This is a genomic window from Cellulomonas wangsupingiae (genome assembly GCF_024508275.1).
Lineage (GTDB): Bacteria > Actinomycetota > Actinomycetes > Actinomycetales > Cellulomonadaceae > Cellulomonas > Cellulomonas wangsupingiae.
The window spans coordinates 3,786,278-3,843,341 of record NZ_CP101989.1 but is presented as its reverse complement, the minus strand read 5'-3'; the positions used below and the strand labels follow the sequence as shown (position 1 = coordinate 3,843,341).

The 57,064-nt window shown below is 71.6% G+C and carries 52 protein-coding genes and 1 riboswitch; of the genes, 24 read left to right on the top strand and 28 right to left on the bottom strand.

All coding sequences use genetic code 11. From position 1 onward, the window contains the following. Nucleotides 1-267 precede the first annotated feature (267 nt). The 4 genes from NP075_RS17675 to NP075_RS17660 are packed head-to-tail and all read left to right on the top strand — an operon-like array spanning nt 268 to nt 3,780. On the top strand, nt 268-1,272 hold the full coding sequence (locus NP075_RS17675; RefSeq protein WP_227563406.1) for a Bug family tripartite tricarboxylate transporter substrate binding protein: 1,005 nt from the start codon (nt 268-270) through the stop codon (nt 1,270-1,272). Then, the gene (locus NP075_RS17670) at nt 1,269-1,853 is read left to right on the top strand and encodes a tripartite tricarboxylate transporter TctB family protein (RefSeq protein ID WP_227563405.1); all 585 of its coding nucleotides are present in this window, start codon (nt 1,269-1,271) and stop codon (nt 1,851-1,853) included. Before NP075_RS17675 ends, NP075_RS17670 begins: the two co-directional genes overlap by 4 nt. After that, nucleotides 1,853-3,379: a tripartite tricarboxylate transporter permease gene (locus NP075_RS17665; RefSeq protein ID WP_227563404.1), complete on the top strand. Its 1,527-nt coding sequence runs from the start codon at nt 1,853-1,855 to the stop codon at nt 3,377-3,379. The genes NP075_RS17670 and NP075_RS17665 overlap by 1 nt, the downstream gene beginning before the upstream one ends. Continuing rightward, the gene (locus NP075_RS17660; protein WP_227563403.1) at nt 3,376-3,780 is read left to right on the top strand and encodes a universal stress protein; all 405 of its coding nucleotides are present in this window, start codon (nt 3,376-3,378) and stop codon (nt 3,778-3,780) included. The genes NP075_RS17665 and NP075_RS17660 overlap by 4 nt, the downstream gene beginning before the upstream one ends. Before the next feature lie 18 nt (nt 3,781-3,798). On the opposite strand, the gene NP075_RS17655 is transcribed toward NP075_RS17660, so the two are convergent. Together NP075_RS17655 and NP075_RS17650 are read right to left on the bottom strand one after the other, a co-directional pair. Continuing rightward, nucleotides 3,799-4,404 carry a response regulator transcription factor gene (locus NP075_RS17655; protein WP_227563402.1) on the bottom strand — a complete coding sequence of 202 codons (606 nt, stop codon included), beginning with the start codon at nt 4,402-4,404 and terminating at the stop codon, nt 3,799-3,801. Beyond that, the gene (locus NP075_RS17650; RefSeq protein WP_227563401.1) at nt 4,401-5,612 is read right to left on the bottom strand and encodes a sensor histidine kinase; all 1,212 of its coding nucleotides are present in this window, start codon (nt 5,610-5,612) and stop codon (nt 4,401-4,403) included. Before NP075_RS17650 ends, NP075_RS17655 begins: the two co-directional genes overlap by 4 nt. Nucleotides 5,613-5,721: 109 nt before the next feature. Here NP075_RS17650 and NP075_RS17645 point away from each other — a divergent pair, with 109 nt between their 5' ends. Continuing rightward, a complete protein-coding gene (locus NP075_RS17645) occupies nt 5,722-6,594 on the top strand; it encodes a hypothetical protein (RefSeq protein ID WP_227563400.1) in 873 nt (290 codons plus the stop codon). 64 nt (nt 6,595-6,658) lie between these two features. Here the strand turns inward: NP075_RS17645 and NP075_RS17640 are convergent, their stop codons facing one another. Together NP075_RS17640 and NP075_RS17635 are read right to left on the bottom strand one after the other, a co-directional pair. Beyond that, nucleotides 6,659-7,318 (bottom strand): response regulator, encoded by a 660-nt coding sequence (locus NP075_RS17640; RefSeq protein ID WP_207339719.1) that lies wholly within the window; start codon nt 7,316-7,318, stop codon nt 6,659-6,661. Continuing rightward, on the bottom strand, nt 7,306-8,613 hold the full coding sequence (locus NP075_RS17635) for a sensor histidine kinase (protein ID WP_227563399.1): 1,308 nt from the start codon (nt 8,611-8,613) through the stop codon (nt 7,306-7,308). The genes NP075_RS17640 and NP075_RS17635 overlap by 13 nt, the downstream gene beginning before the upstream one ends. Nucleotides 8,614-8,781: 168 nt before the next feature. Between NP075_RS17635 and NP075_RS17630 the strand changes: the two genes are divergently transcribed. Both NP075_RS17630 and NP075_RS17625 read left to right on the top strand, forming a co-directional pair. Beyond that, entirely contained in the window at nt 8,782-9,078 is a 297-nt protein-coding gene (locus NP075_RS17630; protein ID WP_227563398.1) for a hypothetical protein, read from the top strand. Nucleotides 9,079-9,169: 91 nt separating this feature from the next. Next, nucleotides 9,170-10,129 (top strand): LLM class flavin-dependent oxidoreductase, encoded by a 960-nt coding sequence (locus NP075_RS17625; RefSeq protein WP_227563397.1) that lies wholly within the window; start codon nt 9,170-9,172, stop codon nt 10,127-10,129. Between the two features lie 34 nt (nt 10,130-10,163). On the opposite strand, the gene NP075_RS17620 is transcribed toward NP075_RS17625, so the two are convergent. The 4 genes from NP075_RS17620 to NP075_RS17605 form a co-directional block, all read right to left on the bottom strand. After that, nucleotides 10,164-10,988 (bottom strand): SCO4651 family lipoprotein, encoded by an 825-nt coding sequence (locus NP075_RS17620; protein WP_227563396.1) that lies wholly within the window; start codon nt 10,986-10,988, stop codon nt 10,164-10,166. Nucleotides 10,989-11,181: 193 nt separating this feature from the next. Next, nucleotides 11,182-12,486, bottom strand: coding sequence for a glycosyltransferase (locus NP075_RS17615; protein ID WP_227563395.1), 1,305 nt, complete (start codon nt 12,484-12,486; stop codon nt 11,182-11,184). A 139-nt stretch (nt 12,487-12,625) separates the two neighbouring features. Beyond that, on the bottom strand, nt 12,626-14,860 hold the full coding sequence (locus NP075_RS17610; protein WP_227563394.1) for a glycoside hydrolase domain-containing protein: 2,235 nt from the start codon (nt 14,858-14,860) through the stop codon (nt 12,626-12,628). A gap of 161 nt (nt 14,861-15,021) precedes the next feature. Next, the gene (locus NP075_RS17605; protein WP_227563393.1) at nt 15,022-15,522 is read right to left on the bottom strand and encodes a hemerythrin domain-containing protein; all 501 of its coding nucleotides are present in this window, start codon (nt 15,520-15,522) and stop codon (nt 15,022-15,024) included. 133 nt (nt 15,523-15,655) lie between these two features. Here NP075_RS17605 and NP075_RS17600 point away from each other — a divergent pair, with 133 nt between their 5' ends. Continuing rightward, nucleotides 15,656-16,300: a superoxide dismutase family protein gene (locus NP075_RS17600; protein ID WP_227563392.1), complete on the top strand. Its 645-nt coding sequence runs from the start codon at nt 15,656-15,658 to the stop codon at nt 16,298-16,300. 70 nt (nt 16,301-16,370) lie between these two features. After that, nucleotides 16,371-16,547 carry a hypothetical protein gene (locus NP075_RS17595; protein ID WP_227563391.1) on the top strand — a complete coding sequence of 59 codons (177 nt, stop codon included), beginning with the start codon at nt 16,371-16,373 and terminating at the stop codon, nt 16,545-16,547. Between the two features lie 29 nt (nt 16,548-16,576). Here NP075_RS17595 and NP075_RS17590 read toward each other — a convergent pair whose 3' ends face one another. From NP075_RS17590 to NP075_RS17580, 3 genes are read right to left on the bottom strand one after another with little or no spacing between them, the layout of a single operon-like run. Continuing rightward, nucleotides 16,577-17,905, bottom strand: a complete 1,329-nt coding sequence (locus NP075_RS17590; protein ID WP_227563390.1) for an arginine deiminase — start codon at nt 17,903-17,905, stop codon at nt 16,577-16,579. Nucleotides 17,906-17,937: 32 nt separating this feature from the next. Then, on the bottom strand, nt 17,938-19,386 hold the full coding sequence (locus NP075_RS17585; protein ID WP_227563389.1) for a basic amino acid/polyamine antiporter: 1,449 nt from the start codon (nt 19,384-19,386) through the stop codon (nt 17,938-17,940). After that, a complete protein-coding gene (locus tag NP075_RS17580; RefSeq protein WP_227563388.1) occupies nt 19,383-19,634 on the bottom strand; it encodes a hypothetical protein in 252 nt (83 codons plus the stop codon). The genes NP075_RS17585 and NP075_RS17580 overlap by 4 nt, the downstream gene beginning before the upstream one ends. Before the next feature lie 260 nt (nt 19,635-19,894). Here NP075_RS17580 and NP075_RS17575 point away from each other — a divergent pair, with 260 nt between their 5' ends. From NP075_RS17575 to NP075_RS17525, 11 genes are all read left to right on the top strand, one after another. Continuing rightward, complete coding sequence (locus NP075_RS17575; RefSeq protein ID WP_372456683.1) at nt 19,895-21,325, top strand: amino acid permease; 1,431 nt, start codon at nt 19,895-19,897, stop codon at nt 21,323-21,325. Between the two features lie 160 nt (nt 21,326-21,485). Continuing rightward, a complete protein-coding gene (locus tag NP075_RS17570; protein WP_227563387.1) occupies nt 21,486-22,832 on the top strand; it encodes an APC family permease in 1,347 nt (448 codons plus the stop codon). A gap of 31 nt (nt 22,833-22,863) precedes the next feature. Further along, on the top strand, nt 22,864-23,658 hold the full coding sequence (locus NP075_RS17565; protein WP_227563386.1) for an EI24 domain-containing protein: 795 nt from the start codon (nt 22,864-22,866) through the stop codon (nt 23,656-23,658). 11 nt (nt 23,659-23,669) lie between these two features. Continuing rightward, nucleotides 23,670-24,143: a DUF805 domain-containing protein gene (locus NP075_RS17560; protein WP_227563385.1), complete on the top strand. Its 474-nt coding sequence runs from the start codon at nt 23,670-23,672 to the stop codon at nt 24,141-24,143. A gap of 51 nt (nt 24,144-24,194) precedes the next feature. Beyond that, a complete protein-coding gene (locus NP075_RS17555; protein WP_256791285.1) occupies nt 24,195-26,510 on the top strand; it encodes a hypothetical protein in 2,316 nt (771 codons plus the stop codon). A 113-nt stretch (nt 26,511-26,623) separates the two neighbouring features. Next, nucleotides 26,624-27,232 carry a hypothetical protein gene (locus NP075_RS17550; RefSeq protein WP_227563383.1) on the top strand — a complete coding sequence of 203 codons (609 nt, stop codon included), beginning with the start codon at nt 26,624-26,626 and terminating at the stop codon, nt 27,230-27,232. Between the two features lie 30 nt (nt 27,233-27,262). Beyond that, nucleotides 27,263-27,532: an alpha-mannosidase gene (locus tag NP075_RS17545; protein WP_227563382.1), complete on the top strand. Its 270-nt coding sequence runs from the start codon at nt 27,263-27,265 to the stop codon at nt 27,530-27,532. A gap of 253 nt (nt 27,533-27,785) precedes the next feature. Next, nucleotides 27,786-27,898, top strand: a riboswitch (SAM riboswitch). 14 nt (nt 27,899-27,912) lie between these two features. After that, nucleotides 27,913-28,356 carry a hypothetical protein gene (locus tag NP075_RS17540; protein WP_227563381.1) on the top strand — a complete coding sequence of 148 codons (444 nt, stop codon included), beginning with the start codon at nt 27,913-27,915 and terminating at the stop codon, nt 28,354-28,356. Between the two features lie 98 nt (nt 28,357-28,454). Further along, nucleotides 28,455-28,634, top strand: coding sequence for a hypothetical protein (locus NP075_RS17535; protein ID WP_227563380.1), 180 nt, complete (start codon nt 28,455-28,457; stop codon nt 28,632-28,634). 111 nt (nt 28,635-28,745) lie between these two features. Beyond that, nucleotides 28,746-29,018: a type II toxin-antitoxin system Phd/YefM family antitoxin gene (locus NP075_RS17530; protein ID WP_227563379.1), complete on the top strand. Its 273-nt coding sequence runs from the start codon at nt 28,746-28,748 to the stop codon at nt 29,016-29,018. Between the two features lie 2 nt (nt 29,019-29,020). Then, the gene (locus NP075_RS17525; RefSeq protein ID WP_227563378.1) at nt 29,021-29,413 is read left to right on the top strand and encodes a type II toxin-antitoxin system VapC family toxin; all 393 of its coding nucleotides are present in this window, start codon (nt 29,021-29,023) and stop codon (nt 29,411-29,413) included. A 61-nt stretch (nt 29,414-29,474) separates the two neighbouring features. Here NP075_RS17525 and NP075_RS17520 read toward each other — a convergent pair whose 3' ends face one another. Together NP075_RS17520 and NP075_RS17515 are read right to left on the bottom strand one after the other, a co-directional pair. Next, on the bottom strand, nt 29,475-30,371 hold the full coding sequence (locus NP075_RS17520; RefSeq protein ID WP_227563377.1) for a PKD domain-containing protein: 897 nt from the start codon (nt 30,369-30,371) through the stop codon (nt 29,475-29,477). Beyond that, entirely contained in the window at nt 30,368-30,931 is a 564-nt protein-coding gene (locus NP075_RS17515) for a DUF6318 family protein (RefSeq protein WP_227563376.1), read from the bottom strand. Before NP075_RS17515 ends, NP075_RS17520 begins: the two co-directional genes overlap by 4 nt. Nucleotides 30,932-31,280: 349 nt before the next feature. On the opposite strand from NP075_RS17515, the gene NP075_RS17510 reads away from it, so the two are divergent. Further along, on the top strand, nt 31,281-32,711 hold the full coding sequence (locus tag NP075_RS17510) for an ADP-ribosylglycohydrolase family protein (protein WP_227563375.1): 1,431 nt from the start codon (nt 31,281-31,283) through the stop codon (nt 32,709-32,711). A gap of 621 nt (nt 32,712-33,332) precedes the next feature. Then, on the top strand, nt 33,333-33,905 hold the full coding sequence (locus tag NP075_RS17505; protein ID WP_308054129.1) for an SDR family oxidoreductase: 573 nt from the start codon (nt 33,333-33,335) through the stop codon (nt 33,903-33,905). A gap of 360 nt (nt 33,906-34,265) precedes the next feature. Here NP075_RS17505 and NP075_RS17500 read toward each other — a convergent pair whose 3' ends face one another. The 7 genes from NP075_RS17500 to NP075_RS17470 form a co-directional block, all read right to left on the bottom strand. After that, nucleotides 34,266-37,424 carry a type III restriction-modification system endonuclease gene (locus tag NP075_RS17500; protein ID WP_227563374.1) on the bottom strand — a complete coding sequence of 1,053 codons (3,159 nt, stop codon included), beginning with the start codon at nt 37,422-37,424 and terminating at the stop codon, nt 34,266-34,268. Then, nucleotides 37,424-39,325: a site-specific DNA-methyltransferase gene (locus NP075_RS17495; protein WP_227563373.1), complete on the bottom strand. Its 1,902-nt coding sequence runs from the start codon at nt 39,323-39,325 to the stop codon at nt 37,424-37,426. Before NP075_RS17495 ends, NP075_RS17500 begins: the two co-directional genes overlap by 1 nt. Then, a complete protein-coding gene (locus NP075_RS17490) occupies nt 39,313-40,032 on the bottom strand; it encodes a DUF4391 domain-containing protein (RefSeq protein ID WP_227563372.1) in 720 nt (239 codons plus the stop codon). The genes NP075_RS17495 and NP075_RS17490 overlap by 13 nt, the downstream gene beginning before the upstream one ends. After that, nucleotides 40,025-43,291 (bottom strand): helicase-related protein, encoded by a 3,267-nt coding sequence (locus NP075_RS17485; RefSeq protein WP_227563371.1) that lies wholly within the window; start codon nt 43,289-43,291, stop codon nt 40,025-40,027. Before NP075_RS17485 ends, NP075_RS17490 begins: the two co-directional genes overlap by 8 nt. Nucleotides 43,292-43,843: 552 nt before the next feature. Further along, nucleotides 43,844-46,990 carry a helicase-related protein gene (locus tag NP075_RS17480; protein ID WP_227563370.1) on the bottom strand — a complete coding sequence of 1,049 codons (3,147 nt, stop codon included), beginning with the start codon at nt 46,988-46,990 and terminating at the stop codon, nt 43,844-43,846. After that, a complete protein-coding gene (locus NP075_RS17475) occupies nt 46,987-48,804 on the bottom strand; it encodes a phospholipase D family protein (RefSeq protein ID WP_227563369.1) in 1,818 nt (605 codons plus the stop codon). Before NP075_RS17475 ends, NP075_RS17480 begins: the two co-directional genes overlap by 4 nt. Next, nucleotides 48,801-49,994, bottom strand: a complete 1,194-nt coding sequence (locus tag NP075_RS17470) for a DUF6361 family protein (RefSeq protein WP_227563368.1) — start codon at nt 49,992-49,994, stop codon at nt 48,801-48,803. Before NP075_RS17470 ends, NP075_RS17475 begins: the two co-directional genes overlap by 4 nt. Before the next feature lie 96 nt (nt 49,995-50,090). Between NP075_RS17470 and NP075_RS17465 the strand changes: the two genes are divergently transcribed. Continuing rightward, on the top strand, nt 50,091-50,303 hold the full coding sequence (locus NP075_RS17465; RefSeq protein WP_227563367.1) for a hypothetical protein: 213 nt from the start codon (nt 50,091-50,093) through the stop codon (nt 50,301-50,303). Between the two features lie 18 nt (nt 50,304-50,321). Here the strand turns inward: NP075_RS17465 and NP075_RS17460 are convergent, their stop codons facing one another. The 3 genes from NP075_RS17460 to NP075_RS17450 form a co-directional block, all read right to left on the bottom strand. After that, the gene (locus NP075_RS17460; RefSeq protein WP_227563366.1) at nt 50,322-50,903 is read right to left on the bottom strand and encodes a PIN domain-containing protein; all 582 of its coding nucleotides are present in this window, start codon (nt 50,901-50,903) and stop codon (nt 50,322-50,324) included. Nucleotides 50,904-50,974: 71 nt separating this feature from the next. Beyond that, entirely contained in the window at nt 50,975-51,409 is a 435-nt protein-coding gene (locus NP075_RS17455) for a helix-turn-helix domain-containing protein (RefSeq protein WP_227563365.1), read from the bottom strand. 153 nt (nt 51,410-51,562) lie between these two features. Further along, nucleotides 51,563-52,657, bottom strand: a complete 1,095-nt coding sequence (locus NP075_RS17450; protein ID WP_227563364.1) for an HNH endonuclease — start codon at nt 52,655-52,657, stop codon at nt 51,563-51,565. A gap of 187 nt (nt 52,658-52,844) precedes the next feature. On the opposite strand from NP075_RS17450, the gene NP075_RS17445 reads away from it, so the two are divergent. Then, nucleotides 52,845-53,183, top strand: a complete 339-nt coding sequence (locus tag NP075_RS17445) for an ADP-ribosylglycohydrolase family protein (RefSeq protein ID WP_227563363.1) — start codon at nt 52,845-52,847, stop codon at nt 53,181-53,183. Nucleotides 53,184-53,200: 17 nt separating this feature from the next. On the opposite strand, the gene NP075_RS17440 is transcribed toward NP075_RS17445, so the two are convergent. The 5 genes from NP075_RS17440 to NP075_RS17420 all read right to left on the bottom strand — a co-directional run bounded on the left by NP075_RS17440 (nt 53,201) and on the right by NP075_RS17420 (nt 57,047). After that, nucleotides 53,201-54,439, bottom strand: a complete 1,239-nt coding sequence (locus NP075_RS17440; protein ID WP_227563362.1) for a hypothetical protein — start codon at nt 54,437-54,439, stop codon at nt 53,201-53,203. A 93-nt stretch (nt 54,440-54,532) separates the two neighbouring features. Then, entirely contained in the window at nt 54,533-55,138 is a 606-nt protein-coding gene (locus tag NP075_RS17435; RefSeq protein ID WP_227563361.1) for a hypothetical protein, read from the bottom strand. A 96-nt stretch (nt 55,139-55,234) separates the two neighbouring features. Continuing rightward, nucleotides 55,235-55,840: a hypothetical protein gene (locus NP075_RS17430; RefSeq protein WP_227563360.1), complete on the bottom strand. Its 606-nt coding sequence runs from the start codon at nt 55,838-55,840 to the stop codon at nt 55,235-55,237. Beyond that, a complete protein-coding gene (locus NP075_RS17425; protein ID WP_227563359.1) occupies nt 55,837-56,460 on the bottom strand; it encodes a hypothetical protein in 624 nt (207 codons plus the stop codon). Before NP075_RS17425 ends, NP075_RS17430 begins: the two co-directional genes overlap by 4 nt. Continuing rightward, nucleotides 56,457-57,047, bottom strand: a complete 591-nt coding sequence (locus NP075_RS17420; RefSeq protein WP_227563358.1) for a hypothetical protein — start codon at nt 57,045-57,047, stop codon at nt 56,457-56,459. Before NP075_RS17420 ends, NP075_RS17425 begins: the two co-directional genes overlap by 4 nt. Nucleotides 57,048-57,064 lie beyond the last annotated feature (17 nt).

The window sequence follows — 57,064 nt, the reverse complement described above, 5'->3', positions numbered from 1 at the left end:
ACCCACCACCGGCACGGCCCCGGGGAGACGTCCTCCCCGGGGTCGTGCCGTGCGTCGTCCTCGCTGCCGCTGCTGGGACACCTGCTGCCACAGCTGCTGCAAGGTCCATGTGGCAGCAGATGTCGCGGTAGCCGGGCCGGAGCGGCGCCTCACGCGCGACCCACCGCCGTCGCGCGGTGCGCGACACCCCACCACCTCCACCCGCTCGACGTGCCGGTCCGTCCTCGAGGACGCAGGATCGACGCAGGTCACGAGGAGGTGTTCCGCATGGGTGGCGTCGTTGCCGGCCGGGTCCGGCCCACCGCACGCGCGGTCGTCGCTGCGGCGGTCGTCGCGGTGCTCGCGGTCAGCGGGTGCGGTGTCACCCGTGACGACGACGGGGGCGAGAACCGCCGCCTGCGGATGATGATCCCCAACGCCCCTGGTGGCGGGTACGACCAGACCGGCCGCGCCGCCACGCGCGTCATGGAGACGGCGGACCTCACGGGCCGGTTCGAGGTCAGCAACGTCAGCGGCGCGAGCGGGACGGTCGCCATGCAGCGGCTCGTCAACGAGCGCGGCGCCGAGGACCTGCTCATGACGATGGGGCTGGGCGTCGTCGGCGCGACGCACACCAACGGGTCCGACGCGCGCGTGAGCGGGGCGACGCCCATCGCGCAGCTCGTCGAGGAGCAGGAGGGCCTGCTGGTGCCGGCCGACTCCCCGTTCGAGACGGTCGAGGATCTCGTGGAGGCGTGGACGGCCGACCCCGGCAGCGTGCGGATCGGCGGCGGGTCGAGCCCCGGCGGGCCGGACCACCTGTTCCCCATGCAGCTCGCGGACGCCGTCGGCATCGACCCGACGGACGTCAGCTACATCAGCTACGACGGCGGCGGCCCGCTGACCACGGCGTTGCTCGGCAGCAAGATCGACGTCGGCACGTCGGGGCTCGCGGAGTTCGAGGGGCAGATCGCCGACGGGTCGCTGCGCGTGCTGGCGACGTCCGGCGAGGAGCGCCTCGAGGGCATCGACGCGCCCACGCTGCAGGAGTCCGGCATCGAGCTCGTCTTCACCAACTGGCGCGGCGTGCTCGCGCCGCCGGGCATCCCCGACGACGTCCGCGACGCGCACATCGCGCTGCTGGAGCAGATGCACGCGACCGATGAGTGGCGCGAGGCGCTGGAGACCAACGGCTGGGTCGACGCCTTCGTCACGGGCGACGAGTTCGAGGAGTTCCTCGTGGAGCAGGACGAGCGGGTGGCCACCACCCTCGACGAGCTGGGGCTGCCGTGAGCGCCGCCGACGCGGACCGGCCCGTGACCGCGCCCGCCGCCGGCCCCGCGCCGGACGGCGCCGCAGGCCCAGCGCCGGACGGCGCCGAGCGGCCGTCGCCGACCGTCGACCGCGCGCAGTACGGCCTGGCCGCCGTGCTCGCCGTCGTCGGCGTGTGGACCGTCGTCGACTCCGCGGGTCTCGGGCCGGGCTTCGCCGACCAGGTCGTGCAGCCCGCCGCGTTCGGGTACGTCATCGGCTCGGCACTCGTCGTGCTGGCGGTGCTGCTCGCCGTCGCGACGGCCCGCGGTGACCGTGCCGAGGGCGAGGCCGGTGAGGACGTCGACCTCGACCAGGGCACCGACTGGCGCACGCTCGCCGGGCTCGCCGGGGTCCTCGCCGCGACCGTCGCACTGCTGGACCTGCTCGGGTGGGCGATCGTCGGCGCGCTGCTGTTCGCGGGTGCCGCGACCGTGCTCGGCAACCGGCACTGGGTGCGCAACCTGCTGATCGGTGCGGTCATGTCGGTGGGGTCCTGGTACGGCTTCTACGTCGGGCTGGGCATCCCGATCCCGGCGGGCGTCCTGGACGGTGTCCTGTGATGGACGCGCTGCTCACGGGCCTGAGCCTGGCCCTGACCCCCGAGAACCTGCTGTACGCGGTGGTCGGCGTGCTGCTCGGCACGGCCGTCGGCGTGCTGCCCGGCATCGGCCCGGCCATGACCGTCGCGCTGCTGCTGCCCGTCACCTACAACGTCGAGCCCAGCGCGGCGCTCATCCTGTTCGCCGGCATCTACTACGGCGGCATGTACGGCGGGTCGACCACGTCGATCCTGCTGAACACGCCGGGGGAGTCGTCGTCGGTCATCACGGCCCTCGAGGGCAACAAGATGGCCAAGGCCGGGCGCGCGGCGCAGGCCCTGGCGACCGCCGCGATCGGGTCGTTCGTCGCCGGGACCATCGGCACGATCCTGCTGGTCGCGCTCGCGCCGACGGTCGCCGAGTGGGTCGTCGTCCTGGGCGCACCGTCGTACTTCGCGCTCATGGTGCTCGCGCTGATCGCCGTGACCACGGTGCTCGGGTCCTCGCGGCTGCGCGGCTTCATCGCGCTGGCGCTGGGGCTGACGATCGGGCTCGTCGGCACCGCGACCGGGCAGGCGCGCCTGACGTTCGGCAACCCGCTGCTCGCCGACGGCATCGACATCGTCGTCGTCGCCGTCGCGATCTTCGCCGTCGGGGAGGCGCTGTGGGTCGCGGCCCACCTGCGCCGCCGGCCGCTCGAGATCATCCCCGTGGGACGGCCGTGGATGGACCGCGCCGACTGGGGGCGGTCGTGGAAGCCGTGGCTGCGGGGCACCGCGTTCGGCTTCCCGTTCGGCGCGCTGCCCGCCGGCGGCGCCGAGATGCCGACGTTCCTGTCGTACGTCACCGAGCGCAGGCTCGCGGGCAAGCACCGCGACGAGTTCGGCAAGGGTGCCATCGAGGGCGTCGCCGGGCCCGAGGCCGCCAACAACGCCTCGGCCGCCGGCACGCTCGTCCCGCTGCTGGCCATCGGCCTGCCGACGACCGCGACGGCCGCCGTCATCCTCGCCGCGATGCAGGGCTACGGTCTGCAGCCCGGTCCGCAGCTGTTCGAGGCCGAGCCCGAGCTCGTGTGGACGCTGCTGGCCAGCCTGTTCGTCGCCAACACCCTCCTGCTGGTCATCAACCTGCCGCTCGCCCCGGTGTGGGCGCGGCTGCTGCGCATCCCGCGGCCGTACCTGTACGCGGGCATCCTGTTCTTCGCGGTGCTCGGCGCGTACTCCGTGAACTTCCAGTGGTTCGACGTCGCGCTGCTCTGCCTGTTCGGCGCCCTGGGGTTCGCGATGCGACGGTTCGGGCTGCCGGTGCTGCCGCTGATCGTCGGGGTGATCCTCGGGCCGCGCCTGGAGGAGCAGCTCGGCCAGGCGCTGCAGCTGTCCGGCGGGGACGTCGCGGCCCTGTGGAGCGAGCCCGTCGCGGTGGTCGTGTACGTCGTGATCGCGGTGCTGCTGCTCGGTCCGCTCGTGCTGCGGCTGATCCCGGGGCGCCAAGGACCGGAACGTCTGGCCGACCAGGTCGACGAGCTCGAGGAAGAGGTGAGGCGATGACCGTCGTCGTGGGCTGGACGCCCGACGCCCGGGGCCACGCGGCCCTCGTCCGTGGGGCGCGCGAGGCGCGACTGCGCAGCGAGGAGCTGCTGGTGGTGAACGCGACGACCGGCACCGCTGCCGTCGACGACCGGTACGCCGGCGCCGACGACGTCGCCGACGTCCGCACGCTGCTCGCCCTGCTGGACGTCGAGGCCGAGGTCCGCCAACCGGTCGTGCGCGACGTCCCCGACGCGCTGCTCGACGTCGCCGACGAGGTCGACGCGTCGATGCTCGTCATCGGCATCCGGCACCGGTCTCCGGTCGGCAAGTTCCTGCTCGGGTCCACCGCGCAGCGGATCCTGCTGGACGCGCGGTGCCCGGTGCTGGCGGTGAAGGCGGGGGAGCCGCCGGGGCGCTGACACGACGGCCCGGGCGGGCTAGAGCCAGCCGAACCGCTCGGCCGTCCGGACGGCCTCGGCGCGCGTGGCCGCACCGAGCTTGGTCTGCGCGGCGAGCAGGTAGTTGCGCACGGTGCCCGGCGCCAGGTGCGCGCGCCGGGCGATGACCGCAGCGGGCAGGTCGTACGACGCGAGGCGCAGCACCTCCAGCTCGCGCGCGCCGAGCGGGCACGCCGGAGCGCTCAGCGCGTCCGCCGCCAGGCCGGGGTCGACGTAGCGCTCGCCGGCGTGCACGGAGCGCACGACCCCGGCGAGGGTCGTGCCGGAGACGCCCTTGGTGACGAAGCCCCGGGCGCCGGACTCGAGCGCGCGGCGCAGGTGTCCCGGGCGGCCGCGGCCGGTGAGCACCACGACCCCGCAGGCCGGCAGCGCCCGGGTGATCTCCGCGGCGACGGCCACGCCGTCGAGGCCCGGCATCTCCAGGTCGACGACCGCGACGTCCGGGCGGTGCGCGAGCGCCGCGGCCACCGCGGCCGGCCCGTCGGCGGCCTGGGCGACGACGTCGAGGTCGTCCTCGAGCGCGAGCAGCGCGGCGACGGCGGAGCGGATCAGCTCCTCGTCGTCGGCCAGCAGGACGCGGATCACGGGCCGTCGCCTCCCGTCCTCGCGGGCGTACCGGCGGGCACGCTCGCCCGCAGCCAGAACTCGTCACCGCGCCGCTCGACCCGCAGCCGCCCGCCGGCGTCGGCGAGGCGCCCGGCCGCGCCGTCGAGCCCGGACCCGTGCGCGTCGGCGGGACGGGCGTCGACGCCGTCGTTGCGGACGGTGAGCGTCGCGTCCCCGCCTGGGGCGCCGTCGGTGCCGGCCTCCAGCCGTACCTCGACCCGGCACCACGTCGCGCGGCTGTGGCGCAGCACGTTCGTCACCGCCTCGCGCAGCACGGGTGCGAGGCGCGCCGCCGCGTCGGGCGGGACGTCGGCGGCCTGCCCGACGACCGTGCAGCGCACCCCCGCCGACTCCAGCACCTGCCGCACGGCCGTGACCTCCTCGTGCAGGTCGACCGAGCGGTAGGCGTGCACGGCCTGGCGGACCTCGCCGAGCGCCGTCGTCGCCAGCCGCTGGATCTGTGCCGCCTCGCCGCGCACGGCCGGGTCGCCCGGGGGCAGCCGTGCGACGAGCTCGGCCTTGAGCGCGATGACGGTCAGGCTGTGCCCGAGCAGGTCGTGCACGTCGCGCGCGAACCGCAGGCGCTCCTCGCCCGCGGCCAGGCGCGCGCGGGCGTCGCGGCCGGCGTCGGCGTCGAGCAGGAGCGCCCACATCCACACGGGTGCCCAGTTGACGGCCGCGACGGACAGGCCGATGCCGCCCGTCACGACGAGGGCCTGCACGGGCGACCCGCCCACCAGCCCGGCCACGACCACGCTGGCCGCGCTGCAGACCGACGCCACGACGACGACCCACCGCCACGTCACCAGCAGCGGCGCGACGCCCACGATCCCGGCGCCGACCCACGCCCACGTCGCCCACCGCCCGGCGGCGACCGGCGCGACCAGGGCGAGGGACGCCACGGAGGCGACGACGAGCGCGGCGATCCACGCCCGACGCGTGCGCGGCGGCGTCCACGGTGTCACGGCGCCGTGCACCGCACCGGCCGACGCGACCGCGAACGCCGCGATCCCGACCGCGCCGAGCGCGACCCACCGCGGTCGCTGCTCCTCGAGCAGGCCGGTGCCCGGCAGGACGAGGCTCGTGCACACGGTCGTCGCGAGCCACACCAGCACGAGCGCCCGCGCGCGACCCAGCCGGCGGTCGCGCGGGGCGGCCGCCCACGGCGACGACGTGACGGTGCTCACACGCGTGATGCTAGGGGCGCGGGGTGCACCACGGACCCGTGCGATCCGCACGGGATCGTGTGCACGGGCCACGGGCGCCGCGGGCATGCGCCGGCCGCAGCGTGGGGCCATGACAACCTCGACGCACACACCCCCGCAGCACCGCACCGCGACCGTCCCGGCACGCCCGCCCCACGGGCCCGTCGCGACCTTCGCCCGCCATCTCGGCGGCATGGCCGTGGCCATGCTGCTCGGGATGCTCCTGCTCCAGCCCGTGGTGGCGGCCCTGGCCGGCGCCGCGGGGTGGGACCTGTCCGCGGCCGGCCCGGAGGTCGCGGCCCTCGTCATGGCGACGACCATGACGCTCGGCATGGCCGTGTGGATGGTGCACCGCGGGCACGGCCCGCGTGCGGTCGGCGAGATGTCCGCCGCGATGGTCCTGCCGTTCGCCGTCGGTCTGGCGCCCTACTGGGCGGGGCTGGTGTCCGGCGCCGACGCCCTCGTCGTCGGGCACGCGCTCATGGCGCCCGCCATGGTCGGCGCGATGCTCCTGCGCCGGGACGAGTACACGGGCGGGCACGTCCACGGCCCGGCACGTACCGCGTGGGGCCGCGGGGTCGAGGTCGTCGCGCACCGCTGGCCGACGTTCCTGGCCCTCGGGCTCACGTTCGACTCGTGGGTCAGCCCTGGCATCCCGCCCGCGTGGACGCTCGCGGTGCTCGGCGCGGAGTACCTCGTCATCGGCGCGTTCCGGCGCGAGTTCCGGCGTGACCGGCTGCTCGCGGCCCACGTCGCCGGGTTCGTGGTCTACCTCGGGTTCGCCGCCGTCGCGGCGACCGCGCCGGCCGCGGTGGCCGGGCCCGTCGTCGCGGCCGCCTGGCTGCTGCACGTGGTCTGGGACGTCGCGCTGCAGCGCACCGGCCGGGTCACGTGGCGCTGGTTCGCCGAGGCCTGCATCGTCATCGACCTCGTCCTCGGGGTGACCGTGCTGCTGCATCTCTGAGCCTCGACCCCACGACCGACGACGGCCCGGACCCGCGCGGTCCGGGCCGTCGTCGCGCCCGAGGTCAGCCGCGGCGCTGGGCGTCCTCGAGGTACCGCAGCACGGCGGTGACGCGGCGGTCCGCCTCGTCGTCGGGCGGCAGGTCGAGCTTCGCGAAGATGCTGCGGATGTGCTTGTGGACGGCGCCCTCGGTGATGAACAGGCGGGTCGCGATCGCGGTGTTGCCCAGGCCCTCGGCCATGACCTCGAGCACCTCGCGCTCCCGTGGGCTCAGGCGGTCCAGGCGCGGGTCGGACCGCGTCCGCGTGAGCAGCTGGGCGACCACGTCGGGGTCGATGGCCGTGCCGCCGTCGGCCACGCGGTGCAGCGCGGCGAGGAACTCCTCGACGCGCCCGACACGCTCCTTGAGCAGGTAGCCCAGGCGCGCGCCGCCCTGCACCAGCAGGTCGGTGGCGAACGCCTGCTCGACGTACGCCGACAGCACCAGCACCGCCAGGTCCGGGTGGCGCCGGCGCGCCTCGACGGCCGCGCGGATGCCCTCGTCCGTGTGGGTCGGGGGCATCCGCACGTCGACGATCGCGACGTCGGGCTCGTGGCGCTCGACGGCCGCCAGCAGCTCGTCGGCGTCGGCGGCCGTGGCCACCACGTCCAGTCCCTCGGCCCGCAGCAGCAGGGCCAGGCCCTCGCGCAGCAGGGCGTCGTCCTCGCCGATCACGATCCGCACGGCAGGGTCACCTCCAGGGTCGTCGGCCCGCCGGGCGGGCTGGTCAGCAGCATCGTGCCGTCGTGCGCCTCGGCGCGGCGCCGGATGCCGGCGAGGCCGGATCCGGCGGTCTCGTCCGCGCCGCCCGCGCCGTCGTCGGTGACGGCGACGCGGAGCCGGCCCGCGACCATCCCGACGTCCACCGTGACGGCGGTCGCACGGGCGTGCCGGGCCGCGTTCGTCAGCGCCTCGGCGACCACGAAGTACGCGGTGGCCTCCACCGACGCGGCGCACCGCACGGGCAGGTCGACGCGCAGCGCGCACGGCACGAGGCTGGACGACGCGAGCCCGGTCAGCGCGTCGGCCAGGCTCCGGTCGGTGAGGACCGGCGGCAGGATGTGGCGCGCGACGGACCGCAGCTCGGCCAGCGCCTCCTCCGCGGCGCTGTGCGCGCGCTCCAGCAGCTCCTCGGCGCGGGCCGGGTCCCGGGCGACGGCCCGGCGCGCGGCCCCCAGCAGCACGGTCACCGCGACCAGGCGGTTCTGTGTGCCGTCGTGCAGGGACCGCTCGATGCGCCGCAGCTCGGCCACGTGGGCGTCGAGCGCGCCGGCGCGGGTGGCGGTGAGCTGCGCGACGCGCAGCGCCAGGTCGGCGCCCGGCGGGGGCGCCAGCAGCGCACGTCCCGGCCACGACTGCAGCCGGGACAGCGGCGGCAGCACGACGACGGCGAGCACGAGCCACCCGACACCGAGCAGGAAGGCCAGGAACGCGGTGGGCCACGACGTGACCGGCACGTACATCAGGTCGGTCGACGCGACCTGCTCGGGGAAGACGCGCCACCACAGGGGCACGGTCACGTCCCGGACGGCCGAGAACGGCAGCGTCATCGCCACCAGGCCCAGCAGGACGCCGACGGTCCCGTGCAGGAGCGTCCACGCCAGCTCGCGGTGCACGTCCGGGTCCGTGAGCTGGGCGCGCAGGCCGTCGGGCAGCGGACCCGGGCCGGCGACGGGCGCGCCGGTGTGCGACAGGCGCGTGCGCTCGCGGTCCGCGACCGCGCGGACGGCGCGCAGCACCCCGGGCGCGAGCAGGAACCCCACGCCGACCACGCACAGCAGGGCCGTCAGCGCCAGGGCCAGCAGCGACATCAGCGCGAGCAGCCCGGTGCCCAGGCCGCCGACGACGTGCTCGAGCGCGTCGAGGGTGCGCGCGGCCCGGCTGCGCGCACGCGGCGGCACGGGTGCGGCGTCGCGGGCGGGGACGCGGGCCTGCGTCGGGTGGGGCGGGGCGGTGCGGGCCCCGGGGTCGGCCGTCATGGCACCTCCTCGACCGCGACCCTAGGGCACCCCCGGCGTGCTGCGGGGCCGGGCGGGCAGGAAGTACAGCCTGCTGCACCTCGGTTGGGTGGCGGGCTGGATCGTGGCGGCAGGGGGCCGGTCCGTAGCGTCGTCAGCATCATCCCGACACACCCCAGGAGCCCCACGATGACCGGTCCCGACGCCTTCACCGACACCGTCTTCACCGACACCGTCTTCACCGACGCCCGCGTCACCGACGCCGACACCGTCCCCGCCACCGCGCCGACCACGCCGGCGGCCGACCCCGCCGCCGCCCTCGGGCGTCCGCTGCGCGTCGTGCTGTGGGCCCTGCTGCTGGTCGCCGTGGTCGGCAACATGGTCACCTCGACCGCCGGCTGGATCGCCGTGAGCATCCCGCTCGGCCTGCTCGTGGTGGGTCTGGTCGGGGCGCTCGTGGTCGAGCACCGCCGGATGGGGCCGTGAGCGGGCGGTCAGGGTCGCGGTGGTCGCCGCCGTCGCGCGGAGCGCGGTCCGGCCGAGCGACCCGGCGGCGCGACGCGCGAGGATGGCCCGCATGACGACGACGTCCCTCGGGGTGCTCCTGCCACGTGACCTGCCCGCCGACCGTGTGCTCGAGCACGCCCGCCGTGCCGAGGCCCTCGGCTTCGACGAGCTGTGGGTGGTGGAGGACCTGGGCTTCCGCGGCGGTGCCGCGCAGGCGGCGGCCGTGCTCGCGGCCACCGAGCGCATCGGTGTCGGCATCGGCATCCTGCCCGCCGCCGCACGGGACGTCGCGTTCGCGGCGATGGACGCGGCGACCCTCGCGCGGATGTTCCCCGGTCGCATGACCTTCGGCGTCGGTCACGGCATGCCGGACTGGATGCGGTCGGTGGGCCGGTGGCCCGCGCGTCCGCTCACGTACCTCGAGGAGTACACCGTCGCGCTGCGGGCGCTGCTGCGCGGGGAGACGGTGACGACCGCGCCGGGCGCGGCGGTCGTGCTCGACGGGGTGGCGCTCGACCCGTCGTCGGTGCCGGACGTCGTGCCCGACGTGCTGCTGGGCGTGCGCGGCCCCCGGTCCCTGGCCGCGGCGGGACGCGTCGCCGACGGGGTGGTGCTGGCCGAGCCCTGCGCGCCCGCGTACGTGCGCGCGGCGGTCGAGCAGGTCGCGGCGCCCGCCCCGCCTCGCGTCGTCACGTACGACGTCGCTGCCGTCGACGACGACGAGGCACGCGCGCTCGACCGCGCCCGCCCCGGACTGGCGTGGATCGGCGAGCCCGACTGGGCGCCGCACGTCGCGCCGCTGCCGTTCGCCGACGAGCTGGCGGCCCTGCGCGCCGGCTGCGCGTCCCCCGACGAGTTCGCGGCCGCCCTGCCCGACGCGTGGGTGCGCGAGCTCTCGCTCGCCGGGACCCCCACCGGGGTGCGCGAGCGGATCGCCGCACGCGGGGAGGCCGGCGCTACCACCTGCGTGCTCTTCCCGACCGGTCCCGACCCGGTCGCGGCGCTCGAGGACCTGGCCCGCGTGCTGTGACGGGTCCGGCCACGCGGGCCAGGTCCCGCCGGCCTCAGCCGGCGAACGGGTTCTCGGTCGAGATCTCCTCGGCCGTCGGCGCCTGTACGGGCGCCGCGGCGCCCCAGTTGGTGAACGACATCGTGGACTGGATGCCCATGATGTCGAAGGTCACCTTGCGGACGAGGCCGTCGTCCCCCACCTGGTAGGCGTACGAGAGCGTCGCGGGCACCTCCGTGCCCGGCGGCAGGTCGGCCTCGAGCGCCGCCATCTCCTCCGGCATCTTCGACGGGTCGACCACGACGTCGTACGTCTGCAGCTCGACACCGTCGACGACCTCGGGCTCACCGACCGGCGTGACGCTGACGATGGCGGCCTCCTGGCCCTCGAGCCCCATGGTGGGGTCGACCTCCTCCATGGCCTCCGCGAACCCCTGGCTGAGCGGGTTGGACGTGTCGGAGGGGTCGACCTCGACGAACTTGCCACCCGTGAGCTCACCCAGGCTGACGTACGTCATGCCACCGGTCGAGCGGATGCTCATGCCCGGCATCTCCGGCATGTTCATGTTCAGGGCGAGCGACGGCGCGTCACCCCCGAGGTGCACCGAGCCGTCCATGCCGGCGACCTGGCCCTCGCTCGTCATCTCCATCACGAAGTCGTAGCTCGAGGCCGCCACCTGCGCGTCGACGATCGTGCGGATGAAGTTGTCCGCCGTGAGCGTCGTGGACGCGGGCTCGGGGGTGGGGCTCTCCTCGGCCGCGGCGGACGCCGACGGGGTCGGCGTGGTGTCCGACGCGCCGGTCGATCCTCCGCACGCCGTCAGGGCGCACAGCAGGACGACGGCGGCGGGTGCGGTGATGGCACGGCGGAACGGCGACACAGGAGACCTCCGGAGCGGTCGTGGGGCGAGCCGGCCGGCTCGCGGCTCCTGCACGACCAGGCAAGATCGTGGCACGCGGCGGTGTCCGGTGTGCCCCGTTTGTGGACAAAGTCCGCGGCCGGACGTGTGCGGGTCCCGACACCCCCGGCGGGCGGCCTGCCACCCGGGCCCGCGTGCAGGGTCCGGCCGGCGGCTACGCCAGCGCAGGCGCCCAGGTCACCGACGCGACCCGCTCCAGGATCCGGTCGAGCACCACCCCGCGGTCGAACCGCAGCGCGTACTCCCGCGCCCGCTCGGCCCACGCGGCCCGCTCCGCGCGGTCCATCGCCAGCACGTCGTCGATCGCGGCGGCGATGGCGTCGGGGTCGTCGACCGGGACGATGATCGCGGTGTCGCCGACGGCCTCGCCGATCCCGCCGGTGACGGTCGTGATGACGGGCCCGCCGCCGGACAGCATCTTCTCGACCAGCGCGATGCCGAACGTCTCGATGAACTCCGGGCGCGGCTTGGACGGCAGCACGAAGGCCGTGCAGCCGGCCATGAGGTGGCCCTTCTCGTCGTCGGGGACGTCGTCGAGGAAGGTGATGAGGTCGGCCACGGGGGTGCGCGCGGCGTGCGCGCGCAGCTCGGCGGCCTGCGGCCCGTTGCCGGCGATCACCAGGCGGCGGCCCGCGGCGGGCGCACCGGAGCGCACGTAGCCGTCGATGAGGTCGTCGACGCCCTTGGCGTGCGCGAGGCGGGACAGGAACAGCACGTACCCGTCGCGCGTCAGGCCGCGGTCGGCCAGCACGCGGTCGGTCTCGTCCTCGTCGCGGGCCAGGTACGCGCCCACGTCGATCGCGGGGTAGGAGACGTTGATGCGCTCGCGGCACTGGTCGGCGAAGCGCGTGCCGTGCCGGGCGTCGATCGCGGTGGCCTCGGTGACGACGAGGTCGCGGGTGTACTGCGACACCGCGAGGACCACGTCGTGCGACAGGTACTGCGCGAGCACGTGCGCGGCGGCACCGAACTGGTCGTTCTCGACGCACGCGCGCACGACGTTCGTCACGTCGGACCCGACCGCCTCGGCGATCGTCACGACGTCCACGGGCAGGCCCGTGCGGCGGGCGACCGCGACGGCGTCGGCGATGGCCGTGGCGTGGGGGGACAGGTACAGCGACATGGCGACGGTCGGGACGGCGTCGGTGAACAGCTCGACGAGGCGGCCCGTCAGGCCGGCCAGGTAGCGGCCGTCGGGCACCTTGTAGTCGCCGATGGGCGCGGGCCGCTCGACGACGATGCCCGGGGAGTACGGCGTCACGCTGTCCAGCGGCTTGAGGGGCAGGCCCGCCTGCTGCAGCCGGTCGATCGGCCACGTCACGATGCGGACGTCGTCGAACCCGCGGTGCAGCGCGGCCTCGGCGAGGTTGCGGGCCTCGCCCGAGTGACCGCAGATCACCGGGTCGGCGCGCACGACGATGACCAGGCGGCGGTCGGGGCGGGCGGCGGTGAGGTCCACGGCGTCGTCCTCTCGGTCGGTCGGGGCGGGATCGCCCGGTCGGGGAAGCGGGGGTGTGACTGGATTGCTCTCTCGCGGGGAGGGCTGGGGGTGGGGCTGGAACGACCTCTCGCGGTGAGGGGGCGATCCGGCCCTCGCCTCAAGGGAGGGTGAGGCGGGGGAGGGGGACGTCGACGTGCGGCGCCGGGGCGCTGGGTGGTCGGTGACGCGTGCCCCAGGCCGACGGTTCCGGGCCGAGGCCGATGAGCAGGCGACCGCCGGCGTGCAGCTCGCCGCCGGTGAGGAACGGGCGGTCCAGCGGGACGCCGTCCAGGTGGACGGACTGCACGTGCTGCGGAGGCCCCCCGGGTTCGGGCTCGACGAAGCCGGTCGTCTCGACCGTCAGCGGCCGCCCGCCCACGTCGATGCGGGCCTCGCGCCACGCGGGCGTGTTGAGCAGGTACAGGTTCTGCCCCGCGACGGGGAACAGCCCCAGGCTCGCCCACACGTACCAGGACGACAGGCCGCCGGAGTCGTCGTTGCCGGGCAGCCCGCCGCGGCCGGTGCCGAACTGCTGCTGCACGGCGTCGTGGACCACCTGCGCCGTGCGGTCGGGTCGCCCGGCGTACATGTACGCCCAGGGCGCCTCCATGTCCGGCTCGTTGTTGAGGCCCTCGAAGCGGTTCAGCGCGTACCCCGCGGCCATCTCCGTGACGTCGGGGTGCAGCCCTGGCTGCTTGACGGGGTCGGCGCCGAAGCCGAAGAACCGGTCGAGCATCGTCGTGAACGCGTCGTCGCCGCCGGCCAGCGCGATCCGCGACGCCATGTCGTGCATGAGGCGGAACGAGTAGTTCCAGCGCCCGCCCTCGTAGTACGTCGAGTCGACCAGCAGCCCGGTGTCGGGGTCGTACGCGTTGCGCCACCGCGCGGCCAGGGGGCCGAACTGGTCGACGAGCGCCAGGTCCCCGACCCGCCCGGCGACGATCGCCGTGCACCAGTACCCGAACGCGAGGTCGAGGGTGTGGCTGACGGGGTGCGTGCGGCCGTGCAGCAGGAACTCCTCGCCGTACGTGCGACGCAGGTCGTCGTGCATGTGCACCAGGGCCCAGTCCCAGTCGACCCCCGGCAGACCCAGCGCGCACAGGTCCGCGAGGAACGTGTGCGCGAGCGCCGACGCCTGCCGGCTGAACCGGTCCGCGCCGCGGGCCATGCGGTAGCCGATGGGCAGGTTGCCCTCCTCCTCGGCGATCTGCAGCAACGCGTTGGCGAGCTCGACGGACCGCTCGGGGAACAGCGCCGTCATCAGCGGCAGGTGCGTGCGGTAGATGTCCCACATCGTCGACAGGTCGAACGCGAACGGGCCGGGCGTCGGCCAGAAGGGCGACTCGTCGGGCGCGAGGCACGGCTTGACCAGCGAGTGGTAGAGCGCGGTGCCGAAGACGGTCGCCTTGTCCGGTGACGGGGTGTCCACCTGCATCTTGCCGAGGTGCTCGCGCCACACGCTCTGCGTCGTGGCGCGTCGCCGCTCGAACGAGCGCCGCGGGTCCGGCCCGCACTCGCGCTCCAGGTTCTGGGTCGCCTGCTCGACGCCGCGCAGCGAGAAGCCGAACCGCAGCTCGACGACCTGCCCCGGCTCCGTCGGCCCGGCCCACATGAGGCCGAACGGCCGCAGCGTCGTGGGGCGGATGCGGTCGAAGTCGAGGCGCGTGCCGCCGGGCATGAGGCGCCGGTCGTACCAGAGCATCTGCCGCCACTGCTGCGCGTCGCACTCGACGCGCACGGCCAGCGGCGCGCCCTCGACGACGATCTCGCCCTCCGCGCACCCGGGGCTGACGGACCCCAGGTGGGCCCGCAGCGGGATCGTCCGGCCGTACGGGATGTCGAGCCCGCCGAGCGAGAAGTCGATGACCAGGCGCGCGTCGTGGTGCGCGGGGAACGTGTACCGGTGCACGGCCGACTTGGGGCCCACGGTGATCTCAACGCGGATCCCGGAGGACAGCGTCGCCGCGTAGTAGCCCGGCTGCGCCTCCTCGTCGACGATCTCCCACGTCCGGCCCAGGTCGTCGAGCGGGCTGATCATGGGGGTGACGCGGAAGTAGTTGTAGTACTTGCGGATCGCGCCCGTCCCGGACTGCTGGAAGTGCGTGAACCCGCTGGCCACGAGCCGGTCGTGCAGCACCGGCGGCAGGCCCTCCGTCGACAGGTCGTAGCGCCCGTACCCCGTCGGGTACGCCCCGGAGTACGCGCACGCCGACACCATGCCGAACGGGTACGTCGCCCCCGGGTGCGTGTTGCCGACCTGCGGCTTGGGCGACCACCACGTGGCCGCCAGGCCGCTGGGCGCGGGCAGGTCCGTGGCGTCGGTGCCGATGAACGGGTCGACGTGGTCGAACATCCCGGCCTCCTGCCCTCGCGTGCGTTGCGTCCTGCGCCTGTCGGCACGGCCTGTCGGGCGGCCTCGTGAGCCGGGTGGACCCAGCGTGGCGCGGGTGCGCCCGCCGTGTCCACGGTGCGGCGACGGTACGAGCCCGGTGTGTCAGGCGTGTTGCGCGCAGGTCACGCTTCGTCCGCCAGCGGGCCGAGGGCGTCGCGCGGCGTCGCGTCCAGCGCCAGCCCCGACAGGACGGGCAGCAGACGCTTCTCCTCGTACCGGAAGTGCGTCTCCATGACGGCCTCGATGCCGTCGAGGTGCCGGTGCAGGGCCGCCGGCCCCTCGCGGGCGTCCACCGCCCGCTGCAGCTCACCCAGCAGGTGCGACAGCATCGCGTGGTCGCGCACCAGCTGGTCGACGACGTCCCGCAGCTGCGGCGCGACGGCCAGCAGGCCGGGGAACACCACGCGGTCCTCGCCGCGGTGGTGCCCGTCGAGAGCGGCGCAGAACCCCGTGCAGAACAGCAGCAGCTCACGCGACGGTGCGGCGTCGTCGGCCGCGTCGTCGACGGCGTCGCGCGCGATCCGCAGCGCGTCGCGCAGCCGTGTGTGCACGGCGCGCAGCTCACGGTCCCAGGCGACGAGCCGGGAGGCGTCGGGGGTGCCCGTCGGGCCGGTGGTGGTCATCTGCCGGGCAGCCTAGGGCGAACCGGTCGGTCCAGGATGCCGAACAGCGTCGTCCGGGCGTCCCCCTCGACGCGCGCGCCGCACGGGCCCTTCGTACGGTGGACGGACGGCCGACGACGAGACGGGGGGAAGCATGCGACGCACTCTCACGACGACCTTCCTGGCGGTGACCGCCGCCGTGGCACTGACCGCCTGCACGGCATCGGGCCAGCAGGACGAGGAGTTCATCAGCGCCGAGGAGAACACGACGTCCGCCAGGACCCCGGCGGGGGCGGACGACGGCGACGACGAGATCGAGGTGACCCTCGTCGACGCGGAGAACAAGCAGGTCGGCACCGCGTGGGTCGAGGACGACGACGGCGCCGTGCAGGTCGAGGTCGCGGCCGGGGGCCTGCCGCCGGGCTTCCACGGCTTCCACTTCCACACCGTCGGGGAGTGCGCAGCGGACAGCGCCGACCCCACCGACCCGGCGAAGGTCGGCGACTTCCTGTCCGCCGGCGGGCACGTCGGCGGCGACATGTCCGACCACGGCGCGCACCCCGGCGACCTGCCGTCGCTGCTGGTGGACTCGTCGGGCTCGGTGGACGTCACGGTCCGCACCGACGGCGTCACGGTCGAGGAGCTGCTGGACGACGACGGGACGGCGCTGATGATCCATGCCGACCGCGACAACTTCGCGCACGTCCCCGAGCGGTACGCGCCGTCGGGCCCGGACGAGCAGACGCTCAAGACGGGCGACGCCGGTGACCGGATCGTGTGCGGGGTGCTCGCGCAGTGACGCCCGCCGCCGCCCGCCGCCCGTCGCGCCACGGGTGGCGGGCGTCGCGGCACCGGGTCAGGGTGGTGCCATGAGCGAGGACACCGTCCACCCCGCGTCGCAGCGACCCGAGACGCAGGACCCCGAGAACCAGCCGCTGCCCGGGGCTCACGGCGCCGAGGGCCAGCCGACGCCCGGGGACAACCAGGACACCGGCACGCGCCGGCTGTACCCGTCCGACCCGACGGGCGACGACCCGACGCCCTGACGTCGCCGCGGGCACCACGAGGACCTCGGTCATCGTCGATCTGCGTCGAGGACCTCCTGCGCCTCGGCCGGCGGGTACGTGGCCGCAGGACCTCGGGTGTGCCCGTCGAGCGGGTCCCGGATGATCGGGCACGTCATGCAGTGCCCGCCGCCGCGGCCGCGGCCCAGCTCGGCGCCGACGATCGTGATGACCTCGATGCCGGCCTTGCGCAGCAGGGTGTTGGTCAGGGTGTTGCGGTCGTACGTGAACACCACGCCGGGCTCGAGCGCGACGGCGTTGTTGCCGGAGTCCCACTGCTGGCGCTCGGACTCGTAGACGTCGCCGCCGGTGTCGATGGTGCGCAGCGAGTCCAGGCCCATGGCGCGGGCCACGACGTCGGTGAAGGCGGCCGAGCCCTCGTCGACGACGTCGAACCCGGGCGCCCGGTCGGACGGCAGCAGGGTGAACGCGTGGACCGCGTCCGTGATCGTCGGGTAGAGCGTGACGACGTCCCGGTCGACGAACGTGAACACCGTGTCCAGGTGCATCGCGGCGCGCAGCTTCGGCATCCCGGCGACGACGACCCGCTCGGCCGCGCCCTGGGCGAACAGCGCGGCGCTGACCTGCGTGATCGCCTGCCGGGACGTCCGCTCGCTCATGCCCATGAGCACCACGCCGTCACCGACGGGCATGATGTCGCCGCCCTCGAACGTCGACTGCCCCCAGTCCCTGCCCGGGTCGCCCCACCACACCCGCGACCCGACGAAGTCCGGGTGGTACAGGTAGATCGCCTGGTAGATGAGCGTCTCGTCGTGCCGTGCCGGCCAGTAGAGCGGGTTGAGCGTCAGGCCGCCGTAGAGCCAGCAGGTGGTGTCGCGCGTGTAGAGGGTGTTGGGCAGCGGCGGCATGAGGTACTCGCGCGCACCGGTGGACTCGCGGGCCAGGCCGATGGCGGGTGGGCGGTACTCGTCGGGCAGGTCGAACGTGGCGAGGCCGCCGATCAGCAGCTCGGCCAGGCGCGCGGGCGTCAGCGACTCCAGGTACGCCCGGGTGCTGTCGACCAGGCCCAGGCCGACCCGCTCGGGGACGATCTTGCGGTCCAGGACCCAGTCGCGGGCGCCCGTGAGCTGCAGGGTCGCTGCCAGCACGTCGTGCAGCTCGACCACGTCCACGCCGCGCGTCGCCAGCTTGTCGACGAAGTCCGCGTGGTCGCGCTGGGCGTTCTCCACCCACAGCACGTCGTCGAAGAGCAGCTCGTCGCTGTTGGTGGGCGTCAGGCGGCGGTGCGCGAGCCCGGGGCGGCACACCATCACCTTGCGGAGCCTGCCCACCTCGGAGTGGACGCCGTAGCCTGCGGACGCGGTCGGGGTCGGGGTCATGCTCGTCCTTCCGTCGGGTGACGCGGGTGCTCTCACAGCGCGATCCGGCCCGTCGCCAGGCCGAGGACGCCGATGGCGGCGGCGGCCACGATGACGGCGCACAGCACCGCCTCGGTGGGGGTGAACAGCCGTCGGCCGTGCTCGCTGCGGGCCTTGACGTACAGCAGCGTCAGCGGCGCGAGGATCACGGTGGACAGCAGCAGGAACTCCAGGCCGGCGGCGACGAACAGGAACAGCGTGTAGCCCGTCGCGACGCCCGCGACGACCGCGTGCCGGCGCTGCACGCGCGGCTCGACACCCTCGTAGCCCTCACCGGTGAGCGCGATCTTCAGCGCGTACGCCGCGGCGAGGAAGTACGGGATGAGCGCGAGGCTCGTGCACAGGTCGAGCATGAAGTTCAGCGCGTCGGACACGAACAGCGTGACGACGAGCAGCGCTTGCACCGCGATCGACGTGACCACCAGCGCCGTGATGGGGGTGCCGGCCCGGTTCTCGCGGCCCAGCAGCTCGGGCAGGTCGTCGTTGCGGGCGGGCTGGTACATGACCTCGGCCGCCATGAGCGTCCACGCGAGGTACGCGCCGAGCACCGACACGACGACGGCCACCGAGATGAACGTCGCGCCCCATGCCCCCACGACCGACTCGAACACCCCGGTCATCGACGGCTGCCGCTCCTCGGCGATGGTCGCGCGCGGCAGCACGCCGTACGACGACAGCGTCACCAGCGCGAAGATCGACAGCACCGACAGGAACCCGAGCACCGTCGCGCGTCCGACGTCTTCGCGGCGCCGGGCGTACCGCGAGTAGACGCTCGCGCCCTCGATGCCGAGGAAGACGAACGTCGTGATGATCATCGTGTTCCTGACCTGCTCGGACAGGGTGCCCAGGTCGTCGTAGGCGAAGAAGTTGTCGGCGAACACCTGGGCGTCGAACGCGACCAGCAGCACGACGACGAACGTGAGGATCGGCAGGATCTTGAACACCGTGACGATGCGGTTGATGACCGCGGCGTCCCGCACGCCGCGCGCGACGAGGAAGTGGAACAGCCACACCCCGACGGTCGACACGGCCACGGCCGGCAGCGTGTCCCCGTCGCCGAAGTCGGTGACGAACGCGCCCAGCGTCGCGGTGATGAACACCCAGTAGAACGCGTTGCCCGCGACGGTGGACGCCCAGAACCCGATCGCGGACGTGAAGCCCGCGTAGTCCCCGAACCCCGCCTTCGCGTAGATGAAGACGCCCGAGTCCAGGTCCGGCTTGCGCACCGCGAGGTTCTGGAAGACGAACGCGAGCATGAGCATGCCGGCGCCGGCCACGGCCCAGCCGATGAGCGCGCCGAGGACGCCCGTCGCGACGCCGAACCGGGCGGGCAGCGAGAACACGCCGGCCCCGACCATGCTGCCGACGACCATGGCGGTCAGGGTCGGCACGCTCATCTTCGCCGGGGCGGCGGTGGGTGCCGGGTCCTGGGTCGTGGTCATGCGTCCTCCAGCGTCGCCGGCGCGCCGCGGCCCGCCGCCTGGATCGCGGTGAACGTGCGGCCGTTGCGCAGCGCGACGAGCGACGCGACCGCGCACGCGAGGACCAGGGCCACCTGGACGGGGCCGTCGAGCGCGCCGAGGCCGAACAGCGCGAGCGAGCCGGCGATGAGCAGGGCCAGGGCGCCGAGGGGGACGAGGGCGTCGGTGAGCGTCGGTGGTCGGACGTGGTGCTGCACCGGTCCGCTCAACGCGCCCCCTCAGGCCACGTGCCGGGCCCCGCGTCGGCGCGGGCCGCTGCTGGTCACCCTAGGGGCCGGGCGTTCGGGACGGAACAGGCAGGGTGTCGTGCCTGCGGGGCATGCCCGAGCGGCGTGAGGCGTTCGGGACCCCAGGCGTCCCCGACGCTGCACGCACCGGGACCACGGGCCCCGGAGGCTCCAGCGTGAGCGACTACCGTGGTCCGCCGACGGCCGACCGGCCGTCCCCACCGCACAGGAGCCGACCCCGCATGTCCTCAGCAGTCGACCGGCCCACCCGGGGCACCGACGTCACGCCCGACGGGTCGACCGCCCCCGACAGGGTGCTCGGCCACGGCCTGCGCGCGCGGCACCTGACGATGATGGGCCTCGGGTCGGCGATCGGCGCCGGGCTGTTCCTCGGCAGTGGCGTCGGGATCGCGGTGGCCGGGCCGGCCGTGCTCGTGTCCTACGCCCTGGCCGGGCTGCTCGTGGTGCTCGTCATGCGGATGCTCGCCGAGATGGCCGCCGCCGTCCCCGCGAGCGGGTCCTTCTCCGTGTACGCCGAGAAGGCGCTGGGGCGCTGGGCCGGGTTCACCCTCGGGTGGGTCTACTGGTTCACGCTGATCATGGTGCTCGGCGTCGAGATCACCGGGGTCGCGCGCATCGTCACCGGGTGGCTGCCCGGCGTGCCGCAGTGGGGGGTCGCGCTCGCGGCCGTCGCCGTGTTCGCGGTCGTCAACCTCGTCGGGGTGCGGCAGTTCGGGGAGTTCGAGTTCTGGTTCGCGCTCGTCAAGGTGGTCGCGATCGTCGGGTTCCTCGTCGTGGGCGTGCTGCTCGCCCTCGGGCTGCTGCCGGGCACCGAGCCCGTCGGGACGTCGCACCTGCTGGGCGACGGCGGGTTCGCGCCCACGGGTCTCGCAGGGATCGCCGCCGGGCTGCTCGTCGTGGTCTTCGCGTTCGGTGGCATCGAGATCGTCACCATCGCGTCGGCCGAGGCCGCCGACCCCCAGCGCGCCGTCGCGCGGGCCACCCGGTCGATCGTGTGGCGGATCCTGCTGTTCTACGTCGGCGCCGTCGCCGTCATGGTGCTCGTGCTGCCGTGGGACGCGCCGCAGCTCGTCGACGGGCCGTTCGTGGCCGTCCTCGAGCTCGCCGGGCTGCCGGGTGCGGCACGGCTCATGGAGGTCGTCGTCGTGCTGGCGCTGCTGTCCGCGTTCAACGCGAACATCTACGCGACGTCGCGCATGGCGTTCTCCCTGGCCGGGCGCGAGGACGGGCCGGCCGTGCTGCAGCGGGTCTCGCGGCGCGACGTGCCGTGGGTGGCGGTGCTCGTGTCCGTCGTGCTGGCGCTGGTGGCCGTCGCGCTGAACTGGCTGCTGCCCGACGCGCTGCTCGGCATCCTCCTCAACGCCGCCGGGGCGTCGCTGCTGGTCGTCTGGGTGCTCGTCGCGGTGTCGCAGCTGCGGCTGCGGCCCCGGCTCGAGGCGGAGGCCGGGCCCGACGGGCTGCCGCTGCGCATGTGGGGGTACCCGTGGCTGACGTGGGCGACGCTCGTCGCGCTCGCGGGCGTCGTCGTGCTGATGCTCACGGACGACGCGGCGCGGGCGCAGCTCGCCGCGACCGCGGGCCTGGTCGCGGTCGTCGTGGGGATCTACGCGGTCTCGGCGGCCGTCCGTCGCCGGAGGGTCGCGGCCGGCTGAGGGGCGTGGCGGGCCGCGCTCTCGCACGAGGGCTGCGTCGCCCAGTCACCCGCCCCCAGCCGCGAGAGTGCAATCCAGTCACCCCGCGCGGGTGGGGTGCTCGCTGGGCGGGTGTCCGCTCGCCGTGCGGGGGCGCGAGGGCGGGCGCACACTCGGGGCCATGTCCAGCGAGACGACCGCCCCGCCCCGGCTGCGCCGGGCCATCACCGGGCCGCTGCTGTTCCTGTTCATCCTCGGCGACGTGCTCGGCGCGGGCGTGTACGCGCTCGTCGGGGAGATGGCCGGCGAGGCGGGCGGGCTCGTGTGGCTCGCGTTCGCGATCGCGCTGGTCATGGCGGTGCTGACGGCGTTCTCGTACGCCGAGCTCGTCACCAAGTACCCGCGGGCGGGTGGGTCGGCGGTGTACGCCGAGAAGGCGTACCGCAGTCCGCTCGTCGCGTTCCTCGTCGGGTTCTGCATGCTGTCCGCCGGCATGGTCAGTGCGGCCGGGCTGTCGCTGGCGTTCACCGGGGAGTACCTCACGGCGTTCCTCGACGTCCCGCAGGTGCCCGCCGCCGTGGTCTTCCTCGTGCTCGTCGCGCTGATGAACGCGTGGGGGATCAAGGAGTCGCTGCGCGCGAACATCGTCATGACGATCATCGAGACCCTCGGGCTCGTCGTCGTCATCGTGCTCGGTGCGTGGGTGATCGGACGCGGCGAGGCGGACCTGGGCGGGGCGTTCACACCGCCCGACGAGTCGACCGTGTGGGTCGCCGTGCTGGGGTCCGCGCTCATCGCGTACTACTCGTTCGTCGGCTTCGAGACGTCCGCGAACCTGGCCGAGGAGATCAGGGACGTCACCCGCGTCTACCCCCGCGCGCTGTTCGGTGCGCTCGCCGCCGCGGGCGTCGTGTACGTGCTGCTCGGGTTCGTCGCCCCCGCCGTCGTGCCGCCCGCCGATCTCGCGGAGTCCACCGGGCCGCTGCTCGACGTCGTGCGCGCCGGCGGCGTGGTGCCGCCCGGGGTGTTCGCCGTCGTCGCGCTCATCGCCGTGGCCAACGGCGCCCTGCTGACGATGATCATGGCCAGCCGCCTGGCGTACGGGATGGCCCAGCAGGGGTTGCTGCCCTCCCCGCTGGCGCGCGTCCTGCCGCGACGCCGCACGCCCGGCGTCGCGATCGTCGTGACCACGGCCGTCGCCATCGTGCTCGCTATCACCGGGGAGCTCGTCGATCTGGCGTCGACCGTCGTGCTGCTCCTGCTGTTCGTCTTCCTGTCGACCAACGTCGCCGTGCTCGTCCTGCGGCGTGACCGCGTCGAGCACGACCACTTCCGCGCGCCGACCGTGATGCCCGTGCTCGCGGTCGCGTCGTGCCTGGTGCTGCTCACGCGGCAGGAGGCGCAGCACTGGGCGCTCGCGGGCGTGCTGCTCGCGGTCGGGGTGGTCCTGTACCTCGTGACGCGCCGGTCGTCGCGGCCGGTGGAGGTCGAGGGGCGCGACGGCGGGTCGGGGACGGCGGGCGCGTGAGGTCGCCGGGACCTACGCTGCGGTCTCATGCGTGAGGTCCGACATGGGTGACGTGCTCGACGGTGTGCGCCTGCTGGGGCGCGGGTGGGGGTACTGGCGGCGCCGGCCGTCGGTGATGGCGCTCGGGCTGATCCCGGCGGCCGTCGTCGGTGTCGTCGTGCTCGCCGCGATCACCCTGCTCGTGCTCAACCTCGGGCCCGTCGGGGACTGGCTGACGCCGTTCGCCGACGAGTGGACGCCCGCGCTCGAGCGCACCGCCGAGCTCCTCGCGCAGGCCGTGGTGCTGGCCGCCGCCGTCGTGCTCGTCGTCGTGACGTTCACCGCCCTGACGCTGACCGTGGGCGAGCCGTTCTACGACCGGATCTGGCGGGCCGTGGAGCTCACCGAGACGGGGACCGTGCCCACCGGGGACACCGGGTTCTGGCGGGGGGCCGCGGACGGGTTCGCGCTCATGAGCCGCGGGCTCCTGGTTGCGCTGCTGGCCGGTGCGCTCGGGATCGTGCCCGTCGTCGGGACCGTGCTGGGGTGGGTCGGGGGCGTCGTGCTCACCGGGTGGCTGCTCGCGCACGAGCTGACCTCGCGCGCGATGGTGTCGCGCGGGATCCCGCGGGCCGAGCGCAACCGGCTGCTGCGGGGGCACCGCCGGCGGGTCATCGGGTTCGGCGCCGCCACCCAGCTGTGCTTCCTGGTGCCGGGCGGGGCGGTCGCGACCATGCCCGCCGCCGTGGCCGGGGCGACGTTGCTGGCGCACTCCGTGCTGAAGTTGGACACAGGGTTGTCCACAGATGTGGGTGAACCGGACGAAAGGGTGCGCGAGGGCTTCTAGCGTTCGGCGGCATGACGCCGACACCGATCGCCCACCCCGCCGCCCGCCCTTTCGACGACACCCCGCTGCCCGGCGCCGGGTTCGGCGAGTCCGTGCGGCGGTACTTCGCGCGCTCGACGACGTTCAGCGGGCGGGCGAGCCGCGCGGAGTACTGGAACGCGGCGTTCCTGCAGGTGGCGGTCGTGTGGGGCGGGGTGCTAGGGATGCGCACGCTCGACGGGGCGGGGGAGGCCGTGGGGGCGGCCGTGGTCGCGGGTCTGGTGCTGCTGTGGGCGCTGGTGACCGTGATGCCGACGCTCGCGCTCAACGCGCGGCGGCTGCACGACGTGAACCTGGCGGGGTGGTGGCAGCTGGTCGCGCTGGCGCCGTACGGGTGGGTGGCGCTGGTCGTGGTGGGGCTGCTGCCGCCGCGGGCGCGGGGCGAACGGTTCGACGAGGCGCGACCCGCGTACGTGGCGTGCGCCGGGTGCGAGCGGTGCGGGTAGGGCCTTGGCTGTGGACGGCGTCTGTGGCGTGGTGGTGCGGATCGGTACGGTGTGCCCCGGTTCGTCCGGCTGACGCAGGGGGTGCGTGTGGATCTCGGGGTGCTGGAGCGGTCCCCGGAGGCCGGTGACGTCGAAGCCGTCGACGGGTTGGTCGCGGGGTACGCGGCGCGGGCCGAGCGGTTCGGTGTGCGAGCGGTCGCGGTGCGTGCTGCGGGCGCCGGGCTGGCGGCGGCGTCGGCGGGGGACTGGGCGTCGGCGCTGGGGGAGCGGTCCGTGCGGCTGGCGGCCGGATTCGACGACGCGGCCGGTGGGTGCCGACAGGTGGCGGCGGTGCTCGCGGGGTACGGCGCGGCGCTGCGCGGGGTGCAGCGGCGGGTGAGGGTCGCGCGGCACGGGGTGGCCACGGCGCGGAGCCGGGCCGTGGCCGCGCGGGAGCGGTACGCGGCGGCGGTGGTGGCCGGGGGTGGCGCGGGGGTGCCGTGGTCGTGGACCGATGTACCGGCGTTCCCGGTGGTGGTCGGGGCGGCGGCAGAGCTGGCCGCCTGGCGGGAGGCCGTGGGCGACGCGGTGGCCGGGGTGCGGGCGTTCGAGGGGTGCTGCGAGGAGCGGGAGTCGCTGGACCGGGACACCGCGGCGCGGTTGGCGGGTGTCGAGGTGATGGCTGCGTACGCGCCGGGGACCGGGGTGGATGCGGTGGTGGACGTGCCGCTGGTGCAGGCGTTGGCGGCGGCGGGGTCGGGGAGGGTGACCGCGGCGCAGCGGCGGGTGATGGCGGAGTGGTTCGTCGGGACCACCGAGCAGGTGAGCAACCACCCGGGCGACGCCCAGGCGCTGGCGGCGCTGAGCGGGTTCCTCGACGCGTGGGGTGACGACGCGGAGGTGATGGCCGCGGTCTTCGGCGCCGTCGGTGGGGCCCGGGTCGTGCGGCTCGTGACGATGCTCGGTGAGCAGATGGTGGGCGGCGGGGCGGACCGCGACCAGGCGCTCGCTGCGGCGGGGCGAGGGCTGAGGTCGGGCCTCGCCTCCGCGTCCTCGACGTGGTCGAGGTCCGCGGCGGCCGCGTTCGCGGCGGACATGGTGCGCGCGGCGTCCAGCGCGAACGGCACGCTCAGCGCGATCGGGTTCGTGTTCGCCGACCCGCAGGACGCGCGGATGAGCGAGGCGTTCACCGTGGCGATGGCCGACCTGCTCGACGCGATCGAGCGGGGGAACGGGGGGCCGTGGCGTGACGGGCCGGGCTCGCCCGGACATGCGCTGGACACCGACGGGCTGCTGTCGCTCGACGGTGGCGGGGCGTACGACGCCGCGGCGCGGGTGTTCGAGACGCTGGGGGCGTACCCGCAGGCGGCGAGGGACTGGTTGACGGGGGAGGGGGTGGATTGGTCGTCGTCACAGGTTCGTCTGACGACGCCGCGTATCGCGTACTGGTTCGGTCAACGGGACTGGTCACTAGGCGCGTCGGACGGCTTCGCAGGCATCGGGGCACTGTGGGCCGGGGTGCAGCTCCCCGCGGCGGACACGCTGGAGAACCGGCAGACCGCCGCGATCAACACCCACGTCTTCCACGCTCTCGCCCACAACGAGTCGCTCCTCCCGACGGAGGTGAGCTCGGCTGGAGCCAGCCAGTTCGCGAGCGCGCTCTCGCATCAGCTCGCAGGGCTCGTCGAGATCGGGCTCAAGAGCGGGGCCAGCACTGGAGAGATCGCTGATCCATGGCGTATGACCCAGGTTGCTGGCCTGGGTCAGGAGACCCCCACGGCCTACGTGTCGCGGACATGGGTCGTGCCCGTCCTGAACGCGGCCGCGAGCGACTTGTCGGGTCGCCTGGAACTGCAGACCGGGGTACTCGCGTATCAAGAGCGGACCCTCGAGGCGGTGGTCGAAGGGGGCGCCGTGTCCCCCGGGGCCGCACTCAACGCGCTCGCGACCGCGTGGGGCGCGGTCGACGGCGCGAGCGTCTCGGCGGCGGAGGTCGACCGATATCTGCGGGATCAGCAGATGCGTGCTGGTGTCGAGGCAGGACGCAAGCTCGTCGACACCGGAGTCGCGCTCTCCCACATCAGGCCCATGGCGTCCGTAGGAGTCGACCTCGGCCTCGACCTGATGCAGAGGTACGTGGAGTCGCAGGTGACCGGCGGGCCCCTGCCGGCGGGAACCGCGGAGTCCCTGGTCCCGGACGGAGCCGCGTCGCTGAACGAGTTCTTCGAGGTCTCCGTCCTGGAGTACCGACGGCTCGGGTTGTGGGACCAGGCAGGAGGCGCCGACACCAGTGACGCATCCACGATCGCCGACAACCTCGTCGGTGACTACGAAGACGTCGTCGATGCGATGCGCGCGCGCGGCACGGACCACGTGAGGGGCTCATGAGGGCAGGTTGCAGCAGCACGGCGCGAGCACCCCTCGGGTTGCGCTCGACCGTGATCATCCTCGGGCTAGCCGTGTCCGTGGGTGCGTGCGCCAGCCAGGAGGTGCCACGCCCCGTGGTGACACCGATGGTCTCGTGGCAGGGCGGGCCGCCCAGCGGTGAGCTGGAGCGGGACCCGTGGGTCCGAGCCGTGCGGGCCGGTGAACTGGCCTTCGCGGCCGCCTCCAACGCAGCGAACTTCACCGATGAGGCGCTCGCGCAGACCTGGAGTAACTCGGCGGTCCTGTGGATGGCTGACCTGGCCCGGACGGACCTCGACCACGGTTCCCCCTACGTCGCACTCGGTCCGAGGCCGCTGACACCCTTGGCGGTGGAACTTGATGAAGAAGGCCGAAGCGCACTCGTCGCCGTGTGCGCTGATGACCTCGCCGTCGCCGGCGAGCAGCCCTCGGGCGATCGCCAAGGTCGTCACGCACAGGTGTACAGGCTCGAGCTCGGGGACGACGGGGAACGGCGCATCGTCGGGTCGAACGCCCCCGACGGGGACTTCAGGTTGCCGGACGGAGGGCTGCTGACCGACGAGTACTGCAGCTCGGTCGCCATCGCTCGCGGCCTGTTCGACCCTGCGCCGGACCTCGAACCACTGCTGGAGCTCGACGGTGACGACGTGCTCGCGCCGCCGTCGCCGAGCCCGTCGTTCGCGGTGGAGGTGCCCGACGGATGACGGGACTGATCGGGAGGCTGGTGGCGGTCCGTGCCTGACCTGACCGTCGATGCCGCCGCGCTCGCCTCCTTCATGGCGGCCGTCGTGGCGCATGCCAACCCTGTGGGTGCCGAGTGCGTTGCGACCGGTCACGTGCTGGGGTCCGGTCTGGTGCAGGACGCGTTGGGCAACGTCGCGCTCGTCCTGACCGTGCTGGACCAGGCGCTGGCGGATGGTGCGGACGCTTTGGCGCGGGACGCCCGGGACACCGGCGAGGCGTGGGTCGCGGCGGACCGAGGTCTGAGCATGCGGCCGGTCTGAGGCGACGCGCCGGAGCGGTCGACTGCGTCACCGTCGGCTGCAGGACGTCGTGGCGGACGACGTCGTGGCGGACGACGTCGCGCGTGAGGTGATGCCCGGCTACGACCACGTCGTCGGAGCCGTGCGTGTGACGGCGGCCGGAGCGGTCGTCGTCCACAGATCCCTCGCTCGCGTCTCGAGGGCGACCGAACCGCCTGGTGGCGAGTCTCGCCCGGCGCGGCGGATGTCGGCGCCACGTCCTAGAGTCCTCATCGATCACGAAGCTCGGCCACAAGCCCTCCGGCAGGCCGACTGGCAACCGCGCGGAGCGCACGGTGCCCCCGGAGGAAGATCCGCCCGTGCCGCCGGCACGGGAAGACGCTCGACCTGATGGAGCCCTCGTGTCCGATCTCGATCCCACCACGCACGTGGGACGTCGTCCCGATGGGTCCGCCCCGCGGCCCACTGCCGGACCGCCGCCTGCGCGCGGCGCCGACCGGGGGCGAGCGCCCGCGAAGAAGGCGTACCTGGTCCGGCCCCTCCCGCTCGACCCCACCCTGCTGGCGATCGTCCCGCACACCGCGTCGCTGTACCGGATGGATCCGCCCATGCGGTTCACGTGGGCCTGCTACGACCACGCGATCGTGCTGGCGCAGCACGACCACATCGGTCCCCACACCCTGGTCATGGGCGCCGACGCCGACGCCAACATCACCTCGCTCGGGGACCTCCCGGGGTCGTACGACGGGGCCATGGACCACGTGGAGGCGCTGCGTCGGGCGGGGTACGAGGTGGTGTTCGAGGACGGCCCGCATGGACCGTTCGGTGAGGACGGCCGGTGGTAGCGCCGGGGACCTGCCGCCGCCCACGCGTGGTCCTCCCAACGCGCGAAACCGCACGTCACGTGCCACGATCGGGCCTCACCGACGATGGGAGGCCGACGATGACCGTTCCCGACGACACCACGACCCCGACCCCCGACGAGGTCCCTGACCCCGTGACGGCCACCGCCCCGCGGGTGGACCCGGCGTCCGGCGGCGACGACGGCGGGTTGCCGCCGATCGAGGAGACCGTCCTGCCGAAGGACAGCTCCCGCACCCCTGGGCTGCCCGGGTACGCCTGACAGGCGTCAGCGGTACGACGACGGCGTCCTTCCCGGCTGGGGAGGGCGCCGTCGGTGCGTTCGGCGGCCGATGCTGTCGGCCAGGAGGCGCGAAGGGCTACCATGTAGCACATGGCGACCATCGGTATCCGCGAGCTGAAGCAGAACGCCTCCGCGGCGGTCGCGCGCGCGGCGTCCGGCGAGACCCTGACCGTGACTGATCGGGGCCGGCCCACGGCGCAGCTCTCGCCGTTGCCGTCGTCGCCCCTGGCGCGTCTGCTCACGAGCGGGGCCGCGCGTCCGGCGCGTACCGATCTGGCCGCGCTTCCGGAGCCCCGTCCTGCGGCGGGCGGACGGCCCTCGCTGTCCGACGCGCTCGCCGAGCTGCGCGCCGACGAGCGCTGACCGTGGCGTACTACCTGGACACCTCGGCACTGGTGAAGCTCGTCGTCGAGGAGGCGGAGACGCCGGCGCTGCGGGAGTGGTGGCGGTCGCACGGCACCACTCCGGTCGCATGCGACCTGGTGCGCACCGAGCTGATGCGCGCCGTCCGCCGGGCTGCGCCCGAGGCTGCGGTGCAGGCGCACGCGGTGCTCGACGGGCTAGTGCTGCTGTCGGTGACGTCGCGGGTGTGCGACGCGGCAGGGCGTCTGGAGCCCGCGACGCTGCGGTCGTTGGATGCGATCCACCTGGCCGCCGCGCTCGAGCTCGGCGACGACCTGGAGGGGATCGTGACGTACGACGACCGGCTCGCGGAGGCGGCGGTGGCGTACGGGGTTGCGGTGGTGGCGCCGGCCTGAGGTGGGGGGGGCGGGCCGGCGGGTGCAGGTGGGTCGCCGCGTGTCCCTCGGCGCGGGGCGGTCAGCAGTCGGGTGGCTTGGGGGTGTCGGTGCACAGGTCGGAGACGAGGCGGCTGGTGCGTTCTTCGATGGTGAAGGGGGCGGTGGTGGTGGTTGTGGTGGCGGTGCCGTTGATGTCGCGCCAGGTGGGGTTGCCGTCGATCTGATAGCGGCCGGTCCATTCGGCGGTGAGGGTGATGGCGGCTTGGCCGGGGTGTTCGTACTCGTGGAAGACGTCGTGGTCGGGGTAGGTGTGGCCGGGGGAGGTGGTGGTCAGGGTGTGGCCGTCGCCGTAGTCGTAGGTCCAGCGGGTGGGGGTGGCTTCGACGGTGATGCCGTAGCCGAGCAGGTCGGTGCGCAGGGTGATGGGGGTGGAGTCGGTGTAGGTGATGGTCTCGATGTTGATCAGGACCCAGCCGCGGTCCGGTTGCATGGTCAGGGTCGGTGCCGGGATGGGCAGACGGCGGAAGTCGGCCTCGGTCATGACCGGGAGAAGGTCGATGCCGCAGCCGCCGGCGTCGATGTCGTCCCACTCGCTCCACGGCGAGGTCGGGGTGGCACGCGTGCGCATCCACATCGGCATGACCATGGTGTCGCCCTCATCGCACTGCACCGCCGTCTGCGCCAGGTCTGCGCCAGGGGCGCAGGCGCCGTCGGCAAACCCCATCACCCAGATCCCGGCTGCCTCGCGACAGTAAGGAGCGCGCTCGTAGTCGGCCAGGCGAAGTTCGGGTGCGATCGAACGGTTGCTCCGCGCCAACTGCTCGTTGGCAGGGACCATCAGCTCCGCGTACTGACCGTTCTGATCGAAGTTGCCACGGACCTCGACGGCGTTGGACGCCGAGCCCGTCACCACGACGAGGCCCGCTGCGGTCGCGGCGGTGAGTGCCCAACGGTGAGTGCGGTGGGAGATGGTCATGACTCGTAGACGTCGATGGCTTCTACCTTCCAGTCGCCCCCATGGCTCAGCGCGACCTGGAAGACGAACGATCCCGCCGGAGAGCTTCCGTCCGGCGAGGCAGGTTGGGTCACGGTCAGTTCGGCGGCGTACAGGCGTCCGGCCTCGACCTCACGTCCCGTTGCGCTGGTGACCGCCAGCAAGCTTCCGCCATCCGGACCTGCCGCGACGATGTCGTCTCCAAAGGCGGTGCACATCCGGCACGACGGCGCGGTGATGTCCCTCCAGGCGGACACGTCCCCGGATGCCGCCGCGTGATTCAGTACCTCGATCGCGAACGCAGCGGCCGCGGCGGCACCGTCCGCACTCGCCGTCGACATCGCGGGCGGCCGGTCCGGGACGGTCGGTTCCGCCGGGGTCGGGGAAGGCGTCGGGCTGGGAGTCGGCGCCGGGCTGGCTGTGGGTGTCGATGTGGGATGTGTATCGGCGTCGGCGGCACACCCCGCTGAGATCAACGTCAAGCCGAGCGCGAGTGCCACGACCGGCGTTGCGATCGACCGTACGGATCCGCTTGCGGGCATGCCGGAAAAGTACCGGTTCCGGGCGTCCCGCGGTCGTCGTTCGTCATACCTGTGGACGATCGTGGCACCTTCCGGGTGTTGGGGGCGAGGAGAGGCAGTGATCCTCATGCGGCCAGCGCGAGGAGCCACGTCGGCCTGCGGTCGGCTCCTCCGGTGCCGGACGTCGGATGCCTGCCGGTGGTGCTGGGCCGGGGCCTCAGGCCGGGGCATGTGTAGTTGCTTCACCCCCTCCATGGCCCGCCTGAGTTCACATCGGGGTTCGGACGGCCGATGCACTTGAGGGGCGTCGCCAGGCGTCCCGCACACCGCGCGACCTCGCCCGTCGCCACGCTCGATGCCCAGGAGCCCGATGCTGAACCTCACCCCGATCCAGATCGACCGCGCCGTCGGTGCCCTCCTCGGTTCCGCCGCCGGTGACGCGTTGGGGGCGGGATACGAGTTCGGGCCGCCGCTGCCGGACGACGCGCCCGTCGCGATGAAGGGCGGTGGCGGGTTCGGCTGGGAGCCGGGGGAGTGGACGGACGACACGTCCATGGCGATCCCGATCGCACAGGTGCTGGCCGACGGCGGGTCGCTGGACGACGAGGCGTCGCTGGACAGCATCGTCGCGGCGTGGGCGTCGTGGGCGCAGGACGCCAAGGACGTCGGGGTGCAGACGAGCGCGCTCCTGGCCTCCCTGCACGTGCCGATCGCTGAGGCGGCGCGCCAGGCGGCTGCGGCACGGTTCGCCGACGCCCCGCGCGGCTCCGGCGGCAACGGCACCCTCATGCGCACCGGCCCGGTCGCCCTGGGCTACCTCGACGACGGCGCCGAGCGCGCGCTCGCGAACGCCGCCCGCGCCGTCTCCGACCTCACGCACGGCGACCCGGACGCTGGTGACGCGTGCGTCCTGTGGTCGATGGCGATCCGGCACGCGATCCGCACGGGTGAGATCGACCTGGTCGGTCAGCTCCCGCATCTGCCGGCGTCGCGCCGGGAGCGATGGGCGGCGGTCATCGCCGAGGCGGAGGCGTCGCAGCCGCGGGACTTCCCGAAGAACGGCTGGGTGGTGCAGGCGCTGCAGGGCGCGTGGTCCGCGATCCACCACGGCGACGGGCTCGTGGACGTGCTCGAGCGCGCGGTCCGCGGCGGCAAGGACACCGACACCGTCGCGGCCATCGCCGGCGCCCTCGTCGGGGCCGCGGCGGGCGGGACGGCCGTGCCCGCCCGTTGGCGGCGGATCCTGCACGGCTGGCCGGGCATGGACAGCCGTGGGCTCGTGGAGCTGGCGGCGCTCGCAGCCACCGGCGGACAACCCGACAGCCGTGGCTGGCCGACGGCCTTGCAGATCACCGGTTCTGGCGTCCGGACCCTCGTCACGCACCCGCACGACGACGGCGTCGTGCTCGCCTCCCTCGACGGCCTCGTAAACATGCCCGACGACGTCACCACGGTCGTCTCGATGTGCCGGATCGGTCGCCGTCAGACGTCCCGGGAGCACGTCGAGTTCTGGCTGTTCGACGAGGACGGCGTCAACGCCGACGTCGACGCCGTGCTGATCGACGCCGCCGACACGATCGCCGACCTGCGCGCCGAAGGGCAGAAGGTCGCGCTGCACTGCATGGAGGGGCGCTCGCGCACGTCCGCCGTCGCTGCGGTGTACGCGATCAGGCACCGGGGGGTCGCGGAGGACGAGGCGCTCGCGGCGCTGCAGGGGGCGCTGCCGGACTACGCGCCGAAGCAGTTCCTGCTCGACGCGGTGGGGCGGATCGCGGGGCAGGTCGCGGGGGCGGGCGGCTAGGCGACGGAGCGTAAGACGACGAAGCAATGTCGTCGGCGCGGGGGCCGGCGATCTGCCATCGTCCACCCCCTCAGACGGCCTCCGTCCGGGCCGGGCGCGGTGCCCGGCCCGGGCGGATGAGAGGAGCGGCATGAGCAAGGACGTGATGGGCACGGGGCGACGGAGATCGAGCCGACGGGGACGGGTGCCGACGACGGGCTCGCCGAGGCGCTCGACGAGACGTCGGGCTCGGCCGAGAATCCCCAGGGCCCCCGCGGGGACGATCCGACGTTCGACAGGACGGGGAACCCCGTGTCGCCGTCATCGGGGAGCGACCTCGACGGTGACCCGCTCGTCGGCACGACGGGCAGGACGACGACCGGTGAGCGCCAAGCCCGACGCGACCACCGGCGCGTGACCGCGGCGGGTCCTCGCCACCGGGTCCGACTCGGGCATCGGCAGGGCCACCGCGGTGGCGCTGGCCGACGGCGCTGAGCACGTCACGATCATGTGGCACGAGGATGAGCAGGGTGCGCGCCACCGCCGCGGAGGTCGAGGCGCTGGGTGCGCGGGCGCACGTCGTGCACCTGGACCTGTCCGATCCACAGGGCGCCGCCCGTCGTGGACGAGGCGATCGCCGCGATGAGCGGCATCGATGCCGCCGTGCTGAACGCCGGCACGGGCACCTCGACGCTGCTCGTCGACACCACCTGGCAGGAGTGGCGGCACGTGATGTCCGTGGACCTCGACGGTGCGTTCGTGTGCCTGCAGGCGGCCGCGCGGCACATGGTCCGCCAGGGCGCCGGCGGGCGGATCGTCGCCATCACCAGCGTCCACGAGCACGCGCCGAAGGTCGGCTCCGCGGCCTACTGCGCCGCCAAGGGCGGCCTCGGTCTGCTGGTTCAGGTCGCGGCGCTCGAGCTCGCGGACCACGGCATCACCGTGAACGCCGTCGCGCCCGGCGAGATCGCCACCCCGATGACCGGCCAGGAGGACGAGAGCCCGCTCGAGGGCAAGCGCCGGCCCGGCATCCCGGTGCCGCGGCCCGGCGATGCGCGCGAGATCGCTGCGGTCGTCCGCTTCCTGTGCGGGCCTGAGGCCGGGTACGTCAATGGGGCCTCGTGGGCTGTCGACGGGGGATGCTGCGGATGGGGCCGATGGCGGGTGCGGAGATGGAGTCGGACGGGTGGCGCACGGTCTGACGTGGGCGCCTGACCTGGTGTGGAGGGCTGCGAGAGAAGAAGGGCACGCAGGAACGGAGCGCTCAGCCGGTGTGAGGTGCTGGCAGTTCCCGGAGCTCGCTGGCCCCGTGCGTCCCGCACCGCATCGGACTGCTACTGCCGGCCTAAGCTTGGGCTCGACGGTGCCAACCGCGGACATGGGTAGAGCGCGGGACCGGTGTCGACGGGCGACGACCCCGGTCCCCATCGGGTCCCACCCGGCGTGACCGTGACCCGCTGCGAAGCGGCGGATGTTCAACTCATCGACGGTGAACACGCAGTGGTGCTCTGTACGCGACGGTTGCCCTCGCGTACAGAGCTCACTCAGGACCAACTGTCGAACGGCCGACCCTCCCTAGTTCCCCTTACCCACAATCTCCAGCAGCCTCTCGTACGAGTCGACCACGTCGTACGTCACGTCGTCGACATGATGCTCGCGGAGCGACGCAAAAAACTTTCGAGCACACTCGATCTTTCCGGCCTCAGCGCCCTTGAGCTGCAGCGTCGAGAGTGAACCTTTCGTCTCAGCAACGAAGTAGATGTGCTTCACCCTGCCCTCGTGGAAGGCGATGGCCCAGTCGGGATTGTAAGGGCCAAGCGGCGTCGGGATGAAGAATCCGCGGGGAAGCTTCGCGTAGACAGCTACCTCGTTCGAAGTGTCGAGCAAGTTAACAAAATCTCGCTCGACGCCGGAGTCCGTGACGACATACTCGTACACATGCTTGTCGAGCTTTCTGGACGCCCTGCTGAAGTCTTGCTTCGTTTGGTTCTGCGTAAAAATCGAGGACTCGAAACGATCATCGAGCGTGTCATAGGTGAGGTGCTCGATAATCACCGTAGCCTTTTGCTCGTTGATCAGTCGAGCTGTCTCGGTGATGAAGTGCTCCGGGTTCGCCCGGTATAAGCTGAACGTGGCCACCGAGATCCCCTGAAGGATCGCTGCGCACGTGCGCCGGGTGAGTTGGGTCTTCTCGGCGATCTCTCCGAGAAGATCGTACTTCACCCGGGAGTGCGCAGAAATCTCGGTGTGGGTGCTGCTGGCGCTGCGCCGGAAACCCTCCCCCGAATGCAGGTCGTCGGCGTCGAGCGTCGACGACTGGAGTCCTGACTCGACGACGTATTGCAGCGGAGCTACCCGGAGATTCTTGTTCAGGTGGTCGACGCACTTGCGGATGAGCTCATCCGAGTCGAACTCGACCCGGTAGACAGCTTTGTGGTTGATCCGCTTCCAGAGTTCCTGAAACTCCTTCCGTCGGAAGTTCGCGTCGTTGAGCGGGATCTTCTTGGGCTTGCGGCCGTCGGTGGGGTCAGGCAGGCCGCGGGCGACGACGTCGATCAGCGGAACGATGGACTGGATGAGGCTCGCCAGCTCGCCGCTCGCAGGGGCGAGGATGTCCGCCTCGCGTGCCTCACGGTACCTGTCAGTGATGGTGTCGTCGTTGGCGATGTAGTCGTTCTTGAGAAGGTACTTGTAGATTTCTCGAGCGAGAGACTTCTCGATGAGCGAGTCCGCGCCGTCCACCGTGACAATCTTGCCCAGGAAGTACTTTTCGTCCGCCTTGCGCGGCCGGTTGGAAGTGGCCTCGGAGATCTCCTTCTGGAGCCCGGCGACGAAGTCGGTGTAGGACTCGTCCGTTACGACCGTGAGCTCGTTGATCTCGTGGACGCGCTCCTCGCCGACGGCCTCCTTGTCTTGCCGATTGCCGTGCTGGTCGACGGCGAGGCGCAGGCCGCGCCCGATCTCCTGGCGGCGCGAGATGGTGTTATCCGACTTCTTGAGCATCCCCATCACGAAGACGTTCGGGTTGTCCCATCCCTCACGCAGTGCGGAGTGCGAGAAAAGGAACCGCACCGGTTCCGCGAAGGAGAGGAGACGTTCCTTCTCCTTCAGAATCAGATCGTAGGCCGACGTATCGGTCGAGTTTCCCTTCTCATCGCCGCTCTTGGCGACGGACGGGTCGACTTGGCGCCCCTTCTTGTCGATCGAGAAGTAGCCGGCGTGGGTCGTCGAGACGTCGATCGACTCCAGGTGCGCGCGGTACGCCGCATCCTCCCCGGTGAGGTCGAGCGCCTGCAGGAAGTCATCGACTGCGCGCGCGTACTCCTCCTCGAAGACGCGCTGGTACTCGCCCTTTGTATCCTCTCGGTCGTAATCCCGGTACTTTGCGACCTCGTCGATGAAGAACAGTGAGAGGACCTTGATGCCCTGGAGGAAGAGCTGCCGCTCCTTCTCCAGGTGCGCGTGGATGACCTCTCGGATCTGAATGCGCCGCTTCGTCTGCTCGGTGACGTCGCGATCTGCGAGTTGGCCCGCGACGACGACATCGCCGTTCGAGAGCTCGATGACGTCGCGGACGGCATCGATGTCGGTGACGAACAGGCCCTTGTACGCTTCGATGCCGTTCGAGCGGTCGTGGAGGTTCGTGCCCTGCTCGACCCAGATCACCTTGCGCGTGATGGCGGTCTTGCCTTGCACCTCAACCTCGACGCGGGCGCGCGGCTTGGCGGCCTTGCGCACCTCGATCGTGTCGACGTACAGGTACGCCGTCGAGCCGGCGAGGCCCTTGACCGTGATGCCGCGAACAGCAATGCGCTTCACGAGTTTGTCGTTGTACGCGTCTACGGCGTCGAGCCGGTGCACGAGGTTGTGCTGCACCTTGTGCGTCGCCGAGTACCGCAAGACGGCGAGGGCGTTGAACCGGGAGAGTGCCTCGAGCGACTTCGCGGCACCGATCTTCTGCGGTTCGTCGATGATGACGATCGGGCGGTTGGCCGCGATCACATCGATCGGGCGGCGCGACTGGAAGTCGTCGAGCGCCTCGTAGATGCGGCGTGCGTCCTTGCCGGTCGCGTTGAACGCTTGGATGTTGATGATCATCACCTGGACGCCCGGGCTCGACGAGAAGGCCTCGACCTCGTGCAGCCGCGACGAGTTGTAGACGAACGCGCGCGGCTTGGTGCCGTACTCCTGCTGGAAGTGGTCGGCCGTGACCGCGAACGACTTCAGGACGCCCTCGCGGATCGCGATCGACGGCACGACAACGATGAACTTGCTCCAGCCGTACCGCCGGTTCAGTTCCATCATTGTCTTGATGTAGACGTAGGTCTTCCCGGTTCCAGTCTCCATGTCGACGTCGAGATTCGGTGCACCCCTGGCCGCGCCCGAGTCGATGAGGCTGGTCGACCTTGTGAGCAGCGGGACGCCGCTCTGCACGGCCCGGATGTTTCCCAGGAGCACGTCCTTTGGCAAGGCAATTTCGGCGTTGCGGAAACCAGAGTCCGGAGCCTCCGGCTCAGCCAACTTGCTCTGCACACCCGAGAGCACCAGCTCGCCCTGACCACCGGACGCGATCGGAACATACGCCGTATCGACGCGCGTGCCTGAGGCTGGAGCGCGCCGACCCGGGTCGACCCGGTATTCCACACCTGACGACTTCGGCTGACCGGCGAAGCACTCAAGGACGGCGTCTACGGCGGCAGTCTGGTAGTCCTGGACCTTGAACTGGAGCCGCATCAGATCACCTTGAACTCGGTGTCGGGCGAAACTTCACGGAAGATCTGCTCGGCGTTGATGCGACTCGCGTCGTCGCTGAAGCTTGAGTCGAGAAAGACGACCCGCAGCGGCTTGCGCTCGGCTGCTGCTCGCACGACGGAGTCTTCGACCGCTGAGGCGAAGCAGGCGACGAGGGTTCCGGAGTCGACATCGAATGCCCGTGCGCTCCCGAGCATGATCGGCTCGATCGGCAGATCCATGGCGAGACCCCAAGTGAGGAGCACCTCGAACAGCAGGTCCTCACCGGATCGGTCGGCCTTGATCGAGTCGGCGGTCAGGTCGAGTGTCAACTGGTCGGTTCCATCGGCGGTGTGGAGCGTGTCGGCGATGTTGGTCGAGTCGACCCGCAGGACGCGGAAACCTGTGTCGACGGCACCGGACGTCGCAAGTTCGGCCGTGATCTCGGCAGCGACGTTCCGGATCCGCTCGGTGCCCATCTCGAAGATCGTGCCGAAGGTGGGCTCGGGCTTTGGCAGGGGCTCGTTGAATGTGACGCTGATGAACGAGCGGTTTCCACCGTCGGTCCTGTTCTGCTCCAGGACGGCGTGAGCAGTCGTGGCGCTGCCACCAAAGAAGTCCAGGACGATGTCGTGCGTGTCCGGGCGGGTGGCGAGCTGGAGAACCCGCTGGAGTAGTTGAACCGGCTTCACGGAGTTGAGGACATTCTCCGTGTGCTGGAACGGGACGTACTTTAGGAGAGTCTTCTTGGCGTCCTGCGTGTGCCCGACCTCGTCGTACGGCCACAAAGTCTGCGGTGTCCGCCCCGCGGCGACCTCACTCAGGAATTTCTTCACGGCGGGCGCGTTTGAACCGTCAGTCCCCCACCAGATGCGACGGTCGGCATCGAGGGCTCGAAAGCGTGCCTCATCGATCACCCAATAGCGGCCGGTCGGCGGCCCGGGGATGAGGCGCCCGGAGGGTGTCGTCACCGCATAGACGCCGGCATCATATCGATTACGAGCCGACATGTCCGCGGCCTTCCATGGGCCGCGGGGATCATTATCCGGGTTCTTGTACCGCGCCTCCATCTCTGCGGTGCGGGGGAGCCGGTTCAGCGAGAACGCCGCCTTGTTGCGCGCGAAGACGACGATGTAGTCGTGGTCCTCGGAGAACCACTGAGCGCTGTTCTTCGGCGCGTAAACCTTCTGCCAGATGATTTGAGCGACGAAGTTTGTCGCACCGAACACCTCGGAAGCGAGTGCCTTCAGGCTGTCGACTTCGTTGTCGTCGATCGACATGAAGATCGCGCCGTTCTCAGCGAGGAGATCGCGAGCGAGCTTCAGGCGCGGATACATCATGCTCAGCCAGTCGGAGTGGAACCTCCCGTTGGCCTCTGGGTTGGCGACGAGTCGTCCGCCCGCGGCCACTTGGCCCGATCGCTCGAGGTACTCGTTGGTCGACTCGGCGAAGTCATCATCGTAGATGAAGTCGTTTCCCGTGTTGTACGGCGGGTCGATGTAGATCAGTTTCACCTTGCCGAGGTAGCTCTCTTGAAGGAGCTTAAGCACATCCAGGTTGTCGCCTTCGATGAAGACGTTCTTTGTCGTGTCGAAATCAACGGACTCTTCGCGCGCCGGGCGCAGGGTCTTGGCAATGGGTGCGTTCGCTACGAACAGCGCCTCGCGCTTCCCTGGCCAGTCGAGCTGATAGCGCTCCTGTGGGCCATCGACAACGCGGTCCGAGAGCTCTTGGCGCAGCAGGTCGAAGTCGACCGCCTTGACGTAGCAATCGCGAGAGTGGGTGTGGGCCCCTGAGATGTCGGTACACGTCCGCGTCTCAGTGACGACCGTCGGGAAGAGCGCGGCGATGCTGTCGATGTTCGCCTGGGTGAGGTCAGGGGAGTGCATTCTCAGCTTCTCCACGGGGACTCCTCTGAAGTGGGGGTAGTGGTCAGGGCGGTGAGCGCGGCGGTGCGCTCGCGCAAGGTGCGGTTGATCTCGGCGCGCCGGTTGAACTGCCTCTCCGCGCGCACGCGGCGTCGGAGGGTGGCTATCTCACGCTCGAGGACACGGATCACGCCGGCGCGCTCCGCCAACTCGGCGAGGGACTCGCCAGGGCGCACCGCGTGGGGCATCAAAGGGGCGAGCAGGGCGGTATGGAGCCCTGCGAGGTCGAGCGCGGGTGGGAGCGGGGAGCGCTCCGCAGGCGACGGGAGCCACGGCGTTGACACGAACGTCGTACGGCGGTCCTTCGTCGGAGTCGCGGTCAGGCGTTGGGCGTCTCCGCCGGCCCCAACCGCCGGGTGGCGGCGGATCTCCAGGAGGAGGGGCGCCGGGATCGCGCGGTTGAGCACCGTCAGGAGGTCGTCGGACACGTCGTCGACATCAGGCTTGAGGGTGATCTCCAGAACGTCGATCTCCGGGATCGCGTCCGTCGCGGCGAGGCCGACCGTGGTCGGACTGAGCTTGAACGCCCAGATGATCTGAGCGATCTGGTCGACGAAGAGTTCACGGACGCGCGTGGAGACGGCAGCGCGCTCGTAGAACTTCGACTTCGGGATGGGGCGGCCGAAGGCTGCTCGGGGCGGCCACTGCCACAGGGCAGGGATGGATTCGACGGGCTCAACCATCGACAACTGCCAGGAAGGCGATGAGCTCGAAGTCGTCCAGTCCCCGGATCTCCGACGTGAGTGCCGTTGTGGGGCCGGCGGAGAACAGCGAGTCGACGTCCGACTCGGCAGCCTTGCCGATGATCGACTCGATGGCCGTGGTGAGGAGGTCGGAGTAATGGCCCATGCGGGCGCCGTCCTCCGTCGCCGCATTGAAAACGGACGTGACGGCGTCGACCGGCGTCGTGTGTGGACGGCTGCCCGCGCGTGCCAGGTCGAGGAGGCGCTTCACCTCGGTGTGGTCCGCCACCACCTCACCGTCGTCAGACAGGTAGACCAGGTAGTGCGGATGCAGGCGGTTGCCCCGGTTGATGCGCTCGTCCGCCGTCAGGTTGCGCAGCACGAAGATCACGCCCGGTCGTAGCCCTAGATCGAGGCGCGCCGGCACCACCGCGTGCAAGCCCTTCGGGACGCCGTCGAGCGGGCCGTGCTCGTTGACGTACGCGAGAAGGTCCATCCGGAACTCGTTGAGCCCGAGGTCAGTGATTGAGACGCCCGTGCGGACATCCTCGAGCTCGACGACCTCGTCCTGGAGGCGGCGCAGCTGCTCCCGACGAAAGACGGCGTCCGACGCCTCCTGGGTGAGCATGTTGTCGTCGGCCGTTGCAGATAGGTCGGCAATGACCATCCGGTTCTCGACCCGCTCCTTCAGGTTGATGTAGGAGTCGAGCGAAATGTCCGGCCAGAAGTTGACCATCTGGATCTGCGCGTTCGTCGACCCGATCCGGTCGATGCGGCCGAAGCGCTGGATGATCCGGACCGGGTTCCAGTGGATGTCGTAGTTGACGAGGAAGTCGCAATCCTGAAGGTTCTGGCCCTCCGAGATACAGTCCGTGCCGATGAGCACGTCGATCTCCCGGGTGTCGCCCTTCATCACCATGTCGCGGTGCTTGCTGCGCGGTGAGAAGAGGGTCAGGACCTCGGAGAAGTCCAGGCCCTCACGGCCCTTACGGCCAAGCGTGGTGCGAGGATCGCCGGAGCCAGAAACTGCGGCGAAGCTCAGGCGCAGGTCCGCGACGAGTGGGACGAGGTTCCGGTACAGGTAGTCGGCTGTGTCCGCGAAGGCGGTAAAGATGATCGCCTTGCGGTTGCCGGCGTTCAGCGGGCGGTCCTGCTTGGCGCGGAGGCGCTCCGCGAGCGTTTGGAGCTTCGTGTCGTGGTCCGGGGTGATCGGCGCGATCGCCGCGAGGATCAGGTCGAGCACTTGGACGTCGGCGTCGAGGTTCCGCCGCCACGACAGCGTGTCCATGTCCGCGAGGTCGATTTGCACCTTCCGGCCGACGGTCGATGATGTCGGGACGTCCACGTCGTCGTCCTCGCTCACGTCGGCGAAGCCCATACCCAAGTCGGTGACCGTGGTGCCGTGGAGATCAACGGTGCGGATCGCGTCGCCGATCGTCGTCCGCACCTTGCCGAGCGTCAGTCGGAATGCCTCGACCGAGGACTCCAGACGCTTGAGCAGGTTGACCGTCATCAGCCTTTGAATCCCGCGCTCGCGCGACGCCTGGCCGATGTTCGCCATCGAGCCGCCGGCCCGGTTGATACCGGTGTCGCCGCCGTAGCGCTCTTCGTACTTGGCGCGCGCGCTCGCGTGGACGTACTCCATGGGCGTGTAGACCGCGAGGTTCAACGACGCGAGCAGGTCGTACAGCTCCTCGTACGTCGGGGCATCCGGCAGGTCCGTGAGCGCCGGCCGCAACGACTCCGGCTGGAGACGCTGCGGGAACGCCCCGATATCACTCGTGTCGTAGAACGTCTGAATGTGCTTGCGCGAGCGGGCGATCGTCACCGCGTCGAGGATCTCGAAGAAGTCGAAGTCCAGACGGCGCAGGATCTCCGTCGTCGTGCGCTGCTCCGGCGGCAGCTCCGACCACTCGTTGAACGCCTTCTGCGCCTGCCGGAAGATCGCGTCGATCGTACCGGTGATCGGAAGCTTGCTCGCGAGCTGCTCCGACTCGCCCTCGTATGCGAGCTGGAGCTGGCTCTTCAGGTCGTTGAACCGGTTGTTCACCGGCGTCGCCGAGAGCATGAGGACCTTGGTCTTGACGCCCTCGCGGATGACCTTGCGCATGAGGCGCTGGTAACGCGTCTCACGGTCGAGCTGTTCCGCAGCGTTGCGGAAGTTGTGCGACTCGTCGATGACGACCAGGTCGTAGTTGCCCCAGTTGACCCGGGACAGGTCCATACCCAGGCTCTCGCCCCGGTCGCGGCTCAGATCCGTATGCGCGAGGACATCGTAATTCAGGCGGTCCGCGGCGAACAGGTTCGTCGTGTAGTTGCGGGTGTACGTCGTCCAGTTGTCCGCAAGCTTCTTTGGTGCCAGCACCAGGACGGATTTGTTACGCAATTCGTAGTACTTGATGACGGCTAGTGCTGTGAATGTCTTCCCGAGGCCGACGCTGTCGGCGAGGATGCACCCGCTGTACGCCTCGAGCTTGTTAATGATGCCGACAGCAGCATCGTGTTGGAAGTTGTATAGCGACTGCCACACCTGGCTGTCACGATGGCCGACGTCGTCGTTCGGCATCGCGTCCTCGGACATGTCCTCGAGAAACTCAGCAAACACGTTGAAGAGGATCAGGAAGTAGATGCGCGCCGGCGAGTTCTCGGCGAAGGCTTGACGGATATGGTCGTATACGGCCGAAGTGACGTCGTCGACCTGAGCGGGATCGTTCCAGATCGCGTCGAATGTCGCAGCGTACTGGGCTGCTTGTGGCGCCCCGACTTTCATCGTGAGGCTAGAGACGGCGTCGCTTTGCTCGAAGCCTAGGTCGGCCGCGGTAAAACCTTGGAGCGGTGCGTACGCGGGGCTGTCGTCAACCACCGCGAACTGCTGCATCGGGCGGCCGGTGCGATTGGACCGGAACCGGGCCTTCCGGCGGAGCCACTCGGCACATTCACGGGCGATGGCGCGTTGGGTTAGTCGGTTTCGAAGGCGAACCTCGAACTCAGATCCATGCAGAGATGCCTCGCCGAGACCTCGCGGGGGAATGAAGAACTGGCGGCGCTCATGCGCGGTAGAGCCCTCGACTGCCACGTCGGTGAACACCGGAGACGAGAACACAAACTGGAACTCGTCGAGTTTCTCCAGCTCGTCACGGAGAGCCTCGAATGCGAATATCGAAAAGGTTGCGGCGGCGACGCGCAGTCGAGAGCCGGGACGCAATGTGTCCCTCAGGTTGTCTCCGAGCAATTCGTTGACGTTATCGATGATCTGCATGCCGGTTAACCATGTCCCAGGCCGGCCGACAGGCCGCGCTTCGGGAACCACGAATCGATAGGCGTCGCCCCGGCGGGCGGTGCTTGGGGCGCACTCCCACCCGGCGCTCTGACCTCCATCGGCAGGGGGAGCAGTTGATGCTTCGGGTGTAGGTGCGAGGCAGAGTCATTTGAGCACCAAGGCGCGTGCATCTGTACCTCGATCCGTCACCATGCGCATGAGCGTCGCCCACTGTAGCGAGTGTGTCTGACCGGTCGCCGCATGCCGATCGCGTTCGGCGCAGTTTGTCCGGGTGAATCCGCCTCGCGGGCCGGTGAACGCCGCACTGGGGCCGATGCAGGGGGACGAACCACATCGGTCCATCCGTTTCCGGAGGGGAGCCGAGGCCGCTTCGGGGGCTTGGAGCTTGGTCCCGTACTCGACGCCGAGGCGCCCGGGGGCCCGCTGAGCCCGCCTGGACCCGTCCGGGCGCATGGCCGTTCGTAGGCGCCCGCGTCGCCGCGTCGTGTGCCCCGGAATGGTCATGTGCTTGGCCGCATCATCAAACCTCAGTCATGCCGTGTTCTCGTGCTCTGTGCGCGGCGGTGTCAGATCCACCCGCAACCACTCCACGTCCTCCCCGACGTACCGCACCAGGTCGTCCTGCCGCGGCTGCCCGATGATCATCCGATACGCCCCGACGGTCCGCAGCAACCGCCTCCGCTGCTGCTCCTCACGACTCAGCGGCAGCGCGGGCACGTACCTCTCGATGACGGCCCCCCCGGGTCGCGTGCACACCCAGAACGGCTCGATGTCGCACGCGTCGTCACCGCGACCGGCAAGCGCGGCCTCGAAGACACCCACCCACGGGTCGTCCTCCACCCCGAGCGCAGCATCACCGTGGAGCGCGGCAGCGTTCTTCCGCACCGCGTGCCCCTTGTACCGATGGACGCGCCCCTCGCGCTGCTCGAGGTCCACCGGGTTGCCGGGCAGGTTCCAGTGAACGACTGCGTGGCTGTAGGTGTGGAAGTCGAGTCCTTCCTGCCCCACCGACGTCGACGCCAGCACGAACGGCCGGAACGGCGAGTTGAACGCCGCGCGGACGGTCGACTCACGCATCGCCGTCTTGTCGTCGGTCTGCGCGCGACCGAAGCGGGCGGCGAAGTGGGCGCTCATGCGGTGGTCGGTGACGCGGATTTGGCCGTCGGCGACCTGGATGTCGTCGACGGCGTTGGGCGCGGCGCGTGTGGAGAGCGCGTCGACGACGGTCTCGGCCACGACGCGTACGCGCTCGAGAGGCGCCGTGTCCTGCTGGCCCTCCGACTCGACGAGCATGTGGACGTACTCGTCGAGCACGGCCTGCAGGCACCCGTCGGCCGCGTGGTCGAGGACCGTGCGCCAGTACGTGTCGTCCTCCGTCGACCGCAGGAGGGCGATGATCTCCGGCTTGTTGAACAGCGACCGCAGGCCCTGCGCGACATGGAACGCGTGGTCTCGCACCAGCGGGTCGGCCAGCGCGGTCGCGCCACCAGCCACGCGGGACAGCGCCCGCAGGCTCGTCACGCCGGGCCCTGCGATCGCGAGCGACGTGAGGACCTCGACGAGGTCGTCGGGCCGCCGGCCCAGTGCCTGTGACCGGACGTCCTGCGCGAGCCGCACGTGCGTGGCCAGCCGTGACTCATGGTCGTCGTCGTCCGTGCCCCATCCGCTCATCGCCGGACGCAGCGGGGCGTGCTCGTCGCCGCACACCACCTCGTCCAGCAGGAACGGGGCGGCCCAGTACCAGGCCTGGTCGACGCGTTCGCTCGCCACTTCGGCGTCCGGCAGTCGAGCCAGCAGCGCACTCACGCGCCCACCGACCACCTCACGCAACCGCTCCGCCGTCAGTGGCAGCACTCCCTCGGACCGGGCGACCTCCAGCGGGTCTCCGGCACGCGCGAGTGCCAGCGCGGGGTACAGCAGTGCGAGCGCCGGCATCCCCGCCGGTCGCTCACCGGTCACGCGGAACTGCAGCGGGGGCGTGACGGGGCGGTCGTCGTACGTGCGGTCGTCACCGGACGCCTCGACCGTGCGCCGCTCCGCCTCGTAGCTGGTCAGCACCGCGATCGCCTTCGGCACGACCGACCACGCGGAGAAGACGAGGCGCTTCGTGAAGGTCTGCAACGCCGGCTCGGCGTATGCACCGGAAAGCTCGTAGTAGCGGAGTGCGGGCGGCAGCCAGGCTAGGCGCCAGGCGCCGCGGTCCAAGACGTCCGCGAAAAGGCCGCGCAGTTTTGCGTTGCCCGGGTCGACTCGGCGGTACGCACGCACGTCGTCCCACGCCAACAGGCCTGGTGCACCGTCGAGCGCCGCGACCAGGGACGGGTCCTGGCGCTCCGCCGCGGCCTGGAACTTGGTCCGGACCTGGTAGCTGCCGCGCTCCATGAGGTTCAGCGGGTACGGCGACGAGCGCCAGTACTCGAACACGTCACGTCGGTCCGCGGCCCGCGCGACGCCGTCGAACGTCCGCCAGCCCCGCAGGTCGTCAGCCGTGAGCTCGACGCGCGGCAGCTGCTTCTCGACGAGCATGCCGTCCCGGTCGGGCGTGGACGCGAGCCGCTCGGTCCGGCACATGACGCGCCGCAGCTCGTTTTGAACGCGGTCGCGCGCCTCCCGCGCACGCGCGCTGTCACCACCGGACACGAGCGCCTCGCGCATCATGCGCAGTTCACGCTCGACGACCCGCGCGCGCTCCTCACCGGCGAGGAACGTGGTGGTCCGCACGAAGTCGCGGTAGTGGTCGTCGCCCTCGGGCTCGTCGGGCAGCGTGTACATCTTGTACGGCGTCGCCGACAGCAGCAGGACCTTCGCGTCCTGGTGGTCGAAGATCGCGTTCGCCAGTTGCGCGCCCTCGTCATCCGCGCCGTCGAGGAGGTCCTTGAACCGCTGGAACTCGTCGAGGATCACCAGGTCCGGCTCGAGGTGGTCCACCGCGGCACGCGCGACCAGTCGGCGCAGTGTGCCGATCAGGCGGTAGCGGCGGTTGTGCAGAGCGTCGTTCGGTTTGCCGCGCAGGTAGTTGAAGCCCTGGACGCACTCCTCGATCTCGGTCCGCAGTGGGCCGCCCTCAGGGCCGGTGGCTGTGGCAACCGTCTCGCCGAACGCGTGGCAGAACTCCGCGTCGAGTGTCGAACGGTCGAACCAGTCGAGCTCCGACTCGAAGTTCTCGAGCTGCATGCCACCTTGGAAGAACCGCTTCCACCGTCGCGGTCGCAGCGCGTCGGTTCCCCACGCCTCCGCGAGCATCCAGTACAGGAGCACGCGCTCCTCGGCCTTGCCGCCCGAGTACCCGACCTTGAAGGACGTCCCGGGTGTGAAAGACACGAAGTTGACGTCCTGCCCGCGCAGGTCGCGGATCACCTTCGGCAGGAGCGTCAGCCGGTCCGCGTGGCGCATCTCGGCAGCGTTGACGACGTTGAGGCGGCTGAGGTTCTGCCGCGCGATCTGCGCGTTCGAGCAGATGTACACGATGTCGACACGCTTGCCCGCAGTGCGGACGTGCTCGACCGTCCGTGCGATGACGCCTCGCGCGACCATCGTCTTGCCGAGCCCGACCTCGTCCGCGACGAGGAACCGCTTGACCCGGTCGTCGTCCAGCCACAGCCGCCTGAACACGTGATCGACCGTGTCCCGCTGGAAGTCCTTGAGGCTCGCGAGGATCTGCTCGGTCTCGGGTGTCATCGTCGGGCCTCCCGGTGGACCTGCCAGACCGCGTCCCACAGGGTGTCGAAGTCGTCGGGCACCAGCTCGTGCCCGTTGGGCATCGCCCGCAGGTCCTCGACGAGGCTCGCGACACGAGCCAGCGCGTCGTCGTCGCGGCCGATCGCACGGATGAGCGGTTCGAGCAGCGCGACGTCCTGACGCGTGCCCCGCGACTCAGGGTGGAACCCTTCCTCGCCGCTGCCGGCGATCTCGGCGAGCAGCGCGTCGTAGGACGGGTCGCCGAGCAGGAACAGCAGGTACCGCAGGACGTCCTGCTTGCTGCGCAGGACGTCGAAGATCGCGTCGTGCCGACGAGAGTCGACGTCGCCCCTGAGGTCGCCCATCAGCACGCAGCGACGCGTGACGCGGGCGTCGCCGTCGCCCGCGGTCGTCTCGACCACAAGGAAGGGCGTGACGTTCAGGTGCGCGAGCGTCCACGTCGTCGTCGGTGCCAGCGGTTGGGCGTGCCCGTCGGGCAGCGAGACGGGCCAGATGCGGGTCATGCCGGGAACGAACGGCGGGATCTCCACCGAGACGGACAGCTGCGCGCGATCGTCGTCGAGGCGGGCCACGTGGGTGACGGGGAGGTTCGACGCGAGGAACCGGTGGAACCGTTCGAGCGTGTACGACGTCTCGATCGCCGGGTCGTCGACGCCCGCAGTCGTCGCCGGGTGGTAGTCCTGGAGCAGAGCGGACAGCCCCGGCACACCGGGGGAGCCGTCGAGCACGCTCGCGACACCGCACGCCGCGGTCGGGCCGGTGAGCTTCGCCCCGAACTCGACGCTGCGTCCCCACGGCGCGCCCGTCAGGTTGGCGCTACCCGTCACGGTCATGGAGGTGCCGTCGGGAAGGTCGACGACGAACGTCTTCGCGTGCAGGCCGGCGGTCCCGCTCTCGAACTCCGACCGGGCCGGCTGGCTCTCCGCGACGTCGCCGTCCGGTTCCACCTCCACGAGGCGCTGCAGGACGTCGACCTTCCACCCCGTCAGTGCGTCGGAGCCCAGGAGGTCGAGCGACTCGGCTCGGGAGACGAGCGTGCGCTCGTCCGCCACGTGTCCCAGCGCCCGTACCGCTTGTCGCGTCAGGAAGGGGCTGATCGCCAGCACGCGGTACGCCCTCTCCGGGAACGGCCAGACGTCCGCGCCGTCGAGGCCGATGGGCAGCAGCGCACCGCCGGTGAACGGGGTCGGCGCAGCCAGTCGCACGGTGGCGAGGGTCGAGGCGAGGTCGTCCACCTGCCGGGTGCGGTCTGCCGGGAGGCCGCGCAACGCCCGGGCAGGGAGGCCGCGGACGAAGTCGGCGGCGGGTGCCGCGTCGATCGCTCCGTCGGACGCCTCGTTGAGCACCAGGGCCGTGTCCCAGGAGCGGTCGAACGTCATGTTGCGCGACAGGATCACCACGCGGTGCGACACGGCGCCGCCCGGACCGGCGAAGCGCAACGCCCAGAGCTTGGGATGGAAGATCGCGTCCTCCGCGGGCGCGGTCACCTCGACGACGCTGTCCTCGACGAACGTCAGGATGCTCCGGTAGCGCGACGGCACGTGGATGCCACCGGCCTGGCAGAACACCGTCGTGTGCTCGGTGTGGCGGCGGACCGCCTCCAGCAGGCGGATCGGGTCGACGCGTGACACGTCACCCTCGACCTGCTCCGACACAGCGAACGACAGCGGTGCCAGCAGCAGCGCCGTGAGGTCCAAGGAGTACGTGGTGCCGACGACGACGTCGACGCGGTGACCCGCCGGGGGGCGCAGCGCGTCCGTCAGCAGGACGCGGGACTCGGGGACGAGCGTCATGCGGCACCTCTCGCGGCGTAGAGGTCGCCGAGGTGCCCGCGCGCGACGGACCAGTTGAAGTCGAGACGGCCCAGGCCGCTCGCGCCGCTCCAGCTATCCAGCGCCGACTGGTTGACGAGGCGGGCCCGGCCGCCCTTGATCTGGCGCTCCCGGGTCGTCACGAGCCCCGCGGCCTTCGCGCTGGTCGCGACTTCTGGGTCCGAGGCGACGAGATCGATCCACTGGTCGACGAACGTCCGCGTCAAGGGCCGGATCCGGGCGTTGCTTCTCGTCACGGTCGTCCACCACGCGGCACGGTCCCAGCCGTCGAGCGCGTTCGACGACTGCAGCTCACTACGCCATTCCGCGAGGTCGGCCTCGAACTCTGCGACTGGCTCATCCATGTGCCGCTGCCGCGCGAGGAGCAGGTTGTAGACCAGGACCGCGCCGTGGATCACTGTGTGGAACCGGCGAGCATGGTCCACCGTCTCGGCGAGCTGTGCCGGTGCTTCGCCGAGCGTGGTCAGCTCCCACGCGTAGTCAGGGAGGCGGGCCGGCTGGTGGTGGACGAGCCATGCCAACAACGAGCCTGCGGTGGCGCGCGCGATGGTGTCCGAGAGGTATTCCTCCTCCTCGGCCGTGAGATCGAACGTCGCGCGCGTCAGCAGGCCCTCCGGCGGCGGCGGGAGGTGAGGGTCGAGACCGCTGCTGGGTGGCGTCTCACGCGTCTCGGGGTCGTCGCTCACCGCCGTTCGGGCGGCCAGCCGAGCGAGGTCATGACGACGCCGGAGGTATCCCTCGATGGTGACGTCCCGCTGGCGGATGCCCCACGCGCCGAGCGCCGACCAGTACACGCTGCTGGGCATGCGCTTGAGCGTCTGCCGGGCACGGTTGCCGATCACACCTGGCTTCTCCCCGCCCGCCAGGAGGCTGCCGATGAGGCGGATCTCCAGCTGCCGTAGCGCAGCACCGGTGTCCGGCGATGACGACCGCGCTCCGGCCTCCTGCAACAGCCAGGGCACGAACAGCGCGTAACGCAGCCGCGTGTGCAGCACCGAGGTGCCAGGGAACAGCGCGTGCGAGAGTGCGTCGCGGATCGCCCCGGTGCCGAGCTCGTCGACCGTCCCGTCGTCCGAGAAGAGGTCGACCACCTCGAGCATCTGACGACGTTGCTCTGTGTCGGCGTCCAGCCAGCCGAAGGACGAGGGCATGGGGTGAATCGTGGCGTGACGGGGACGATCTGTGGGGTGAGAAAGGGGTGAAGTCCTCTCGCGGATGGCAGCGTCCCGTCGGTCGTGCGACAGGCCGTGGGCCTCGACGTCGACACCCTCTACGGCCAGCTGCTACGGCGCGCCGATGTGGGGGCGGACGGCGTTGTCTATGGCGTCGTCGTTCCTGTCGAGGCGCGTGCTGCGGCGCTACGAGTCCCGGAGGCGACGCGGCGAGCCCTGCGCGTCACCGTGTACGTCGTGGACGACCTTGGCCATGTCGAGGTGGTCGAACCCGGCCTCGTCGACTGAGGGGGCGGGCTTCCTCCGTCACATCTGCCGGTGCAGGTGCGCCAGCACCCGATCGGCGAACTGTGGGCAGTCCGCCGAACGCAGCGATGCCGTCAGGTCGGCTTCGCCGCGGCGCCTGACCCAGTAGGCGCACATCTGACTGACGACAGTCGCGACGAGCTCGGGCGATGAGTCGTCGACGAGGACGAGGAAGTCGTCCGGGTGCATGACCTCGTAGGGCGAGGTGTTCTCGTCCCATGTGAAGTCGGCGCCGTTGCACGTGATGAGCACGTCCGCGCGGCACGCCATCGCGGCAGCGTGGACGTGCGCGTCGCCGGCGTCGCGCCCGCGGTACGTCGCATCGACGTCGAACCGCTCGACTCGACCCGCTTCGAACGTGCCCGCGAGCTGGTCGCGGATGCCCGTGATGCGATCGCCCGGCCAGCTCGGGTTCTTCTTGCGCAGGTGGTAGATCAGCTCCGCCAGCACGTCCTCGGTCCAGTGGGCGACGAACGGAGGAGACTCGGGAACCGTGTAGAGCATGCCGAGCCAGTCGCGCAGCGTCCGTGAGAACCACACGTTGGCGTCGACGAAGGCGCTGTACGGTCCGGTCCCCTGCATGCCCGGACACTAGCGATCGACGCCCACGACGAGCGCGAGGTGCGGCCCGTGTCGGGCGGCACCTCGCGCCGTCAATCCTCGTCGTCTTCGAGCTCGAGCAGCGCAGCAAACGCGGCACGCTCGCGTTCGCGCCGCGCACGCTTCGCCGTCAGCACGTCCTCGGTCCGGAGGCGGGTGTGGGTCCCGACCTTGTGCGCGGGGATCGTTCCGTCCTTGACCATCTTCATGAGCGTGGGTCGGGAGATTCCGAGCATCGCGGCCGCGGTGGACGTCGTCACTTCTTGCGGCGTGGTCGTGACCGTCACTGTGGAACCGGATGCGACCGCGCGCAGCACCTCCTGGAGGAGGACGCCGAGGTCGCGTGGAAGCGGCTCGGCTGCTGCGTCGGTCCGTGCGACCGAGAGGAAGCCCTCCGGGCCCTCGAGGGACTCCAGGACGTTCTCGGCGAGCTTGGAGTCGTGGTCGTCGATGAGCAGGTCGCGTCGTGCGGCAACAGGCGTCGCCATGATGTCTCCCTCGGCAGTGGGGCTCTGCGGCGTGCCAACTCCGCCGGCTCCCCGTCACGCAGCGTGACAGTCGTAACTGTAAGCCGCTTTCAGATGTAACCGCAACGTCTAGACGTGTGATGTGGAGAGAGCCCTCGTTCCGGCTCTCGGCACCTACACCTGGGCTGGCTCCCGGTGCCGGAACTTGGAGTACCGCCACGCCATCGCCTCGACGTGCGGGTACGGCGCTCCCGGGCGGAGCCGGAGCGTCGTCAGCCGAAGGTCAGCGGGTTGCAAGCGGGGGTCGAGCTCGATCGTTCCGTTCGCCGGGTTGAGCGCCCACAGTCCTGCGTCGAATGCACGGTGCAGGGTCGCTGTCAGGAGGATCCCGTTGCGCTCGTCATCGGGGCCACCGTCTGCCACCGGGATGACGTGCGCCGCGTCGAGCACTTCCTTCACGGGCACTCCGCTGATCGCGCAGCGCGCCTCGTAGCGGTGGAGAACGCGGTAGGTGAAGTGGGCATCCCGCTCGGCTTTGTTCGTCGTCACGGTCGTGCGGCGCCGTTGGGTGTGGCGAGCGAACGGTCGTTGGGGATCCGGCTCGACCACGAGTGGCGGAGGTGGCTGCGGGGCAAACTCGAAGAGAAAGCTCTGAGCGGGGTCGTCGGAGGCCGTCACCCAGGCGAGGCGGACCCGACGGAGCGTCCCAACGTTCTCAATGACGAACAGCGGCATCGGCGCCGCGAGTAGTGCCGTTACGGCGTTGATCTCTGCGCGGTCGCGTCCTGCGGCGCGGCGGGTCATCGGGAAGCTGTAGATCATCCGCTCGACGCCGGACTGGTCGGAGTAGTGCCGACCTGTCGACAGGACGCTGACGGCAAGTCCGGTGGGCGCGAGGATCCGGGTGCGCGCCTTGTCGACGTAGATGCCCTGACCGCCGCCGTACACCCCACGGGCGCGTAGCCACTGGGGCGGCACAAGCCCGTCGTGCTTCTGGACCTCGTCCCAGACGCTCATGCGCCACACCAGCTCGTCGCCCGTCGACCATGCGCGAAGGGAGAGCACGCGGAACCCCGCTGCCTCGAGCAGCGGACGACGAGTGCTCGTGCGGAAGGGGCGCTCGCTGGCTGACGTCGCGGCCTCCAAAGCCGCTTCGAGTGCGTCGGCGTCGTACCGGCGACCGCGCGCAACCACCACGTGGTCGCCGAGGGTCGGGGTGCTCCTCGCGTCGTACTCATCGAGGATGTGGTCGAGGAGGTCGGCTAGCACTGGACCGTGCCCCCCGGGCGCAGCTGCACAGCAAGACTCACGACGTGGAGCTCATCAGGTTCATCCTGCACAAGCAATGACCACCGAGGATCTTCATCCGCCTGCGGCGGCATCCGTGCCTCCGGCTGCCGAGCGCGGTCTGCGGTGATACCCGGCGCGATGATCCGCCGTGAGTTAGGAGATACCCATGACCGTCGCCCCCCTCGGCTCCGCCGTGGGCGACGCCCTCGGCGCCGGCTACGAGTTCGGCCCCCCGCTGACCGACGGCCAGCCCGTCCACATGGCCGGCGGTTGGGCGTTCGGATGGGAGCCGGGGGAGTGGACCGACGACACGTCGATGGCCGTCCCGATCGCGCAGGTGCTCGCGGACGGCGGCTCGCTGGAGGACCTGGCGTCGCTCGACCGCATCGTCGCCGCATGGGCCGGCTGGGCGGAGACCGCGACAGACGTCGGCGCGCAGACCAGCGCCCTGCTCGACGCGCTCGCGGAGCTCGTCGTGCGGGCGGTCGACGCTCAGGCGCGCTGAGGCAGCCGCGCCACCCCTCACCCCGGGTTCAGCTGCGCGAACAACGCCTCGAGCTCCGTCCGCAGCGCCGCGACCCGCGCCTCCTCCGCCGCGACCTCCCCGGCGCTCACCTGCAGCGCGGCGGACCGGGCCGCGAGCTCCGCCTCGTCCCGGGCGAGCAGGGCGCGTGCGTCGGCGATCAGCTCGGCAGCCGGCGCCTCCGGCAGCGGGGTGCCGTCGCGCCAGGTCCACGAGAGCAGCGAGCGGGCGCGCTCGGAGGCGGACAGCCCGGCGAGGCGGGCCTCCTCCTCCTCGATCGTCGTGCGGTACTGCGCGAGGGCCGCCGTGTCGGCCTCGAACTGGGCGGTCGCCAGCTGCTGGTCGTAACGCCGTTGGTTGAGCGCCTCGTGCGCGGCGGTGACCTCCGCCGACATGGTGTCGATCTGCTGCTCGAACGCGGTGTGGACGGCCACCAGCGCCTCGCGGTCCGCGATGAACCGGGCGTACATCGCCTCGAGCGCCGGGTCGAACCCGCCCGGCTGCCACACCTGGCTGCCGAGGTACGCGAACAGCTCCGTCGGCCGGTTCTCCGGGTACGTCCCCACCGAGCCGGCAAGCTGGGTGTGCAGGTCGTCGGCGGGGTCGATGCCCGCGACGACGGCCTCGAGCAGGGGACCGGCGGCGGTCCGCTCGTCCGGGGTGAGCTCGTTCCACGCGGCGTGCAGCAGCTCGTGCGCGGCCGTCTCGACGACGAACCCGTGCAGCCGCGGATCCGCCGGTTGGTAGATGACGATGCGCCCGCCGGTCTCCAGCCCACCGGCGGTGCTGTGGTAGCAGCCGACGGCTCCGCCCGTCTGGCCGACGGCGCCGTCGCCCCGGTCGCACCTGCCGGCGAACTCCGCGGCGCCCAGCAGCTCCGGCTCGGACATGTACAGCAGGTCCCGGCCCTCGTCGGTGAGGAACATCTCGGCGGCCAGCGCGGCGACCTCGGGCGTAGGGTCGGGGACGCGTCCGGCGATGATGCCGTCCAGCACCGGCGCGTCGACCTCGCGCAGCAGCCCCGGCAGCACCGCGGTGCTCACCCACCACCCGAGCGCGGCGACGACCGCGACCACGCCCAGCCGGCTCAGCAGGCTGCGCCGGCGCCGCGGCGGCGGGGGAGGTTCGGTCTCGTACCCTCGCCATCCCTGCGGGTCAGCCGCCTGCCCCGCCGCCTGGTCGGCGACCCACTGCGGGACGCGTCCCGTGGGGGAGCGGGGCAGGTCGTCGCTGGGCATGCTCATAGGGTCACAGATCGGCAGCGCGGGCGGGCAGCGGGAGGGATGTCGATCGCCCGGCCCGGCGGGATCGCCGGTCGTGCCCGCCGCGCCTCACACCAGCTCCGGCGGTATCCGTGAGGCGTCCGCGGCGGTGTTCCGTGACTCCTCCAGCTCGATGGCCAGGGCGTCGACCTGCGCGACGCGCGCCGGCAGCATGCCGCCGTCGGGGCGTCGTGCGGGGACGAGCACGAGCCGCACCGCCCCGGTCGTCACGAGCGCGACGGCGGGGTTGCCCGCCGACGCCGCACGTCCGATGGTCCGGCCGATCGTCGCCACCTGCGTCCACGGCAGTGTCGTCAGCGCGACGCGACCTCGCCACAGCTCGACGCCGGACGGCGACCACGCGAGCGTGAGCCGCGTGCCGCCCGGCATCCTGCCGGCCGTCACGCCGAGGTCCGCGAGGGCCGACGCCAGGTGCTCGTCCGCCCACACCGCGTGCGTGCGCCGCCCGGGCCGTGCCGACGCGGCCTCGCGCCGCGCGCGGTCGTCACGGCGCGCCTTCCACCAGAACCACCCGACGGGGCCCCCGACGACGACGACGAGCGCGAGCAGCGACCACACGGGCTCCGGGGACTTCGCGATCCAGTACCCGGCGAGGACGACCAGGGTGAGCACACCGACCGTCGTCAGGGCGGCACGCGCGGACTGCCAGGTCACGGTCTCTCCAGGGATCGTGCGGCGTGGCCAGGACGGGGCCGACGATACGACGAGGCCCGTCCGCCCGGGAAGGTGGAAGCCCGCGTCCTCGGCAGTTCACCCGCTCGTCGGGGTGGGTGTCCCGTCCTGCGCCGCCTGCCGAGCCTCACGCAGCAACGCGACCAGCCCCGCGACCTGCGCGGCGCTCGCGGGCAGCATGCCGCCGTCGGGTCGCCGCGTCGGTACCACGACGAGCCGCACCGGCTCGGGCGTGACCAGCTCGACGGCTGGGTTGCCGGTCGACGCCGCACGCCCGGTGGTCGGGGTGATCGTCCACACCTGCGCCCACGGCAGGCTCAACAGCACGGCCTCGCCGCGCCACAGCTCGACGCCCGACGCCGACCACGCGAACGTCAGCCGCGTGCCGCCTCGCACCTTGCGGTCCGGCGCACCCAGCTGTGCGAGCGACGCCCCGAGCGTCTCCTCCGCCCACACTGCGTGCGTGTGCCACCCGGGCCGTGCGGCGACGGTGCGTCGCCGCTTCCCGTCGTCGCGTCGGGACCACCACCACACCCCCGCCGCGATGGCGGCGACGAGCACGACGGCGACGAGCGCCGAGGGCCACCACGACCCCTCGGACGACACGGCCCGGCGCCACGACAGGGCCACGAGGACGAGCACGCCCACGATCTGCAGGGTGCGGCTGGTCGACTGCCGGTTCACATGTCCTCCTGGGCGGTGCGGGGCGTGGCGGGCTCGAGCACGCGGACCGACGACACGACGGTGTCGAACAGTCCGAGGAGCTCGTCGCGCAGGTCGACGAGCGGGCTGGAGAAGACGAGGTAGACGAGCTGGGCGCCGGGCGTCGGCTCGACCCAGTAGTCGGCGACGAGGGCGGGGACCTCGCGGTCACCCGTGAGGCCGGACGACGCACCGGTCGGCGGCCGCACCCGCCGGAGAACGGTCCCGGCCGGCCCCTCACCGAGGTCGAGCGTGTGCCCGGGTTCGTCGCTCGCGAGCACGCTGGTCATGGCGGCACGCCCCCGGGCGCCGAGGCTTCCCGGCACCCGATACACCGTGAGCGACGCGGGGACGGGCGGGGCGCCGCCGGTGCCCGCGGCCAGCGCCATGAGCACACCGCCCGCGCGGGCGGCCCGTTCGGTGCTCCACAGCAGCTCCTGCCGCATGGCGGCCTGCAACGGCGCGAGGTCCGGCACCCCGCCCAGCCGGCGCGCGACCAGCTCCTCGACGCAGGCGGTGCGCGCTGCGTCGTCCTCGAGGTCGAGGACGGCCCAGTCGTCGGGGAGGAGGACGGTGACTGTCCCGTCGCCGATCCCGCTCATGGCGACTCCAAGGTGACCTCGACGGCGTTCGCGATGTCCGTCGACATGTCGGCGAGCTGGTCGAAGTGGGCGATCGAGTCTGACGAGATGTGGCAGGCGACCGTTCGGTCGGTGCCTGGCGGGAGGATGAACCAGGTCCACTCCCGGTTGACCTGCCGCCGGAATCTCGGAGTGGTGTCGACGATGCGCAGCACCGCCTCTCCGGCGAGGACTCGGGACGGAAGAGCCGCAACATCGAGCAGACGCGTGCCCCGGGAGCGACCCACCTCGTTTCGAACGAAGGTCAGGAGGGTCTCGAGGTCCATCCGGCCCGACTCCGGGGCGTAGGCGATGCGGAGCGTCGCTGTTGCCAACGGCCTTCGGTACCCGGGGACTGGCGCCCAGATGCCGGCGAAGGTCGTGCCGGGGAATTCCTTGTCGATGGCGGAGTCGAAGGCTCGCACGGCCGCCACCACGGCTTCGGTCGTCGAGGTGTCATCTCCGAGCGCAGCCGCATTGGCTGCCGCCTGTGCGAGGTCGCCGTGAGTCCAGTGGATCCAGTCCTCTGGGAGTCCCCAGGCAACGGTCGAGATCCTGCGTGGTTCCATGTCCGGCGCTCCCTGCA

Bases quoted from the DNA above. Each gene is read 5' to 3' on its own strand.
- NP075_RS17675 (WP_227563406.1), top strand. From the start codon at position 268: ATGGGTGGCGTCGTTGCCGGCCGGGTCCGGCCCACCGCACGCGCGGTC.
- NP075_RS17665 (WP_227563404.1), top strand. From the start codon at position 1,853: ATGGACGCGCTGCTCACGGGCCTGAGCCTGGCCCTGACCCCCGAGAAC.
- NP075_RS17660 (WP_227563403.1), top strand. From the start codon at position 3,376: ATGACCGTCGTCGTGGGCTGGACGCCCGACGCCCGGGGCCACGCGGCC.
- NP075_RS17645 (WP_227563400.1), top strand. From the start codon at position 5,722: ATGACAACCTCGACGCACACACCCCCGCAGCACCGCACCGCGACCGTC.
- NP075_RS17635 (WP_227563399.1), bottom strand. From the start codon at position 8,613: ATGACGGCCGACCCCGGGGCCCGCACCGCCCCGCCCCACCCGACGCAG.
- NP075_RS17630 (WP_227563398.1), top strand. From the start codon at position 8,782: ATGACCGGTCCCGACGCCTTCACCGACACCGTCTTCACCGACACCGTC.
- NP075_RS17625 (WP_227563397.1), top strand. From the start codon at position 9,170: ATGACGACGACGTCCCTCGGGGTGCTCCTGCCACGTGACCTGCCCGCC.
- NP075_RS17610 (WP_227563394.1), bottom strand. From the start codon at position 14,860: ATGTTCGACCACGTCGACCCGTTCATCGGCACCGACGCCACGGACCTG.
- NP075_RS17605 (WP_227563393.1), bottom strand. From the start codon at position 15,522: ATGACCACCACCGGCCCGACGGGCACCCCCGACGCCTCCCGGCTCGTC.
- NP075_RS17600 (WP_227563392.1), top strand. From the start codon at position 15,656: ATGCGACGCACTCTCACGACGACCTTCCTGGCGGTGACCGCCGCCGTG.
- NP075_RS17595 (WP_227563391.1), top strand. From the start codon at position 16,371: ATGAGCGAGGACACCGTCCACCCCGCGTCGCAGCGACCCGAGACGCAG.
- NP075_RS17590 (WP_227563390.1), bottom strand. From the start codon at position 17,905: ATGACCCCGACCCCGACCGCGTCCGCAGGCTACGGCGTCCACTCCGAG.
- NP075_RS17585 (WP_227563389.1), bottom strand. From the start codon at position 19,386: ATGACCACGACCCAGGACCCGGCACCCACCGCCGCCCCGGCGAAGATG.
- NP075_RS17575 (WP_372456683.1), top strand. From the start codon at position 19,895: ATGTCCTCAGCAGTCGACCGGCCCACCCGGGGCACCGACGTCACGCCC.
- NP075_RS17570 (WP_227563387.1), top strand. From the start codon at position 21,486: ATGTCCAGCGAGACGACCGCCCCGCCCCGGCTGCGCCGGGCCATCACC.
- NP075_RS17560 (WP_227563385.1), top strand. From the start codon at position 23,670: ATGACGCCGACACCGATCGCCCACCCCGCCGCCCGCCCTTTCGACGAC.
- NP075_RS17535 (WP_227563380.1), top strand. From the start codon at position 28,455: ATGACCGTTCCCGACGACACCACGACCCCGACCCCCGACGAGGTCCCT.
- NP075_RS17530 (WP_227563379.1), top strand. From the start codon at position 28,746: ATGGCGACCATCGGTATCCGCGAGCTGAAGCAGAACGCCTCCGCGGCG.
- NP075_RS17520 (WP_227563377.1), bottom strand. From the start codon at position 30,371: ATGACCATCTCCCACCGCACTCACCGTTGGGCACTCACCGCCGCGACC.
- NP075_RS17515 (WP_227563376.1), bottom strand. From the start codon at position 30,931: ATGCCCGCAAGCGGATCCGTACGGTCGATCGCAACGCCGGTCGTGGCA.
- NP075_RS17510 (WP_227563375.1), top strand. From the start codon at position 31,281: ATGCTGAACCTCACCCCGATCCAGATCGACCGCGCCGTCGGTGCCCTC.
- NP075_RS17505 (WP_308054129.1), top strand. From the start codon at position 33,333: ATGAGCGGCATCGATGCCGCCGTGCTGAACGCCGGCACGGGCACCTCG.
- NP075_RS17500 (WP_227563374.1), bottom strand. From the start codon at position 37,424: ATGCGGCTCCAGTTCAAGGTCCAGGACTACCAGACTGCCGCCGTAGAC.
- NP075_RS17490 (WP_227563372.1), bottom strand. From the start codon at position 40,032: ATGGTTGAGCCCGTCGAATCCATCCCTGCCCTGTGGCAGTGGCCGCCC.
- NP075_RS17485 (WP_227563371.1), bottom strand. From the start codon at position 43,291: ATGCAGATCATCGATAACGTCAACGAATTGCTCGGAGACAACCTGAGG.
- NP075_RS17480 (WP_227563370.1), bottom strand. From the start codon at position 46,990: ATGACACCCGAGACCGAGCAGATCCTCGCGAGCCTCAAGGACTTCCAG.
- NP075_RS17475 (WP_227563369.1), bottom strand. From the start codon at position 48,804: ATGACGCTCGTCCCCGAGTCCCGCGTCCTGCTGACGGACGCGCTGCGC.
- NP075_RS17470 (WP_227563368.1), bottom strand. From the start codon at position 49,994: ATGCCCTCGTCCTTCGGCTGGCTGGACGCCGACACAGAGCAACGTCGT.
- NP075_RS17460 (WP_227563366.1), bottom strand. From the start codon at position 50,903: ATGCAGGGGACCGGACCGTACAGCGCCTTCGTCGACGCCAACGTGTGG.
- NP075_RS17455 (WP_227563365.1), bottom strand. From the start codon at position 51,409: ATGGCGACGCCTGTTGCCGCACGACGCGACCTGCTCATCGACGACCAC.
- NP075_RS17445 (WP_227563363.1), top strand. From the start codon at position 52,845: ATGACCGTCGCCCCCCTCGGCTCCGCCGTGGGCGACGCCCTCGGCGCC.
- NP075_RS17440 (WP_227563362.1), bottom strand. From the start codon at position 54,439: ATGCCCAGCGACGACCTGCCCCGCTCCCCCACGGGACGCGTCCCGCAG.
- NP075_RS17425 (WP_227563359.1), bottom strand. From the start codon at position 56,460: ATGAGCGGGATCGGCGACGGGACAGTCACCGTCCTCCTCCCCGACGAC.
- NP075_RS17420 (WP_227563358.1), bottom strand. From the start codon at position 57,047: ATGGAACCACGCAGGATCTCGACCGTTGCCTGGGGACTCCCAGAGGAC.